We start from the raw sequence: 44,238 nt of genomic DNA on the forward strand, positions 1-44,238 counted from the left end.
CGACGGTCAACGGCGGCTGGAGCAATAGTACAGCTGGAACTTCCTCGATTGTGGGCGGTGGATATATGAACAAGGCGAATGGTTATACATCGGTTGTTGCAGGCGGAAGGGTTAATACTGCCAATAATTACTATACCGCGATTTGCGGCGGTTACGCCGATACGGTTAACGGTCATTACAGCGGTGCCCTTTCCGGATACAGTAATCTCGCCGGTGACGCCTCTGCCGATACCGCAGTAGTTATCTGCGGCGGTTGGGACAATTCGGCGACTGCGAGATATAGTTTTGTCGGTGGTGGTAAGAACAATAATGCCCGTGGTTTATACTCAGTGGTCAGTGGTGGTGGAGGTTCGACTGCCGCTGATTCCAATTCTGCCCGTGGTGATTATTCTGTGGTCGCAGGTGGCAGTGGAAACATTGCGACTAATTCTTATTCAACAGTAAGTGGAGGAGGTGATAACACTGCCGGCGGTTCTTATTCGACGGTCAACGGCGGCTGGAGCAATAGTACAGCTGGAACTTCCTCGATTGTGGGCGGTGGATATATGAACAAGGCGAATGGTTATACATCGGTTGTTGCAGGCGGAAGGGTTAATACTGCCAATAATTACTATACCGCGATTTGCGGCGGTTACGCCGATACGGTTAACGGTCATTACAGCGGTGCCCTTTCCGGATACAGTAATCTCGCCGGTGACGCCTCTGTTGATACCGCGGTGGTTGTTTGTGGTGGTTGGAACAACTCGGCAACCGAGAAATATGATTTTATCGGTGGTGGTTCCAGCAACATCACCAGTGGTAATTATGCCGTAGTGGTCGGGGGAGTCGGCAACACCGCCGGTAATAATTATTCTACCGTGACAGGAGGAAGTAGTAACAGTGCCACTGGTTATGGTAGTATGGTTGCTGGTGGGTTTGACAACAGTGCATCTGGAACGCGTGCCGCAGTAGGTGGTGGAGACAGCAACACCGCCAGTGGTAGTTACAGCTTAGTATGCGGCGGTAGTAGCAACACGGCCAGTGGTAGTTATGCCGCGGTTGCAGGCGGATTTAACAACACCGCTGATGGTGATTATTCATTTGCATTCGGGCGGTATGCGAGTACGGCAGGTCATGACAGTGTTGCGGTTTTTGATTGGGGAGCTGGTCTTGGTCATTTCTTCATTGGTACTGATGCGACGAATACGGCTTATCGCCTTTATGTGAGTGGTTCGGCATATTGCACCGGTTCCTGGCAGAGCTCTGACCAGGATTTCAAGTTCAATGTCAGACCGCTTGTTCAACCTCTGGAGATTGTTAAAAATATGAAACCGGTTCGATTCACCTGGAAGCAAGGTTATGAAAAATACGGTATCAGCGGCGGCAAAGATGATATCGGATTCATCGCTCAGGCTCTGCAAAAAGCTTTACCTGAACTGGTGGCTGAAGGTGCTGATGAGAACCATCTGGCAATTAACTATGATCATATCACGGCGGTTAATACTGCGGCGATCAAGGAATTAATCGAAATCGTAGAGAATCAAAAAGCGGAAATCGAGCAACTCCGTGCTGAAGTGGAAAGGTTGAAAAAGGGAAAGTAAATAGTTGACAGAGGTATGAAAAATAATTATAATATATAATTAGAGTTATTAAAATGGGAACAGAACACGAGGAGGAAATGTGAAAAAAATGATAATGCTTTTGTTCCCGTTATTATTGGCGGCACAGAGTTATGTATTGAAAAGAGATGTTCTTTCCGCTGGTGGGAGAAAGAGTACTTCAACAAACTATGTGTTGCAGGGAACAATCAGCCAGACTGCAGTCGGCAGAGTGGAGGATACGGATTACGAAGGAGTGATTGGTTTCTGGCATCCCCCAGAAGGAACTCCGCCTTCTGCACCTTATATATATGTCGCAAAATCAAGTCATGACGCGGTGTTGACCTGGAATAAGATAACGACTGATACGCTCGGTAATCCTGAAACGATGTATTATTATGTTGTATACAGAAGTACATCGCCTTCTTTTATTCCAGGTCCGTCAGATTCGGTCGGTGCAACGATCCAGCCGGATACCACATTTACCGACACAGGAGTTCTTGATTCCACATCCAGTTACTACTATCTCGTAAAGGCGGTCGATGTCGCAGGCAACCGCAGTAAAAAATCGAATATGGGGTATGTTTTTCATAAAGCGTTTGTTGAGAATCCATCTGCTACTGATAAAAACTGGACAAGCATACCATGGCACAGCGAATACTCCACGGTTTCGGATTTAACAACAGACTTGAGCCCTTCTGGAGATCCACTGACCAAGATCACGAACTTACGTGATGATCAGTTGTATGAGAGTTATACCTGGACCACAGTGCCGTTTCCTCATTGGTCAGGTACTGATTTTGCAATTACTTCTGGCCGTGGTTATGAGATGGTGACGGCGAAGGATACTTCTTTGATACTGGTTGGTTCAAACAATCCCGACGGTTCGATTACTTTGAATGAGAATCCGTCGGCTACTGATAAAAATTGGGTTTCGATACCGTACAATGCAGTTTATAATACAGTGAGCGATATTACAGATGAATACAGTCCTTCTGGAGATCCGCTGACCAAGATAACGAATTTACGTGATGATCAGTTGTATGAGAGTTATACCTGGACCACAGTGCCGTTTCCTCATTGGTCAGGTACTGATTTTGCAATTACTTCTGGCCGTGGTTATGAGATGGTGACGATAAATGATACGTCGTGGAATCCCACAGAGTACACAAATTCATCAAAGGAAGCATATATTTTGAGTAAGAGAGAGTATCCGGATGTAGAGGTTTGTTTGGGGACATCTGCTGAATCTGACCGTGCTCCTCTCTGGAGAGTAGATGTTTCAAATACAGATCTTTTATCTCTTGAAGGAACCCGTCGGATAAACTATGATGATGCCGAGAAATATAGGCCGTTAAGCACGGAAGCAAGCTTCGAACACAACTACCGTGAGGTGGGCATTTCTCATGTTGTACATGCATATTTCGAGTTGGAAGGGTGCAGCGACATTGTCTTTACGGCATATCGGTTGAATAATCCTAATGATGTACTGACTGATTGTCTTATCGGCTGTGGCGTTGAACGTTGGAAGTCATTTGGGGCGCTCTGGTTTGATACGGGGAATTTCAAACAACCGTGGAAAGATGGTGAAGAGGTTATTCTTATTGTAGAGGCGGTGAAAGACGGCCAGGCATACTTCAGTGTTTCGGAATTCAAATTGAATTCACTGGTCGACATTCAGGAATTGGGAGAGATTGTATTAACACCTTTTCCTCAACCTGCTTTACTGGAATCATCGAATAAGATAACCTGGCAGAGAACGGATGAAAATGCTGTTATCGGCTACAGCCTGTATCAAGGCAATGAAAGGTTGAATAATAGAATTCTGGTAGAAAATGATTATCCGACAGGCAGTGAACTTACTTTGAAACCTGTGATTAAAGGCGGTTATGAAACTGTTTATGATTCCCGGAAAGTTCAAACTATATCAGGAAAACACTATACACCATTGTGTTATTCTTTTAGTGTCTATCCAAGCCTCTTCAGTAAAAATACGGAGATTACTTATGTTATTCCGCATCAAACAGAAATCAGCATCAAGATTTATGATATCACGGGCAGAGAAGTCAAAACCCTGTTTTCAGGGAAGAGTGATTCTGGTTATTACCAATTAAATTGGAACGGTATTGATGATGTGGGAAGAATTGTTGCTGCAGGGGTTTATTTTATTCGGTTTAGTGCGGAAAAATACAGAAGCTGCCGTAAAATTGTTTTCGTCCGCTAAAATCAGAGGGCATGATTCTGGTTGAGAAAATGATAGGAGGATTTGTATGAGAATCTTGGGCAGGATGTTATTTTTGTTGTTTGTAGGAATTGGGTTGGTCTTCAGTCAGTCTCACGAGGTGATTCAGGCTGTTTATATCTGGCCTGATGGCGTTGATACAACGGGGAAGCATTTTGTATTCTATGATTTATATCATCCTGAAACTCATTGCCTTGATTTATCTGATCCAGCAACCTATGTTGAAGATTGGACCGCCAGTTGGGATTGTATTGTGTGGCATAGTGATGCAGGTAACTTCCCGGATTGGCAGGGTGGTGATACCTGTATTGCGTTTGGTTCTTTTGATAGTGCTTATGCTGCGGACCCTTCTGGTTATGGGAACAATCCTAATCATCGAGGATATTACTGGTTGTTTTCTGATACACTGGATCCGACTCAAGATCCGCAGTATTGGGATCCCAGCGATACCCTTCGCGTTATGCCAAAGCCGATAGTGTCTCAGACAGGGGCAGGTGCTGGAGCCAATGATACAATCTGGGTGAAAATTCCCAATCCGAATGAAACCCGTCGTGCAGATCAGACTGAATACGATGTTATGGGATTCTATCTTGTGGCGGACAGCACAGGTACCGGTACGCCGAATGCCCTTGATGCCGGTAATGTGGTGGATATCGGGTTTGTGGCTGTGCAGGGCGACACCGCCGATACTACAGTATTTTATTGTCTGGAAGGTGATTATTTCCTGCCCTGGACACACTGGACCACATATTTCGCATACAAGATCGTAGCCCGACCAGATACAGTCGATGCTTCGGCTGATACAATGGGTTATACAACATACTACTGGTCGCAAAATTCTGATGCGATTGATGTTTACCAGAATGTCGTTGGTTCAAGAGAGGGAATGATTTTGAAGCCAAAGCCTGGAGTTCTTCGGAGTTTTCCGAATCCTTTTAAAGACAGGATTGAGTTTTTATTGGCTTCTTCGGATGTCGGTGACGTAGAATTTAGGGTCTATAATATTAGTGGAGAATTAGTAGCACAGTTTGTAAACGAATCATCCTGTAACCTGGTCTGGTACGGTACGGATAATTCAGGTAAGAAACTCAGTCCGGGAGTCTATTTTGTCCGGATAACCGGGACAGATATAGATTTGACAGAAAAGGTGATTATTGAGAGATAGTCCGAACCAAAATTAATTTTTTGTATATGTAGAGGGAGGAAAAATGAGGGAGAAAAGAATTTGTTTATCTATGATTATTGCTGCCTTTATATTTTGTTTAAAGGCGGATACAGGTTTTTCCTTTCAGGTATCAAAGAATGAGGTGCGTTCAGTACCACAATTACTCAATTATCAGGGATATCTGACCGATAGCCTGCAGATTCCGCTTGATGACACGCTGGATATGGTCTTCAAGATTTATGATGCGTCAAGCGGCGGCAATGAGTTGTGGAATGAGACCCAGACCGGCGTGATCATCGAACGTGGAGTATTCAGTGTGTTGTTGGGGAGTGTGAATGCGATACCGGATTCAGTCTTCACCGCCGGTACGGCGCGCTGGCTGGAGTTGACTGTGGGAGGAGAGGTGTTATCACCGCGCACGCGGATTACATCAGTGGGGTACGCATATACAGCTACCTATTCAGATACTGCGGAGTATGCGCGCAATGCAGTAGCAGATAATGACTGGCAGGTTTCCGGGAATGATATGTGGTCAATTCCATGGGGGAGCGTCGGGATCGGAACATCCACGCCGGTTTACAAACTTTCAATAGACGGCAAACTCAATGTCTACGGTGGGGATATCTCGCTTGACGATCACAAAGTGGATCACTGGCAGGATTACAATATCGCCGTCAATACCGGTGGTGTTCTGGGTATCCATTGTGATGGAGGTGCTCCGGGTCAGGAGTTGAGCCTAAGGACCGACGGTAACCTCTATGTTGACGGAAGTATCGGGGTCGGCACCACCACCCCTGCGGAGAAAATAGATGTCAACGGAACGGTTCAGATGATCGGATTCAAGATGCCGACCGGAGCAGCGGATGGTTATGTGCTTACTTCAGACAGCTCTGGAGTTGGAACCTGGCAGCCGAGTTCCGGGGGTAGTGATAACGATTGGGTTCGGGGAACACCGGACAGCGTTTTATTTACTGCCAATTATCTCAGCATTGCCCGTGGTGGAGCCGGAAATGTGTTTTATGGAAACAATGTTCACACCCATGTCAATTTCGGGGTTGCATGTACCACAGGTCACAGCGACATCGGCAATGATCCTTACACCACCATCAGCGGCGGCTACGGTCACAGAGTTCGGGCTGAGTACACGACGATCAGTGGAGGACGCAGGAATTATATTTCCAACCTTGGATATTATGGGTTCATCGGGGGTGGCTCCAACAATAGTGTCGGAGATGGGTATGCTATGGTTGGAGGAGGTACTAATAACACTGCCGGTGGAAGGAGCTCAGTTGTGTGCGGGGGCTCGAGCAACAGTGTTAATGAATTATTCTCGACAATAGTCGGTGGGATATCCAATACTGTTGATGGCTATCGTTCTGGTATTCTCGGCGGGCAAGATAATTATGTCAGTGGCAACTTCGCTTCGCTGGTTGGGGGGTGTTTCGACACGGTAAGAGCCTGGTATGGAGGCGTCCTCTCCGGTTACAGCAACCTGGCCGGCGATGCGGAGGGCGATACTGCGGCAATCGTTGTTGGAGGTCGGGATAATGCTGCAACCGGTTACTACTGTTTCGTAGGGGGTGGTAAAAATAACCGGGCTGCTTTTGGCTACTCTATTACTCTTGGAGGATTTGCTAACGTTGCCGATTCCTACTATGCGGCCGTAATGGCAGGGGAAGGTAACAAAGCCGATGGTTCTTACTCTTTTGTCGGCGGGGGATTCAATAATGCGGCCCGAGCACTACATTCTACCGTAGCTGGAGGTAATGCGGATACCGTGAATAGCATCGATGGATTTGCTACCAACTATAGCACCTATGTTTTAAGCAGTCACAGCCGCTCCGCTGCGTTCACTACCAGTCACACTACTTCCTCAAACCAGGTCCGTGCCGCAAATTTTTCGACCGGCACCTTGGTCTTCACGATGGACCATCCATTTGACCCGATGAATAAGATTCTCAATCAGTATGCGGTCGGTTCTTCTGAGCCGGTATTTGTCTATAACGGCACTGCCTATATCAAAGATAACGGTCGGGTCGAGGTGAAACTTCCTGATTACTTTGATGAGATAAACAAGAATCCGAGAATCCAGTTGACCGGAGTCGGGACCTATGAGATTTATGTGGCTGAGAAGATTAAAAACAACAGATTCGTTATCGGTGGTAAACCCGGTACAGAAGTCTACTGGACAGTGACTGCGGAACGCAAGGATGTCCACGCCCGGATTGCAAAGATTCTTACTCCTGTGGAACAACCCAAGACCGGCCATTTAATCGGCCATTCCTTAGATGACGACGCAATGATCGGCATCTATGACCGCATTAAGACCAAGGGTGATTTCCACTGGCTCACTGAAGAAGGCAGACGGGTGCATCAGGAGTCGAAGAAAATACTGAAATAAGTGAGTAGGTCAGGGAGAAGGGGTTGGAATAGGCGAGAAGAAATAGACACGATCTTGTTGTGATTAGTTGAATACTTGCCGAGCCGTTTAAAAGTCGATAAACAGGAATATTAAATTACTTAATCGTCTTCTTTTTTTCTGGTTTCCAGGTAGGTGCCGATCAGATAACCAAGTACTATCAGAAAGATAATCATCAAGGTACGCCAGAAACCTACGGTGGCGAAAAATATTCCGATAACACCCGCGATAACCGCACCCACGAGGGCTTTATTAAAGTTGAACATATTCTATTTTATTCAATATTCGTTTTTTGTCAATTATTTTATTGAACAGAACTTGTCAACCTGTAGAAGAATTATTCTCTTTATTTTGTTGATTCAACCTTTCTCTGCTCTGTAGCTCCGCTTTTTTCAGGTCTTCCCTTACAAAGAACCCAAGCGTGATTATTAATGCTATTATCAATAAAGCGAACGCCGTTTTAGTGAAAATAAGAAAATCATAGGTGCCGTGTAGCACTATAGCAAGGAGAAGACCTTTTATAAGCAGCTGATTTTCCTTCTCTCCCGCGAATCTGGCGCGCCCGATATAGTATCCCATCAGGGCACCGAAAAAGGCGTGTCCCGGAACAGCAAGGAACGCCCGGGTAATACCGACACTGAGCCCGTGTTGTAGAACATAGAAAATGTTCTCAACGGTTGCAAATCCTAAAGATGCAGCGACCGTATAGACGATTCCATCCATCACTTCATCAAATTCGGTTGAATGATATATCCACCGTTTTACCGCCATAAACTTCAAGAACTCCTCAGTCGGGGCGATAATCACGAACGACGATATGAAGATATTGAGCAAGCCTGAACTGATTCTGTTGAGTCCCTGTATCAGGATTATTTCAATAATACCCGCCGGTATCACCATCAATGCGCCGATCAAAAATATCTTGATTATCTTCTTTTTGGGTTCTGGCTCATATTTATCCCGATGGTAAAAATACCAGAGGAGAAAAAAACAGGGAGCAAGGGCGATTGCAAGTAGTATCAATACCATATAATAATTTAATCATATTTCCGCCGGCGTCAAGTGTGCTTCTATTGACAAGTTTTAAATCCTAATTATAATAAGAAAAATAAGATCAAGAAAGGAGAAAAAGTGTATTTTTTTACTTTACTATGCCTTATTTGTATAGAGACAAATCTTGATTTTGATAATGTACAGATCCCTTTTGACGCCGAAGGTCAGATATACGAGATAGATAGTTTAATGGCGCAACAAATTAGTTTTTTTGAAGATTATTCTAAGATAAGAAGGGCGTTTTTATTTCTTGAACCAGATTCTTCTTATGTTATTGAAATATATACTCAAAAAGATAAAGTTTTTTTAAGAAAACGGATAGGTGTTTCAGAAGAGACGGTCTTAGAGATTCAAAAAGAAATTGCAGCACTTCAAACACAAAAAAAGACGAAAGTGGTATATGACCGCTCTGGTTATGGCAGGTTTCTTCGTAATTCATTTCTTTTCGCCTATGGGGTTCAGGCACCACTTACCGCCATAGCTTTTACTGCTGATGACTATGATTTCCGAAGCAGTACTGCCGTATATATGCTTTCAAGCGCCGCCAGTTTTTTTATTCCGCTTATGTTGACGAAAAAGTGTGATGTTTCAAAAGCCCACGCTGATTTGTATCTTTGGGGTGGAATTCACGGTCTCTATATTGCTGGAGCATTGAGTAGTATTGTCGATATTAAATTTTATGAAAGAGGTGGTGCTTTGATTACTGTGAGTGGCAGTGTTATTGGTGAGTATATAGGTTTCCAGTCAGTCAATAAATTCAGTCTAAGCCTGGGACGGGGGAGTATGATTTATATTATTAGTGATTTTACTGGACTGAGTGCCGCCGGTATACTCGGGTTGATTGATAATTGGCAAGATCCGCTGTTCAATTATAAACATTATCTCGGTGCTTCTCTGATCGGTTTTGGTGGCGGTATTGCAACTGGTGCTTTACTCACAAAGAATATAGACCTGGCTGATGGTGACCCGGCAATCTTTGCCAATTGTGGAATAGTCGGCGCTTTGAGTTTACCGATCATCCTGACCTGGTTTGATGGTCCGGGTGATAACATATCTGAAAAGATTTATATTTCAGCCGGACTTACGGGACTGGGTTTGGGTTCTTACGTGGGTCATAGGATTGTCAAAAATAAGAATTTTACTGAAAACGCAGGCGATAATATAGTTTTAGGCGGTTTGGCTGGTGCCCTAACTGGTGCGGGTTGTGTTTTTTTGATGAAATCTGACGATTCTAAGGTCTATTATACCGCTGCCTTGGCAGGTGATATTATTGGTGCATTAGTTACTGCCCGGCTCATTAATCCTGGTGATTCCGAGAAACACAGTAGGCTTCGTTTTTATCCTGAAACAATGATTTCTCTTGCTTTGTCTTCAGTCTGCGATACACCGACCAGGGGTCCACTCGTGTCATTCAGTTTTTGAACAGATTGGTTTAAATAGATGAATAATTTGCTTGTTTGATTACAATAGGATAACTATGATTACACTCGGTATCGAGACCTCCTGTGATGAAACGGCAGTCGGGATAATAGACGAGAATAGGATTCTGGCGAATGTGGTTTCTTCACAGATCATCCATTCAAAATTCGGCGGAGTTGTACCGGAATTAGCCGCCCGAAACCATATCAAGGTTATTGTTCCTTTATTAAAGGTCGCCCTTGAAACCGCTCAGATAAAACTTGAAAATGTTGAGTTGTTCAGTGTAACCTATGGTCCGGGTTTAATCGGTGCTTTGCTTGTCGGATTGTCATTTACCAAATCCCTCGCCATCGCCCTCGAAAAGCCATTCATCGGGATAAATCATCTGGAGGGACATATCTATGCCCTGCATATTCAACAGCAGATGCATTATCCTTATCTTGTTCTGCTGGTTTCCGGCGGGCATACCGAAGTTATTCTTGTAAAGGATGAATTCGACTATAAAACCATAGGAAAGACAGTTGATGATGCCTGTGGTGAGGCGTTTGACAAAGTCGCCAAGTTGATGAAATTACCATATCCCGGTGGTCCGTATATTGAAAAGGCGGCGAAGAAAGGCAGGATAGGAACGGTGAAGTTTCCCGTGCCGAAACCCGGCGCCTATAATTTCAGCTATGCCGGTTTAAAGACCGCAGTGTTGTATTATGTGAGGGATAATCCCGGGTATGACCGTGGTGATGTTGCGGCGGGTTTTCAGGAGGCGGCGATCGAACATCTGATTCAGGTGGTGGACAGGGCACTCACTGCAACCGGCACAGAGAGGCTTGGGATAGTAGGGGGGGTGTCGGCGAATAAAAGGCTCCGTGAAAGGTTCACTCAACTGGCTGAAAAGAGGAAAGTAAAGTTACATATCCCGCAGTTCCAACATTGCACTGATAACGGTGTGATGATCGCCCTTGCCGGAGCTGCACGCTTTAAGAAATTCGGTCCCTCAGAGCTGTCACTTGATGCTCTCGCCCGACAGAGACTGGATAAGATCAGTGTCGGTCAGCCTTGCTGTTGACTTTTAACCGATTTTTACTAAAATAACTAAATGAAGAAGATTGCACTCTGCAACCAGAAGGGCGGCGTGGGAAAGACCGCAACCGCTGTGAATCTGGCTGTCGGGCTCTCTCTTGCCGAGAAGAACGTTCTTCTGGTTGATATTGACCCTCAGGCAAATGCGACGAGCGGACTCGGGATTGATTACCGTTCTCTTGATCTATCGATCTATGATTGTCTTTATAAATCGGAATTGGTGCAAAAGACAATCATAAAAACCAAATGGCCGAGACTTTCTGTCCTGCCTTCCACGCCGGATTTAGCTGGTGCCGAGATTGAATTTGTCGACCAGGAATCCCGGGAGGAGAGATTGAAAAAATTGTTGAATACGATTAACGACACCTATGATTTCGGAATTATTGATTGCCCGCCGTCGTTGGGAATTTTGACGGTCAACGCCCTTGTGGCTTCAGACAGTGTGATTATTCCGATTCAGTGTGAATACTATGCACTTGAAGGGCTTGAAAAGCTGCTCAAAACACTGAAGGCGATAAAGAACAATTTAAACAGAAATCTTGTTATTGAAGGTATTCTATTGACGATGTTCGACGCCCGATTGAATTTAGCCAAAGATGTAGTTGAAGATATCCGCGCACATTTCCCCAACATTGTTTTTGAGACCGTTATACCACGGTCCGTACGTATTGCGGAGTCGCCTTCTTACGGCAAATCTGTAATTCACTACCGAATATCCTCACCCGGTGCTCAGGCTTATTTAAATTTAACGAGGGAGTTGTTGAATCATGCGTAAAAGAGCCTTAGGTAAAGGAATTGAAGCATTAATCCCTGTTAAAGAAGAAGAGTCGCTTCAGCAGGGCTATAGGATGATACCGATAGCCGACATCAGTCCTAATCCCTATCAGCCGCGTGCCGGGATAGATGAGGCTGATATCAAAGAGCTGGCGGCTTCCATTAAAGAAAAGGGGATTATCGAACCGGTGATCGTCAAGAAAGCAGGAAAAAAATATATTCTGGCTGCCGGTGAAAGACGGCTCAGGGCTGCGCGGGTCGCCGGATTGAAAGAAATCCCGGCGGTCATCCGTGATTTAACCGACCAGGATCTGCTGGAGATCGGATTGATTGAGAATCTGCATCGTAAAGATTTGAATCCTGTTGAAGAAGCAATCGCCTATGATGAACTTAATAAAAAATTCGGTATGACTCATGAACGGATCGCTCAACTGGTTGGTAAGGATCGTTCTACAATCACCAATACTTTGAGAATACTCGGTCTTCCAGAAAAGGTGAAAAGATATCTGAAAGAGGGCAAGTTGACCTCTGGCCATGCGAGGGCTTTACTGGGTGTCCAGGATGAGATAAGATTGCTGCAGTTGGCGGACCGTATCGTCAAAGAAGAGTTATCAGTGCGGGCAGCCGAAATTTTAATCAAGAGGGTTCAGAAAAGGCCGACAATCATACCCGGCCCGCAAAAAGAGCCGAATCTCTTGATTCTGGAAGATGAACTGTCGAAGTTGCTCCATACCAAGGTCACGATCGAATGGAAGAGAAATAAAGGAACAATAACGATTTATTATTACAGTCTGGAGGATTTTACACGAATTCATGAAATATTAAAGAAGGGAAAAAAATCATAGAAGGAGGTGTGGATGTACAAAGGGTCTTTTGTAGCGATTGTCACCCCGTTTAAAGATAATGGACTTGATGAAGAGGGTTTGAGGAAAAATATCAGATTTTTGGTGGATAAAGGTTCGAACGGCATCGTCGCCTGCGCGACAACCGGAGAGAGCCCGAGTTTGAGTGAGGATGAATTTGAGAGAGTCATTAAGATAGCACTGGAAGAGGTTGATAACAGGGTGCCGGTGATCGCCGGAGCAGGTACCAATTCTACGGCAAAGACGATAAAACTTGTTCAGAAGGTCGAAAAATTCGGTGCTCAGGGAGCACTGGTCGTGGCTCCTTATTATAACAAGCCGACACAGGAAGGGCTCTATCAACATTTCCGTCGTGTGAGTGAAGCGAGCGGTATTCCGATAATCGTCTATAATGTACCGAGCAGAACAGGATGCAATATTTCACCCGATACTGTTGTGAGATTGGCTAACGATTGCAAGAACATCGTCGGTTTGAAGGCGGCAAGCGGTAATTTAGACCAGGTCTCGGATGTGATAAGGCAGTGCAGTGAGGAGTTTGATGTGTTATCCGGAGATGATTCTTTGACATTCCCTATGCTTGCGATCGGTGCGAAAGGGGTTATTTCGGTAATAGCGAATATCCTTCCCAATGAAGTGGCATTGATGTGCCGACTCTTCTTTGAAGGGAATATCAAGGAGGCGAGAAAGATACATCTCAAGTTGTTCCCGCTGGTTAAGGCATTGTTCATCGAGACCAATCCGGTTCCGGTCAAAAAGGCGATGGAATTGATGGGTATGCCGTCCGGAAAACCCCGTTTGCCGCTCGTTGAGATGAGTCAGGTTAATGTTCCGATTTTGAAAAAGAAGCTGATAGAATTTGGTGTTGAACTATGATTAAGATAATAATTTGCGGTGCGGCAGGCAGGATGGGGAGGGAGATTATCTCCGCTGCTCAGGAATCCCATGACTTCAATATTATCGCCGGAGTCGAAGCTCCTGACAACCCCAATATAGGTAAGACGATAGCGGGAATAACAATCATAGATGATTTGATTTCTGTAGTACCGGAGAGTGATTGTGTGATTGACTTCACGAATCATCAGGCAGCGCTTGAGAATCTTCAGAAGGTTAAAGATTTCAAAAAACCGTTTGTCACCGGCACGACCGGATTCAGTGATTCCGAGATGCAGACCTTTGTAGAATTTTCAAAGCAATTTCCGATATTCCTCGCTCCCAATATGTCTGTGGGTGTAAATCATTTGTACAAACTGGTCGAAGATTCTGCAAAGGTTCTTTCGGACTTCGACGTGGAGATCGTCGAAACTCATCACCGGGCGAAAAAAGATGCTCCTTCAGGAACAGCCAGGGCGATCGCCCGGGTCATAAAGGGAGTGAGACCTGATGTCGGTTTTATCTACGGCAGGGAAGGGCTGGTCGGAGAACGAAAAAAGGATGAGGTATGCGTTAATTCAGTGCGCGGCGGTGATGTGGTAGGAGAACACCGTGTTTTGTTCCTGGGGAACGGTGAATTCATTGAATTGAGGCACTATGCCACTTCAAGACGTTGTTTTGCTGCGGGAACACTTGAAGCGGTTCGTTTTATCATAAAAAAAACCGCCGGCCTTTACGGCATGCAAGATCTGCTGGTTGTCTGATATTCCGGGTTTTTGACTTGACTAAGGGGTTCTAATTTGTATAATACTTAGATATGAAGGTTTCCATTGTGGTCCCTGCATATAACGAAGCGGTGAATATTCCTTTTCTGATAGAGGAATTCGATAAATTCATCAAGAAACATAGAAATTACGAAGTGATTCTTGTGGATGACGGTTCTGAAGACGGAACATCTTCGATTGCTGAAGAACATAAGAGGGGTTATTTGAAGGTTGTAAGACACAAAAGGAATATGGGAAAGACCCAGGCGATTATATCCGGCACAAAAGCGGCTCGGGGTGATGTGATTGTAATTTTTGATGCTGACCTTCAATACGACCCTGATGATATTCCCAGATTGGTCGAACTCATCGAAAACGGGGCGGATGTAGCCACAGGATGGAAGCAGGGGGATTACGACAAGAAATTTGTTTCCCGAATATACAATTCTTGGGCACGGCGTCTGTTTGATCTTGAAATCCATGATATGAATTCCGTCAAGGCTTTTAAGAAAGAATTGCTCAACGATATTCCGTTGAGAAAAGACTGGCATCGCTATATTGTACCTCTCGCCAAAGACGCCGGTTATAAAATTCAGGAAGTGAAGGTTACTCTCCGTCCTCGTAAATACGGCTCTCCAAAATACCAGAGTAAATTCAGAATATTGATAGGGCTTTTCGATCTGCTCGCCGTTAAATTCCAATTGACATTTATGCAGAAACCGCTTCTGTACTTCGGGACGATAGGACTTTTCTCCATAGGACTGGGGATCTTGACCGGTATTGTGACGATCATCCTTCGGCTGCTGGGGCATGGTTTCAGGCCGCTTCTGTATCTTGTTATTCTTTTGATTATTTCCGGCATTCTCTTTTTTTCTCTTGCACTTATCGGTGAATCAATACGGGCAATTCTCGATCGACTTGAAAAAAGAGAACTTTAAGAAATTATCGACGTTCTTCCGTGTCGCTGTCGGTGCCGCTCTCATCATTTTACTTTTGTGGCGTCTTGATGTCAATAGAATCGTTTCAAATATCAAAGGTATCTCGGGCGAATATTTACTGTTGGGCTTGTTTTGCTACCTTTTATTTATTGTCATCTCAACATGGCGCTGGCAGATTCTTCTCGATTTCAAGAATTTTAAAATTCCTTTCTGGAAGACGCTGATGATCTATTTCATCGCTACTTTTTTCAATAATTTTCTGCCGACCACGATCGGAGGAGATGTAATGAGGGTTCTATATTCGATGAGGTCTCGAAGAGCGGATGCCCTGGCTACGGTGCTCGTTGATAGAATTTTGGGTTTTGTCGGTTTGTTCATCTTTGCCTTTTTCGCGGTGCTGTATCTTTTGATCGTTCAAAAACAGACTGAGTTTTTACCTTTAATAGTCATCGGTCTGGCTGTAATACTTATTATCACTTATGTTTTTTTCTCGGAACGTGTTTTTGCAAAAATATCACCGTTGGTTGAGAAGATAAAAGTTTTGAAATTGGGGAGAAGATTGAATCATCTGCATGAAGCGGCGACGGATTTCGGGGGCGCCTGGGGACCGATTACTTTGTGTATCGTGCATTCAATAATAATCCAGATTCTTCTTGCGCTCGGTCCTTTCGTGGTAATGAAGGGAATGGATAATAGCGCTGTCGGGCTGCTGCCTTTTTTTATTTATATCCCGATAATTAATGTTGTTTCAATGATCCCCATATCATTCAACGCCCTCGGCGTAAGAGAATATTTTTATATTCTGTTATTCGCGCGTGTCGGTGTCAGCGGAGAGACAGCAGTCGCTGTATCACTGGTCTCTTTTTTCCTGTATTTTTTACTTTCTATGTTCGGAGGCGTTTTATTCATCTTCTATAAAAGAGATAAAATATGAAAGGAGTTCAATTATGAAGGTTTGTATGATAGGAACAGGATACGTAGGACTTGTTTCGGGCACCTGTTTTGCAGAGATCGGACACGATGTCATATGTGTGGACAATGATCAGAAAAAGATTGATATTTTGAAAAAGGGAGGAGTTCCGATATACGAACCCGGCCTCAAAGAGATGATCAACAGAAACGTTGCGGCAGGAAGATTGCGTTTTACCACTTCAATCAGGGAAGGTGTTGAGAATTCCCTGTTTCTGTTCATCGCCGTCGGAACGCCGCCGAAAGAGGATGGAGAACCGGATCTTACGAGTGTTGAAAAAGTTGCAGAAGAAATCGGGGCGGCGATGACCGAGTATAAAATCATAATCGAAAAGAGCACGGTTCCGGTGCGTACCGGTGAGTGGGTGAGAACCGTGATTGAAAGATTCAGCCGAAAGGTCAAGAAGTTTGATGTGGCTTCGAACCCCGAATTTTTGAGAGAAGGATCTGCAATCAATGATTTTCTATCGCCGGACCGCATTGTTCTGGGGGTGGAGAGTAAAGAGGCGGAAGAGAAACTTCTCGAACTGTATAAGCCGATCGATGCCCCGAAAATCGTCACTGATCTTGCCAGTGCAGAATTGATAAAACACGCTTCAAACGCCTTCCTCTCGACCAAAATTTCTTTCATAAATGCGATTTCCATAATATGTGAGAAATCCGGTGCCGATGTTTTGAAGGTGGCAGAAGGCGTGGGATTGGATAAGAGAATCGGCAGGGCGTTTCTTAATGCCGGAGTGGGATTCGGCGGTTTTTGCTTTCCCAAGGACTTAAAAGCGTTCATCAGTATTGCGGCGAAACTCGGATACGATTTCAACCTCTTGAAAGAGGTTGATAGAATCAACAACGAACAGATGCTCAGGGTCGTGACAAAGCTGGAAGAGGTTTTATGGAATTTGAAAGACAAGGAGATAGGAGTTCTCGGTCTTGCGTTTAAACCGAATACCGATGATATGCGGTTCGCTCCTTCAATAACCATTATAAGAGAATTACAGAAGCACGGAGCAAAGATAAGGGGGTATGATCCAGTGGCAATGGAACGGGCACGGACGGTTATGCCGGATATCAGATACTGCTCTGATGCTTATGAAGTTGCAAAAGACGCTGATGCAATCGTACTTGTTACTGAGTGGGATGAATTCCGTAAACTCGATCTGGAAAGGGTTAAAAATGCGATGCGCCAACCGGTGTTCTTGGATGGAAGAAACGTTTTTGAACCGGAAGAGATGAAGAAAAGAGGATTCATTTACACAGGGATAGGTAGATGAGGATCATTATCACCGGTGGCGCCGGTTTCATCGGTTCTCACCTTGTCGACTATTATATAGAAAAAGGGAATGAAGTGGTGGTTGTCGATAACCTGATCAGCGGACAGAAGAAGAATCTTGTTCAGCACTTCGGGAACAAAAAATTCACTTTTATGGAAACAGATGTCTGTACGGTCACCGCGCTCGACGGAGATGTTGATTTGATTCTACATTTTGCCTGCCCGGCGAGTCCTTTTGACTATCTGAAATATCCTATTGAAACTTTGATGGTTATGTCTGCAGGTACCGCCAATATGCTCAAGCTCGCTCTTTCGAAAAAAGCCAAGTTTCTTCTCGCTTCCACGAGTGAGGTTTATGGAGACCCGGAAGAGCATCCACAGAAAGAGGACTACTTCGGTAATGTGAACCTGTTCAGCCCCCGGGCGGTTTATGATGAAGGAAAACGTTTCGCCGAAACATTGACTCTTGCCTTTCACAGAAAATACAGACTTCAGGTCGGCATTGTGCGGATATTCAACACCTATGGTGAAAGGATGCGCGCCGGAGACGGTCGGGTTATTCCGACATTCATTAATGAGGCGTTGAAGAATCAACCTCTGTCGATCTTCGGTGACGGTAAGCAGACAAGAAGTTTTTGTTATATCACTGATATGGTGAAAGCCATTGTGAAAGCGGTTCAAATCGACTATCCTTTGCCGATAAATGTCGGGAACCCCGCCGAGTACACGGTGCTTCAATTGGCAGAGGTGATAAAACGTCTTTGCAACAGCAAGAGCAGTTACCGTTTTTTACCTCTGCCTGACAGTGATCCGAAAAAGCGTAAACCAGATATTACTAAGGCGAGAGAATTGCTCTGCTGGGAACCCAAGGTTGATCTGGAAGATGGGTTGAAAAGGGTGATTGAATGGTTCAGGAGGGAAGAAAATGGGTGAATGGCTTAAACTACATGCCCTTAAGATTATAATAACCGTTGTCATCGGACTTGTTGTTTATCTGATTCTCCAGAATATCATTCCCCGCTTTGTCCACAGGACAATCAGTTTAAGGATGAAGAATAAAGAGAAGATTGAGATAGAAAAGCGAAGTCGGACGCTTTCGCGGGTGCTGACAGGGACCGCGGGTCTGTTGATTTGTCTGGTTGTTCTTTTTACCATCCTTGCGGAGATAGGAATCAATATAGCTCCCGCCCTGGCGAGTCTCGGAATCATCGGTGTTGCGGTGGGATTCGGTGCCCAGAGTTTGATAAAGGATTTCATAAACGGACTCTTCATCCTTATGGAAAACCAATATGGTATAGGTGATGTCGTGAAGATTGCGGGAATCAGCGGACTTGTGGAAGAGGTAAATCTGCGGCGGACGATTTTGAGGGATCTGGATGGCGTGGTTCATTATATTCCCAACGGTGTGATCAATACGGTGAGTAATATGACCAAGGAATTTTCCCGGGTTAATATGAATATTTCCGTGGCGTATCGGGAGGATTTAGACCATGTTATAGAAGTCATCAATCGGGTCTGCGCTGAAATGGCTGAGGAACCGATATGGAAAGGACGTATCAAGAAACCGCCGCAGGTCTTAAGGGTCGATGCTCTCGGTGATTCGGGCATTGAAATCAAGATCCTCGGTGAGACCGCTCCTTCCGCACAGTGGGATATTATGGGAGAACTTCGTAAGAGGATAAAGAGAGAGTTTGACAGGGAAGGGATTGAAATTCCCTGGCCGCATATGAAAGTGATTGTGACGGGTACACCGATTAAGGGCGCTTGACAGGAATAAATTTCCAATTATAATGTATATATATATCAGGAGGCTAATATGAAGAAGTTTTTTTCAGTATTACCTATTTTGCTGCTGTTGACGGCAGTATGCGCCAAAAAAGAGGAGAAGCTGGTTGGAGAACAGGGTGGTAAAATGGTTATCGGTACTACAGAACTTCTCACCACCATATCACCGCTTTCTCCGTCTGTTTTTGGTTCTAATGAGATTCTTGATTTATTATTTATGCACCTGCACCGTATCGACCCGGAGACCGGGAAGATGAAACCCGAGCTCGCTTCTTCCTGGGAGTTTTCTGAAGACCTTACTTCAATCACCTACTATTTACGCGATGACGTCACCTGGTGGGATGGTGAACCGGTTACGGCTGAAGATGTTCTTTATACCTATGAAAAGATGAAGGACCCCAAGACGAATTACCCCAATATTGCAAGGCTTCGGTTCATTAAAAACGTTGAGGTGGTCGGACCGCATGCGATTAAATTCACCTTTGATAAGGTCTACGCCGATCTCCTGACAGATTCTGATATTATGCCGGTACCGAAACATGTCTATGAAAAGAAAGGTGATAAATTCGGTCAGGCTCCCGTGGGTAATGGGCCATATAAGATAAAAGAATGGATTCCAGGCTCAGGCCTTGTTCTATATGCCAATGATAGTTATTATCGCGGTAAACCGCCGCTTGATACGATATTTATTGAATATTATTCAGATGTCACCAAGATGTATGAAGATTTCAAGAACGGTAATCTCGATATGGTGTTGAATCTTACTCCGGAAGCGGCGAAGGAATTGGAGAAGAACAAAAATATCAAGGTTGATTCAAGGCCGGGTAATACTTTTACCTATGTCGGATGGAATTTGAAGCATCCTTATCTAAAAGACAAGGAGATTCGTAAGGCACTGACGATGGCGATAAACACCAAAAAGATATTGAACGACGTATTTTCAGGAATGGGTACTATTTCACTCGGACCGCTGCCGCCTTCATCCTGGGGTTATAATGAAGAGATCACGCCGATTCAGTATAATCTCATCGGCGCAAAAAAGATCCTGGAAAAGAAAGGTTTTACTGATTGGAACCGCAATAAGATATATGATAAGAACCGTAAGGATTTCACTCTCACCATTATCACGAATGTGGAGAGTCCTGAGCGGGTGAAGATCCTCGAGAGCGTCGCCAATGATTTAAAGGCTCTCGGCGTCAGGGTTAAAGCGAAGGCACTGGATACCAAATCGTTCATCACCGCACTTGTTCAACGAGACTTTGACGGTTTTATCATGGGGTGGAGCATGGGTGAGAAGATAGACCCGACCGTCTACTGGCATTCAGATCCGAAAAAGGGGCGGTTTAATTTTGTCTCCTATAAGAACAGTGTGGTTGATTCACTTATTGAGATCGGTGTCGCTATGCTCAATCGTAAGAAGGCTAAAGAGATCTGGCACGAATTTCAGAAAATTGTTTATGGAGAAATGCCTTATACGTTTTTGGTCGTTGCGAACAAGATCTCCGCTACCTATAAAAGGGTGAGGGGTGTTGAACAGGGAATCAGTATTGCTGACGCCTACACCTACTGGATCCCCGAGGCGGAACGGAGGGTTGTGGTCGCTTCACTAGCTCCAGCACCGGTGGATACCACTCCCGAGGTGACGACGCCGACGGCTACCGAAGAGAAACCGACCAGACCGACATCTAAAAAAGTGGAGGAGTTGACTCCGACAAAGCCTCCTGAAGTTGTCAAACCAGAAGCCCTTCTTGAGGCTGCGGTGAAGAAAGAGACCACTTCTGTTGCACCTACCCCTCCGGATACCGGCGAGGCGCCGGCAATCACTCCGCCTGAGCCTCCGAAACCTTCGATTATCACCCGTGCCACGCCGATAAAACAGGTGATGCCCAAGTACCCGGATGCGGCGCGAGCGGTCGGTGCAACCGGTAGGGTAGTGGTGAGAGTCGTTGTCGGTACAGATGGTAAGGTGAAGAGCGCTACTATTTTATCGAGTTTTGGAAATCCGGCTTGCGAAGCCGAAGCACTGGCAGCTGCCAAGAAATGGGTGTTCAAACCGGCAACAAAAGACGGTGAGCCGTTTGAACAGAAAATTTCAATACCGTTTAACTTTAAACCCTAAGCGCAGTCAGAAGAAAGTCGAGAAGTCAGATTTGGGGCCTCTGCTTTATATAATCTTCGCCCTCCGGTGGGGGCCCCCCATTTTTTTAAAAAATCAGTCCGTCTTTTAAAAAGACGGACTGATCCGTAGAAGATAGCTATCCGGTTTATTTCAGATAGATAACCTTTCTGATCTTTATCTGTGTCCCTTCTTTATAACGGATGAAATATATGCCGCTGGAACCGGGATTCGTGATGCGACGGCCTGATTTATCATAGAGTTGCTCTCCTTTTTTCAGAGGGAACCATTCTGAGATGAATGTCGCTTTTTCTTTTTTGAAGGCGGGCGGTGAAAGAATATTTTCATTGACGTTGATTATTTCGGTATTGCCGTAGATGTCATAGTCGGTGGAGTTGTTTTTACTGTAGGTGAGAAGGAAATTACCGTTTACCCAGCATAAAGCAGGAGTTGAGATGCCGTTGGTTGAGCTGGCGATGGTGAAACTCGAACCGACCAGTTGCCCTGAAGGAGATATATACTGCCCTTTGAGACTGGTTCCGTTGCTGTATACGAGAAAATAGTTTGTTCCCGTGAAACAGAGATCAAAGGATGCTGATTGATAGGAAATGCCTGAGACGATTGTAATTTCACCGCCGGGTATGTTCCCTTGTGGGGTTACGATACGGCAGAGAATACGACTTGTAAAGTATGTTTCGCGTTCGATCCAGGCGACCAGATAATTGTTGCCGTCAAAACTTATTCTGAGGTCGTCTTTTCTATTCGTTGAACTGGAGACAGTGAAACTGCTCCCTATCTTTTCAAGACTTGTGGAAAGACGTTGTCCGTAGATATATCCTGTAGTGAGGACGTTATTTTTATAAACCAGCATCAAATTTGTGCCGTCTGAACTTATTTTGGGCAGACTGTAGCCTTCTGAACCGCTTATAAGAAGTTTTCCGTTCGGGTCAAGGACATTACCCGCAGGAGTGACGCGGGCTCCGCATATCGCCTGGTTTGTATAACCTTCGTCTGCATATACAATGATGAAGTTTGTTCCGTCGAATAACACATCAGGGTGCGCCTGACGGTCGGTATTATTGGATATTACAAAAGGCGCGCCCGGGTTTCCGCTGGGAGTGACACGCACTCCGAGAAGGTCTGCATCGTGTCAGCAGTGATCACGGTACGCAATGAGATATGTGCCGCCGCCCCAGGCAATGCTTTGATCCATCACCGTATCATTTTGAGCCGCATAGCGGTCACCGTTCGGATCGAGTACACTGCCGGACGACGTGACCCGCGAACCGTAGAGATGATAGAGTGCAGTGCCTGAACGGTGGTCTTCCCAGATTACAAGGAAGTTCGTTCCGTCAAAGGCGACATCTCTGTTATATTGTGCCCCGTTTGTGGTGCATATTGAGAACTCGGTGGATAATAGAAAGAAGAGTAAAAACATCATTTTCCTCCTTGTTATTTGACTAAAATTATTTTTTGTGCCATATTCTGTTCATCGTCTTTAATTAACAGAAAATATACGCCATCGGCATGCCCGGCAGGAAAGGTAATGGTGGTTTCCGCCTGGTCGGTTGTGCTGCTGAAGATGACCTTACCGCTGACGTCCACTATCTGGAGATGTGCGTGATCTTCTCCGGGGACCAGATCAGGTATTTCCACGCTGATCTTTCCTCTAAAGGGATTGGGATATATGCGGATATATTGAATATAAGTGTTATCATATTCTTCAGCAGAGGTCTGCTCGAACTCGTAGGCGCCGATGTCGATATACTGGCCTCCGTTCGGTGGTACTGGATATGTCGGGTCTCCGGCGTCGATGCAGGGACTTGAATCCGTAAGGAAAAAATTTGATTCCGGATGTCCCGGACCAGGGTATGCTGAAATAACATAGGGCTCAGTACATATCGAATGTAAATCCTGACCGCTGAATGACTGCCACTCACTGAGTGTCATCTTGGTCGATGTCGGTTTGCCGACCGCGATGAATCTGCTCGGGTACTCGGGGTTATATACGCAGTTATAGTCCATATCATATTCGTTTACGTAGAAGAATTCTCCGATCCATATATTCATATTTCTGTGATCAGGCGGATAAGTGTGGGTGAAGAGTGTATTTCTGACTTTTATATTCGTCGAGTGATAGGAAGAATCTTCTCCGTATGTATGATTGAGGAATGTCAGGTCACAATTTTCTATAAGTACATTGTCGTTATACCAGAACTTGATCGCCTCCTGGCACTGCTGGCCTGCCTCACATCGTCGGAAGATTATGTTGTTCGGACGGCCCGTAGCGCCGTTGCCGTCGAGTTTGAACCCGTGGTTCGGACAGCCGTACCACCTTGAATCTTCAATGACAACGCTCTCGCAGTCGCCGCTTAATGCCGCCGCATCGGTCTGCCACCATATCTCGACGCCCTTTATCAAGACCGTATCACATGCTGCCAGGGATAATCCTGATATACCGTGCGGCAGCATGTGATAATTGAACGGCGTGGAAAGACGCCAGAGCCGATTGATAGAACAATTTTCGATATGGAGATTGTTTGATTGGTATCCTCTGAGGACTGCACCGATGATGGTATCGGCGACGAGTTCGATATTTCTGCAGTTGTAGATATATACACCGAAACCGGCGGAGCCCCGGGCTGATTGGCTCCTGATGATGAAACCTTTTATCTGAATGTGATCTTTGGAATCAAGATAAAGACCATATTGACGTTTTACCACTTCAATGTTGTGGATAAGTGAATCAGGCGGTTGCCCGTCGGCGGTATGGACATATAGTATATTACTGTTGTCATCATACCAGAATGAACCGGGATTGGCTTCTACCGAAGATATTGAACTTGTCGTATCCAGATATGGCCGCAGTACAACAGAATCCGAACCGGCGAGTTGAACAACACCCTTCACTTCGAAATCCGGGAAGGGCGTCTGAAACACGTGGTTGTAACCGCTGACCAGTGTGAATTGTGATTCGTCTATTATTTCACTGCCGGCTATTTCAGCTTTTTCATCGGTATAGTAGACGATAGGTGCACTGCTGCTGCCGCTGTTTAGGGGCTGAATTCTTTCACGATAGACCGCATTGGCGACGATGACTGAATCACCGGCGGTGAGCACCTGCGCGGCTTTTGTTATCGTCGCCCAGGGATCGTTCCAGGAGAGACCGCTGTTGTTGTCATCACCGACAGTGCCGTGCACTCCGTCTTTATCGACATAATAGGTGGCCGCAGAGAGAATGTTTATGATGATGAAAAGAAAAGTAAATATTTTCACTTTCCCTCCTTTTTATAAAATAATAATTTTCTTCACTGCGGTTCTGCAGCCGCACCTCAATTTCAAGAAGTAAATCCCCGCCGATAATTTTCCCGTGTTGATCGTTCCGTCCCAGACCAGGATATGCCGTCCTTTCTTCTGTCTGCAGTTTACAAGTGTTCCGAGATTTCTGCCTGTTACGTCCAGAACCGTGATACAGACGTCGTTTCTTTCAGGAATGCTGTAGTTGATTATAACCGATTTATCTATGATACTGGGGCAGGGTGTCGTGAGGGTGAAAACGCCGCTGCTGCTTTCTTCTTCCACTCCAGGATTACCTTCGTAGATTATTGAATAACCTTCGTATGGAAGATGGTTCTTCGCCGTGGTTGTAACCCACAGGGTGTCGGGTATGGTCGGATTTATAGTGAAAAGCACCTGTCCGTTTGCATCGGTATAGTCGTATTCATATATTTCCCCCTGTTTGCTCATCAAACAGACCAGGGCATTCGGTACCGGCGCCCGTGAATCGGTTACCGTAATAAGTATTTCGTTTTGAGTGGTGGTGATTGAATCAGGATGGTCGACAAAGAGCTCCAGCGGAGTATCGAGCCACATCGGCATCGCCGGATCTCCGAAGAGATTCAACTCGAGAATGCAGAAAAGGTAGTGCTCCGCAGTATCGGATGCCGGGACATATACATCCTTTGAGGTTGAGTGGGCGTCACCTATAATGTATGTTCCTTCACGGAACACCTTTCTGTAGAACTCAAGGTCGAGTTTTTCCGAAGGTCCCATGCTGGGAGGTGTGCCCAGACCCACCCGTGAGTTCATTATTACTGCAACCGGGCCACCGGTCGGGCAGTTCATCAAATTCTCCGCAAGGCAATCGTCATTAAGAACTGATGTATCGGTGTCGAAACCACCGGGAAAACAGGCAATGGAATTATAGACCCCCAGTTTATCACCGTTGTTCAGCAGAGGTACATCGGTATTATAGAGAAATGTATCCACTCCTTCATCCCAGTAGATTCCGTTTAAATTTCCGTGACCACCGAAGTGCACGAATCCGAAACCGACATTGAGGGAGTCAAGAGTGATTTGATGATTTACATTTCCCAACATTTCGTAAAGTTTTGAGTCCTGCCAGTCTGCCGGTGTGCAGTTTGCAATCGAGTCATTGACCTGATCTGCTCCGTATGGAGGCCAGAGATAAGAAGCAGGTAATAAACATTTCTTCAAATACCCTGAAGGCGGATTCTTCTCATAAGTGAATATCTTCCAGAGGAAGGTGTTGATGTGTTCTTCAGTTGAGGTGGCTAATCGGCCTACAAAGACATCAGAAAACCAGTCGCATGCAGAACTGTCTTCTTCCTCTGCATAGATATGGTCACCGTCGGCATCCCATGTGCTGTCGAGGTCGGAGAAGTAGAGATCAGTGGCTACAGTCGAGCCGAGTTGGTTGATGAGGATCCGCGTGGGCACCGCTCCTGTATCGCCCGCCAGGGTGAAATACAAGGTTCCCCATGTTGTATCGGCATCTTTTATGAAATTCCTTATTTTCTCCGGAGCGTCCCATCCCGGATAGGTACTTATAATGTTTGAAACGGTGACAGTGGTACAGGGGATGCCCTGTTTTGTCCGCCAGTCTACGATCGGATCCAGCAGCGGAGCGAGGGATGTGCTCGTTATGTAAACTTCTTTATAATCACCTTCATTAAGATATGGGGAGCCTTTTCCTCCGTGGTATTCCAGAGGGAGACATTTATCGACGTCTTCAGGATTTATAACCATTTTCTTTATTGAATTGGCGATGCTTTTGATCTGAAAATGGGTGCGTGGTTTACAAGAAGCAGTGGTTTTATATGTAATCCTTAAAGTCACCTGTTCAACGAAATTGAGCTTCTTTGTTTTAGGAAAGTACTGAAACGGACAGAGTAATACCTTTACGAGTTTGAATTCGGCACGGTTTCCGATGCCCCTGTAACTCACGATTTCCGCAGGATAGGGGAGATCTTTTTCGTAGATGTTGATATCCGGCGGTACGAATTTTGATTCGACCTGTATGTCCGACAGAGGAAGGGGTGGTTGGATCGGATAGATATTGAATTCACCGGGGATATTCCGCCATTCTATATTTTTGATTTCTATATCGGCGTCCGCTGTATTGAAAGGGGCTGCTATCAAAATGGAGAGCACCGGCAGAGAAGGGTATCCTTGTTTTCCGATGTTATTCAAACCGTTGTCGTACAGAATAATATCGAAATCACCGTATTTTTGAATCCGTATTTTGTTTTCGGAGAAACGAAGATTCAAATTCGTCTCTGATGCGGAGACCAAACAGAACCAGATTGTGAACATAACAATCATCTCTTTTGTCAGTCTGTCGTTGAATACCCTGTTTCTTTTCTGTTTTCTATGATCCGCCTTTCTGTTTTTCGACTTTTTTGATTTTTTGGTCGAATTTTTGTTATTTCTTTTTTTAGCCTGCTGCATTTCTCACTCCTTTCTGATTTGACACTGACATAGTATAAAAAACGACTTCACCGTAAACTTCACCAGAAAGAGGAGATGGAGATGTGTTTTTTGCAGGTGTGGTTTACTCTATGCAGTTAAATTCTGATATGCCTTTTGCAATTCCGGAGACGGCTCCACAGCCAGTTCGGCTTTTAGTTTTTTCGCATACTTTTTATATCTTTTAACCGCTTCGGCTTTTAACTGGGGTTTTTGTCCTGCTTTCAACAGTCCGATAACCGCTTCTTCGGATAATGGATCGGACTCCAGGATCTCGGTATACACGTCAAACGCTTTTCTAAATTTTCCCCCTTCCAGGTACAGTTTCGCCAATTTCAGTGCGGCTTCCTCTTTCAGTGATTTGTAATAAGCCCTTTTCTGTTCAATCCAATTCTCATAATATGGTTCAAGGAGGTCGCTACTGTAGAGAATCAAGGCTTTTTCGAATTCCGCAGTTGCTCTGTCGACGTCGTTGTTCTGAAGGTGGTAATTGGCTCTATTCACCAGATGCTGAAATTGCTCGATATCCGTGAATATCTTTAAAGAGGGTTCTATTATGATTCTGTTATTGCGACGTGTGATGATCTTTCGAGTACCGTTTCCCTGTTCCAGTGTCTTGCGCAGGTAATAGAGTGTATTCCAGAAATTTCTGTCGGCATTCGGACGATTTGATTTCGGCCAGAAAAGTGCCTGGAGTTTGTCTTTGGTAATCCCTTCTTTGTATAAAAGCAACAGGCAGAGGAGTTGTTTGACTTTCTTCCTCAGCCAGTATTCCCCGCTCAGTGGTCTGTTACCCATATATACCCGTGGTTCACCGAAGAGATACGCGGTGAGATGATACTCTTTGATCGTCGGCTGACCGAGCGACAGGATTTCTTCTTTTTGTTCCGGAGACAATTGATTCATAACAGCCTCAGATACCTCTTCGGAGCTGAGAATGAAGTTATTGATGAAAGAAATCAGATATGATTTTTTATCGGAAAACTCGAGGGCGTCGATGAGCAACTCCGGTGTAAGGAGAACCTGGTGGAGGAACAGCCCGTTACATTCCGTCCTTTCGATGATATCGAGCATCTTTTTAAGGTAATGGTGTGCTTCTTTTGTGCGGTCATATTCTTTTTCGAATTGATATCTTAAAAGATTTCCCTGTATTATGTAATCCAGTATTTTCATTCTTTTTGCGAGTCGGGATATCCGTTCTATTCTTTTTTTCACCTTCCGTAAATTATGCTGCATCAGTTCACAGCGTGCTTTGATGATTAAATACTGGATAAACTCACGGGAATCGGTCTTCTGGGATATCAATTTTTCGATACTGTCGAGATGCCGCTTTATTTCGTCAGGATCCTTCAAAATACTGTATAGGCTGGCTATTTTGAGATTACAGATGGTTATCAGATATTTATTTTTGTACTCTTCTGCGATTTCAAGGGCCCGGCTGTGATATCTCAGTGCTTTTTCATATCTACCTTGTAGAATGGAAAGGAGTGCTCTACTGTTTAGATTTTGAATTTCCAGATTGGCGAATTTATATTTTTTGGAAAATCCCAGAGCCTCTTCGTTCATCTTCTCGGCGTTGCTGAAATCACCTAAATGTATCAGTACCTTGGTGTAGTTTCCGAGCGCCACAATATACTGATATGTTCTGTTCAATTGTTTGGCTTCATTGATACACCGATTGAGGTAGGTCTGCGCTTTATTAAGCTCGCCATTGTGAAGAAAGATCGTTCCCAGGTTATTCAAGAAATATTGGCTTGCACGGGACATAATACTGTCGGCTATCTGTAGTCCCTGTTCTCCTGTTTTGATCGCTTCTTTGAAATTATATTTGTGGAAATAACACAATGACATAATTACGAAGGCGAAGATCTTCGTCTCCTGGTTTCTGGAACTGTCATAGGCGAGTTTCGCCATTCTTAAAGCGGGGTTCAACTTACCCTGATGCTTAAGGATTGTTGCTTTTGCGACGAAGAGATGTGCGTACAAACCGCGGTTCTTTTTAAGCCCTTTGAGAACTTTCTCAGCTCTGGTTATAAGCTCCTTGGAGATCTTGAAGTTCCCCCTTCGTTCTTCGGTCAGCGCCCATAATATCAACAGTTTGGGAGTTGTCTCGGTGAGCTTCTTCGGTATCCTGTCGAGCCAGGAAGTGAGTTTACTGATATTGCCGGCGTCGGCGATATCTGTTCCTATAATATTGATGTTCTTTATCGCTTTTCGATAATTACCAGCTTCAATAAAGAGTTCGATGGCGTTATCATAGTCTCCGTTCTTTTCGTAATATTCAGCAACCTTTTCTTTGCATTTTTTTATTTCATAATCACTCATATCATTTTTTGCACGCATCATAAGATAATTTTTAAATAAGGGGTGGAAGGTATAATTGATTATTTCGCCGGAGGTTACTTCAAGAAACGGCAGATTCAGTAATTCCTGCTCTGTTCTTTCGTCAAAATTCTCCGCGAGCGATTTTTTAAGTATCTGGGTGTTGAAAAAAGGAAAGAAAGCCAGAGACAGAAGGAGATGTTTCATTCTTCTGCTGAACCTGTTGTATATTTCCTCACTGATATAATCGAAGATATCTTCAGTGGTTCTGTTTGTTTCTATCTTGAGGGCGAGCATCGATTTTATTGCAAACGCCCACCCGCGTGTTTCTTCCCATATTTTCTTTATCTTTTGAGGAGTGATTGGAACTTTTAAAATTTCCGCCATTTTCTTTGTTTCGGCGAGGTCCAATCGCAGGTCCTTTTCCGTCAGGAGCAGTGCTTCATCATCGACGACGAATTTGTGGAGAAATTTCGGGATTCTTTTTCGTGATGTGATGATGAGATGGAGGTTATTCGGGCAACAGTCAATGATTTTGTATATAATGTCGACGGTCTGCTGGTTCTGTTCTATCTGTTGGAAATCATCCAGTATGTAGATCATCCGTCCGTCTCTGAAGGTGTTTATTTCCTGAATAAGACTGTTGATGAGGTATTCAATTTCCATATCCCCCTGGAGTAGAGCTCTGGTTTTCCTGCCGAAATTTTTATAGTGGAGGTTGATGCCGGTGAGAAAATCAGACAGAAAGACGAGAGGATTTCTGTCTGATTCATCCAACTTCAACCATACCGTTTTCTTCTTCACCCTCTTTGTATATTCATAAAGGATGGTTGTTTTGCCGAAACCGGGACCTGACGATATGAACGTGAATCTTTTCTTTTCAGCATTTTTTATTCTTTTCAAAATTCCGCTCCGCATCAGTATTTTTTGCGGCATGACCGGCGGAGTGAATTTTGAGATATTTCTGAAGTAAGTTATCGAAGAATCTATTTTACTTACCGACTTTGTGTAAAGCTGTTTTGTCTGTTTTTTCAGCCTCGACTCCGCCGCTTTCAACAGGTCGGGGATGGTGACGGCATCCTGGGGAAAAGATGCAGAACCAATGGCGATTTTAATCACCGACGGTTTTTCCGGATTGTGGTGGAATATTCCTTTGCTTACTTCTTCAGAAATAAGTTTTCTGACGATCGTTGTGTCATCGCGATCCGCTCCTACAATAATGAGACCGACTCGATTGGAACCAAGGAATTCATAGGTGTCATTTGCACGTAGTATTCGATGCAGAATTTTTTTGAAGTCTTTGACGGTCCTTTCCGGAATCTTTTCGGTAACTCTATTTGAGTCAAGAAAGCATTTATAGAGTTCAATAAGGATGATTGAGAGACATCGTGTATTTTTCTTGGCGAGATTTATTTCTTCAGTCAGTTTTTTTCTGAAATTTCGGGTGATCGGTTTCTCAGATGATTTTTTATTCTCTTCTGCGGCACGACTCATTTGTATAAGCGTCAACGTGGATTCATAATCGCATAAGGCAGAATCATTTCCTCCATGGAGATTCCTCCGTGCTGAAACGTGAACTTGAATTCTTTTTCATATTCGGTCGGTTTCGTGGGGTAGATGAAGTAATAGTCTTCTTTTGCGATTGCAAAACGCACCGACGGGTCTTCATAGGGTAAAGAGATATCTCCGGGGTTGTTGAGTAAGAGGGCGGTTTTATTATCCACCCTCAACGCCGGACCGTATTTATATCTGAGATTGGGCGATATCGAGCGTCCACCGTATATAATGGTCGGTTTGCGGACTCTGATGAAGCCGTGGTCGGTCGTTAAGATGATGCGTCTTTGTTTTTTTGAGAGTCTTTTGAAGATTTCAAAGATCGGCGAGAGAGGGAACCAATATCCCAGAAGATTCAGTAATACCCTTTCGTCGTCGAGGACTCCCTTCATATCACCTCGACCGGGTATTGAGTGGAGAAGGAGATCAAAGAAGTTTATTACAGTGATTACGATATCCGCTTTGTCGTTGACGATGCTGTTGATACTTCGTTCTATATCCTGAATCGACGATAGTTTGTAATAGGAATATTTTATTCTTAAGTTGTGTTTTTTCAACAATTCAGCGAATAATTCCTTTTCGAATCTGTTCTGTCCTTTTTCTTCGAAAGACCAATACTGGGGGAATTTTTGCAGAATTTCCAGAGGGAGGAGTCCGGAAAAGAGGGAATTTCTTGAATAGGGGGTCGCCGTGGGAAGGATTGAGTAGTAGAATTCCGTATTTATTTCGAAAAATTCTCTGAGGCTGTTGGACAGTTTATAATACTGGTCGAGGCGCATCGAATCGAACAGCACGAAATGAACCGGTCCTTCTTTTAGAACCGGAAGGACCGCATATGCAAACAGATTGTTTGAAAGGGTCGGTCCTTTTCCATTCAAGAAATCTCTGTAATTGTTCTCGATATATTTAGCGAAACCAGCGTTGGCTTCATGTTTTTTCTCTTTCTGGAGTACTTTCAAGTCATTGCTTCCATAATCGAGCAGCCGTAAATCCCACGATACAATGCTTTTGTAATAATCAACCCATTCAAGATAGTCCGCCGGTTCAGAAAATGTTCTGAATTGGGTGGCGTATTCTTCCGCCATCTGTTCACTTATGATCGAACGCCTTTTCAGGGTCCTGTTCAAGACCGACAGCAATTGATTGAAACTGAATGGTTTTGTAATGTAGTCGTCCACCCAGCTGCCGTAGGCTTTCTTCATCAAATCCTCTTCTTCACTCTTGGTGACCATCACCACTATCTGTTGAGAATTTTCGTTCTTTATCTTTCTTAATACCTCAAGACCGTCGACGCCCGGCATAATTTCGTCGAGAAAGATGAGGTCAAAGACCTCTCTACGTGCCAATTCAACGCCGTCTTCTCCAGATGTCGCGGTTTCCACTTCATACCCTTCCTGCTGGAGAAGATAGATAAATGGTTTCAATAAATCTATTTCATCATCAATCCATAAAATTTTCATCTTTCCACCTTTGGAATATAAATTTGGAATGTGGTCCCTTTCGGACCGGTTTCTTTCAAGATTAATCTTCCTTTATGATACTCTTCGACAATTCGTTTGGTAAGAACAAGTCCTAAACCCCACCCGTATTTCTTCGTGGTGTAGCCGGGTTTGAAGATTTTGTTTCCTTTTTTGATTCCTTTACCGTCATCGGATATTTCGATAACCGCACCGTTCGATTCAAAAGTCTTAATGCTGATTTTTCCTTTTCTGGCACCGATGGCATCCAGTCCGTTCTTTACGATATTCTCCACCGCCCATCCCAGCAGGATATCGTCGAATTTTATCGGAGGCAGTGGTTTATAATCTTCATAAAATTTTATGTTGTTATGTGCCCTGCGTTTCATGTAATCGACGGATTTCTTTATGGTATCTATCGGTTCTTTGATAGCCAGCCGCGGCGGTAATCCGATTCTCGAAAATTTTTCCAGAACTTCCTTCATTCTTTTGGTATCTTCTTCTATCCCCTGGTAGATGTCTTTTGAAACATCTCTTTTTATTGCTTCAAGCCATCCGATGAGCGATGAAAGAGGTGTTGCTAATTGGTGTGCGGTTTCACGCGCCAACGAGTTCCATATTTTTTCTTCTTCACTCTTCCGGTAGATGAGATAACCCCAGAAGCCCAGAAAGAGAAACGCAATCAGAAACACTGTTTCGACAAACGGCAGAATCTGAAGTGATTTTGTGAAAGGGGAGAGGCCCCAGTGTACATAACCGACGAGGGTTGAATCGCTTCCGTGCCGTATGATCATCGGTATAGGTTTTTGCACCCTGTCCAGTTTTTCGACAGCCGCCTTAAGGTCTTTTTCTTTGATGTTTTTCGCGGAGTAGGGATTGCCTTTTTCATCGGTCAGGATTACGGGGAAGTCGATTTTTTTGATGATTTCATTGTAGAATAATTCAACGAGCCTTTCTTCATCTACACTGGAACCCCTGGCGAACTCCGCAAAGATCCTTGATGTTGTTTCCGTCTCTTTCTTTATTTTTTGAATAAGATAATTTGAGTAGATGAAGGTTACGATTCCGATCAACCCTATACCTATGAGAAAATATATCACCAGAGCACGTGAACTAAATTTCTCTTTAATGTTCATTGTGTTTCTTCGCTTTTTGTCGGTAGAGAAGCCTGTCGGCGTAATCTATGAGCCTTCCGAGGCTCTTCCCGTGTTTGGGGTAGACTGCAATACCGTAAGAAAATTTGATGGATTCTTCGCCGCCTATTATTTTCTGACTGTTTATATGTTTGATTACATTTTTGATGAAAACTTTTCCTCTTTCCAGATTTGTCTTCGGTAGAAGTATGATGAATTCATCCCCACCGTATCTGATAACCTTTCCCCGTTTCCCAACTATTTCAACCAGATTTTTTGAGAATATCTTCAGAAGTTCGTCACCGTAGAGATGGCCGAATTCATCATTATAATGTTTGAAATTATCCAGGTCAATCATAATTAATGCGATAGGGGAGACTTTTTCGTTTATGAGTGTTACTATTCTATCCCTTAAGAAACGATAATTGTACACCCCGGTCATTTCATCTTTATTCGACAGTTTTTCAATCTTTTCAAACAGCTGGGCGTTTTCTATCGCCATCCCCAGGAAATCGCCGAATGTTTCCAGGAGCTGTACCTGTTCAAGTGTGGGAATGAGATGGTTTACCGGCCTGTCCAGGGATAATAAAGCTACAAGCTCCCGATTTTTTGAGTAGACGGGTGAAATGAAGATATCACCGGGATTCCAAAGATTGGCGAGTCTTTTTCGCTGGGAAGGTGAAGGAAAGACTTCATATTTTCTTATTTTCCGCTCTATCTTGTTAACGGCTTTTGAAGGGATGTAATACGAGTTTGAAATGCGATAGCGATTATTGAATAATTTTTCGACAACCACCAGAGGAGGTTGGATCGATTGTGCCTGTTTCAGCCTTGAGTTTGAAATTCCTACGCCGGTGATCCGCCGGAATGATTTTGTCTGCGGGTCATAGAGTGAAAAGAGAATCCTTTTGAACCCCAGTAATTTATGCGCCCGCTGTAGTATTTCATTGAAAAGCGAGGAGAGATCTAAGGATGAAAGCATGATTTTTACGAGTTCCTGGATTCCCTGACTCTGCTTGAGTGCTCGATTCAAAGCGCGGAAGAGGTCGATACGTTCAAGGGCCAACGCCGCCTGATTGGTCAGAAATTTCAATCTTGTGATGGCGAATATTTTGTCTTTTTTCATAATATCATCGAATATTATGAAAAATCCACGCAGTTCATTTTTTATCGTAAAAGGTACAAAACTTATCTTTTTCCGAATCCGCTGCGCAGACAGGAGTTTTGAAAAGAATTGATATTTTTTGGTGACGGTGAATATCTGCTGTATATAGAATAGTTTATTGTAAATATTGGAGGGGATTTGAGTTATCTTCATTGTTTTTTTGCTGCCGATGATATTATCATCTTTGATGTAAAAGAGGAAGATATCTCGGTTGGAAAGCATCCTGCGGGCTGCTGATTCGAGATCTTTGATTACTTTTATCTCGTCGAGGGCGGTGGTGATATTGAGATTGAGCTGATTGATTATCTGCGTTTCAATAATTCTGTTCTTTGAGATTTGTCTGATTTCAAGGGCCTTGGCGATTATTGACAAAAGATATTGGATGTCGTTGTACTGGAGTTTTGATATTTCGTCTTTCTTTTTGCCGAGGATGTAGATTTTGTATGTGATATTTCCTGATACAACACGGAACCACAGCAATTTCTTCGATTCTTTTTCTATACGAAGTAATTGTCTTCTGGTTGCACCTTCGCAGTATTCAAGTTTGGTTTTCTTGCCGTATCTGGAGAAGACGGCGTAACCGTCGGCGTTCAATCCCTGACTCAATGCCTTTCCTATTTTCTGTAGGCTGATATTCCAGAGGTCGACTTTGTTCAACTGAGTCAGGATATTACAAACTGCGGTTTCCGATGCTTTCATTCTTCGATGATCTTTTTATTGAACAATTTTGCACATTTATAGAGTTCATCACGTCGACCGCAGTATGCATCGGAAAAATAGAGGATTCTGTAAAGTTCCGGGTCGGAAAGAGAGATCTCTTCATCGACCGCTATTCTGTCGCCGTTCCATACCTCCGTATCCTTGTCGTTTATAAAAAGCAGCGGTTTCTTCTTATTGAATTTTTGCAGCACTTCTTTTTTCTCTTTTAGGTTGAAAGCAAAGAAATTTTTTAATTTATATTGTTTGATATTGAAAAATTCGGCAAGTGTCTGTAGGTTGTCTTTTATGAGGATATTATAATAGGGATATATCTTTTCCGTATAAAAGGATATTCTCCTTTCCACCGGCACGAGATAGGGAATGGCGATATTCGGCGGCTCATTCAATTCGATGAGATAATCGAATTTCTTTGTACTCAATATCTCTTTCAGCGATTTATACTCTTTACTGAACAGTTTAAGGGGTGTTTTATAGTAGATTGTTTCATATTTTTGCAGTTTAAGAAAACGACAGATATTCGTAAGCACTTCGGGTAAGAGAAGCACGATTCTTCCCTTTTTGTGTAAGCCACCGACAATCGCCAACGCCTCAAGGGCAGAACCTACTTGATGCGGCATTGAAATCAGGAAATCCGCTTTCCCTTTGAATCCGAGAGGGGTGAAGTTCTTGGTAAATCTTCTTTTGCTCGAATTCAGATAGATTCTGGTTAAGATACTCATTGGGCGCGTTTTCTCTTGCGTTTTATGTAGATAGGTTCGGCGTTTTCCGTTATTACCTCTTTATTTATTATACAGCGGTCGATACCTTTGAGGCTGGGCAGTTTGAACATAATGTCGAGCATAAAGTTTTCCATTATAGAACGGAGGGCACGTGCTCCGGTATTATACTTTATCGCCTTTGATGCGAGTGCCTCCAGTGCTTCGTCACTGAATTCCAGCTTAACCCCTTCCATTCTGAAATATCTGGAGTATTGTTTGAGTAACGCATTCTTCGGTTTCGTCAGGATTTCAATAAGCGCACTCTTTGATAGTTTATTGAGAGGCGCGATGATCGGCACCCTCCCTACAAATTCAGGTATTAAACCGTACTTCACCAGGTCATCAGGTTCTATCTCTGTAAGAATGTTCTTTTCTTCGGTCGTTCTGTTTTCCCGCTGTTTTTTAAAGCCGATTCTCTTACGGTTTAGTCTTTTTGATATTATCTCTTCTATGCCGGTGAATGTACCCCCGAGTATGAAGAGTATATTTTTGGTGTTGATCTTGATGAATTCCTGCTCAGGATGTTTACGGCCGCCGTGCGGTGGTACACTGGCTTCAGTTCCTTCGATGATTTTAAGAAGTGCCTGTTGTACCCCTTCACCGGAAACATCACGGGTAATGGAGGGAGAATCCGATTTACGGGCTATCTTGTCGATCTCATCAATATATATTATTCCGATCTGGGCGGCTTGGATATTGAAATTCGCCGCCTGAATCAATCTCAGAAGGATATTTTCGACGTCTTCCCCGACATATCCCGCTTCAGTGAGGGGGGTGGCGTCGGAGATGGAAAACGGAACATGCAGCAGGCGTGCCAGTGTTTCCGCTATGAGCGTTTTGCCGGTCCCGGTCGGTCCGATCAAAAGTATGTTGCTTTTTTCAATTTCCACATCCTTGTGTTTCGCCATTATCCTTTTGTAGTGATTATATACCGCCACCGAAATCACGATCTTCGCCCTTTCCTGATCGATTACATAGTGGTCAAGGAATGATTTTATTTCTGCAGGCTTGGGAAGGGTGAAGTTGTCAAGTTGCGAAAATTCTTCTTCCTCGTTGAGTATTTCATCCAGCAGCCGCACGCATTCATTACAGATATAAGCTTTATATCCTTTGAACAGTCGCTTCACTGATGGTTTTGAACGCTGACAGAAATGGCAGACTATTTTCGGCATCCTTATTTCCTCTTTTCCATTATCTCATCGATTATTCCGTATTCTTTCGCCTCTTTTGAAGACATAAAATAATTTCTGTCGGTGTCTTTGGCAATCTTCTCTTCAGGTTGACCGGTATGTTTGGCGAAAATTTTATTGAGGACTTCTCTGATCGTCAGGACTTCTTTTGCATGGATTGCGATGTCAGACGCCTGCCCCGAGAATGCTCCCTCTGGTTGGTGAATCATAACCCGGGCATGGGGAAGGGCAAATCTTTTTCCTTTTTCTCCGGCGGCGAGCAGCAGGGCGGCCATACTTGCCGCCATGCCGATGCAGATGGTGGAGACAGAGGGCTCGATGAACTGCATGGTGTCATAAATGGCGAGTCCTGATGAGACCACGCCGCCCGGTGAATTGATGTAGAGGTAGATATCCTTGGATGAGTCTTCTGCTTCCAGAAAGAGCAGTTGAGCCATTACCAGATTTGCTACGGTGTCATCGATCGGCGTACCGATGAATATGATCCTTTCTTTAAGCAGGCGTGAATAGATGTCATACGCCCTTTCACCCCTTCCTGTTTGCTCAATGACGTACGGTACGGGTATCATCACGTGCCTCCTTTGGTGATATGATACGGCTTCTTTCATTGATCTTTGCATGCTTGAAGAGAAAATCGATGGTCTTTTCTCTTGTCAAAATATCAGTGAAATAATTTAACAGATTAATGCGGTTCTCTTCGGTCACCTTGATGCCCAATGCAGAGATGAGATTTTTCACTTCTCCTTCTTTTATCGTGATTTTTTCCTTTTCAGCGATTCTGTCGAGGATTATGTTCAAACGCGCTCTCTTCTCTGCGGTCTCCATAAATCTCTCTTTATTGGCATCAGAATCCTTTAATTCCATTCTACTGAGTATTTTATTATATTCATTCTCAATGAGTATTTTTGGTACTTTGAAGTTTATCCTTTCCAGAAGGATTCTCGATAATGAGTCCTTTAATTCTTCTTCCTGTCTTTTCTCTTCCAGCGCCTTTGCATTTTCGAGCAGTTTTTTCTTCAATTGTTCAAGATTTTCATAATTCTGTTTCCTGGCGAATTGCTCATCGATCTGTGGAAGTATTCTTTCTTCAATCTTCTTGATTTTGATCTTGTAAATTTTCTCACCGGCTTTCACCTCTTTGGTTTCCGATTTTTTAACACCGACGAGCGCCCGGTTGAGTTCGTCAGGCAGACTGCGGTTTCCGATCTTTACCGCGATGTTCTTCTGGTTGTTCTCGATCTTGCCGTCCTTCAAGATAGTGAGGTTCATCGTTACGATGTCATCCACCACTGCAGGGCGTGAAACTTCTTTGACGACGGCATATTGTTCCTGCAGTTCCTGCAACGCCTGATTCAATAGATAATCTTCGGGCAGAGCTTCTTCTTTAAACAGTTCCAGTCCCAGGTAGTTTTCAACTTCAAAATCAGGGATTACTTCAACACGCAGCTGAAATTTGATATCTTCACCCTCTTCCAGGTTGAGCAGTTCTGCCTGGGATACAGGACGCCAGTTTTTTTCTCTGACGACTTTAAGGAACGAATCGGTGATAAGACTGTGCATCGCCTGTGATTTCAGGGTGTCGCGATATCTGCTTTTTATGATTTCCTTCGGCACCTTTCCTTTTCGGAAACCCTTGAGTGTCAATTCCTTCTGTAATTTTTTTATTTCCCTGTCGATAAAGCGTTCCAGCTCGGCACAGGGCACAGAGATATTCAATTCCTTTTCTATCTCTTTATCATTCGTGATTATATATTCCAAACATCGCCTCCATCATATGCGAGGAGGGGGAATTGAACCCCCATCCCATACGGGACTGGATCCTAAATCCAGCGCGTCTGCCAGTTCCGCCATCCTCGCGAAAATCGCTTCAGAATCGGCTTCTTTTTAGTTATTATATACCAAAAAGAAAGTTTGTCAAGTTCACTACTTCCAGGGAACTTCAGGTTCTGTTTTTTTAAAGCAATACTTTAAGATGTTCATTAAAATTATATAAATAAAAGGTAAAAGCAAAAAGCGAAATCTCATATTTTCGCTCATCTCGATTAAGTTGCCGACAGTGGTGACATAAATGATATTGTAGCAGATAAAGACAGGGAGGGGTTTGTATTTTCCCGGCGGGGTGAGTGCTCTGTCGCCGCGTACTGCAAGCAATATACTCCATAAATAGATGAACGGTATGAAAAGGTAAAGATAATTCAAATGTACTTTCCGCGCCTGACCTGCTCTGTTTATAAAGTCGGCGGACCAGACTTTACTCAGAATATCACCAATGAGGTATTTTTCATAGAAATCGACCCATCCTTTAATTGCTTTTCTATTGTGACCACTGATGATGACACTGTCGGAACACGGCCTTAAATAAGTATAGAGTGCCTTGATTATCGAAAGTCCGTAACAGCCGGGATACCTCGTTATGAGATACTTTGCCGCATCAAGATAGTGGTCTGAAATCGAGATATATGCGATATGGTTGAAATTTATATAACCGGTCGATTTATATTTCTCATCGAGTACTGGGATGCCGGTTACAGTATCAAAGTTTGCATAGTTGCTGTAAACTTCAGGAGGACGGAAAGGCATTATTCCTGCGATTTCAGACACTTCTTCGTTTTCTACTGAACTCCTTAATTCATCAACAGGAACCGTCCAGGTCATCTTTATTAGATTCATCCCGAACCAGGATGACAGGGAGATTTGGTGGAATATCAGGTAATTTTTGATATGGACGGCGAAGATGATCAACAGCGGCAGGGCGGCGCACAGGATGATTTTTTTGATTTCTTTCTTTTGAAAGAGGATCAACCCGGCGATGGCTGCCATCATCCAGATCGTGTGGAATAATGTTCTGGTGAGTACTATCGAGCCGATGGTGCAGAAGAAGAGAAAAAGATACAGCCGGCGGTTCTTTTCAAGGTATTTATACAGAAAAAAACACGAGACGAGGAGCAGGAAGGTTACCGGATATGTATAGAAAAGCCAGTTTTCCAGAAGAAGGATCGGCGGACTTATGCTGAAAAAGATCGTCACCGGTAAAGCGATCATAGGGGGAATCTTCAGTTTTCTTGACATCAGATAGAGTAAGATGGTCATAGACAGACCGATCAACAGATATATTGTTTTGAAGACCAGCAGTTCATGACCGCTGAATAATTTCAGGACAATGCCCAGAAAGAGATTGAAACCGGGCGGCTGGCTGTGGAGATATAAGAGGCTGCGGAAAAGGTCGGATTTCAGATACAGCGGGTCGAGGAATTGAAAGAACCAGTAGAGCGGAGTTATGTTAAAATGCACGCCGCTCCAGGTGAGAACCGCCCGTGAGACCGCGAAGACAAAGAAGAGAATGGTAAAATCTGCTTTATACGCGGATTTTTTGAATAAGGCGGCCATGATTAAAACCTCTTTGTTGTCTTTAATAAATTTTTATCCGGAATTTTTTTGGATTTGAATAGATCGGTTTTATGTATTCCGGCAATAGGATCGCCGCCGGCAGGGCGTAATCTCCGGGAGAAAGTTTTGTCAATGTTATCTTGACGATGATATCTCTCTTCTTCAATCTGTTGATTCTTTTTTCCGGCCCCTGGACGATCAATGTGTCGAGGCTGATTTTTTCGGAAGTCACCCGTTGATTCGGTGTAAAGATCAATTTCAGTGGTATATTAGTAAACAGTTTTTCAACAGTCTTTTCAATCCTCACTTCCAGACGGACCTCTTCTTTTGAAACCTGGATATTGGACGCTGTTTTTTCTATTTTCAACTTTGTCAGAAACGGGGAGCTTGTATTTCTCACGGAAAGGGTTTCAGTAGGGATCGCCGTGATGTTCTTCAAGATATTCGCCGGCCCTGTTATTTCCACTGTGTCGAGCACTATAATATCACTGACCGAGTGTCCTTTTTTCGGAGAGCCTTTAAATGGCACATTTATCTTTACGACTTTTGTTTTTTTTCGATCCACGGTGACTTTTATTGAAGCGGTGTTGTAATAGAGTGTAATGTCATCGAATGCGACCGGAATGAGCAGTTTTTTCACGGGGATGGTGTTTTCACCCAGTTTGGGTTTGTTCAGATCGCAACGTGCTTTCGGCGGTGCCGCCCAGGTCGTCAGTAAAGCGCCTCCCCGGCCGCTGAACACCACACGCAGTGACGGGACTGAATCGACGAGGATCAGGGAGTCCGGGAGATTGGTATAGATGATTTGAATGTCTTTTTCATACTGGTAATTATTATCTATCGCCACAAAGAACCAGAGTCCGAAACTGAAGATGATGGCGACGATCTTCCGAATAGGGTCATAGACGATGAATTCCACGATCGGTTTTACATTTATCTTCATTTTGATATTATACTTATTACAAATAAATAATCAAGAATAAAATAGTTCAGGGCGGCTGTTATGACCAGAAGGCCCAGAGGAAAAGCGCTGCTCCGGTCACCGCCGCGAGCGTGAACGGCAACCCGACTTTGATGAAATCGAGGAAATTTATTTTTATACCGTTTTTCTTCAGTAGTCCCACTCCCACGATATTCGCTGCGGCTCCGATCGGTGTGATATTCCCGCCTATTGTGGTACCGATGATCGTTCCGAAAAGGAGGAGATAGAGGGGATAGCCATGCTGGTTCGAGAGGGTGGTTACCACCCCGACCATTGCGGCGAAATAGGGGACATTATCGACAAATGCGGAGATGAAGACGGAAAAGACGACGAGTACGATATATGTAAGGAGGAGGTTCCCTGATGTTATTCTACCGACCAATTCCGCCAAGACCATGGTTGTTCCGGTCTCGGTCAATGCGCCGATAAGGGCGAAGATCGCCGCCAGAAAAAAGAATGTTTCCCAATCCGTGTCTTTCAGGATGTTGAACGACTTGATGCGTTTTGAAAAGAAACTCCAGATTATTCCGATAAAGGCGAGCACAACACAGATGATTCCTCCGAGATAATCCATAAAACCATGGATGAAAGAACCGACGGCGAGACCGGCGATGAGTGCGATGAGCAGTATACCCGGAAACAGACTGGTGATCTTTTCGGTTTTGATCGCTTTTATCGTTTCCTTATGCCGACGGTTGATGAAATAGATGACCACAAGGGATATGACGGCGGCGAATTCGACGGTAAAGAAAAGGCCGGGTCTGCCGTGGAAGAAGAAGAAATCATTGAACGTCATACGTGTGGCGCTTGCAAGAATCATACTGGGAGGATCGCCCACCAGGGTCGCTGTACCCTGTAAATTTGAGGAAAGACAGATTCCCAGGATAAACGGGACAGGAGATACCTTCAGTTTGCGTGATACTTCAAATGCTATCGGTGCGACAATGAGAACCGTGGCGACGTTTTCAACAAAGGCGGATATGATACCACTGAACGCCGAAAGCCAGATGATCGCCCAGACGAGATTCTTTGACTTGTCGATTATCGCCTCGGCGATATAGGCGGGGATTTTGGAATATATAAACAACTCGGCGATCACCAGACTTCCCCAGAAAATTCCCAGGATGTTCCAGTTTATGTAATAGAGGATCTTGACGCCGGGCAGAAGCCCGATGACAAAGAGCAGAGCGACTCCTGCCCATGCCATGATGGATTTATAATTATGAAATATGATTATCGCAATGTAGATACAGATGAAGATAATAAGACAGACAATCTGCTCGGATGTCATCAGCGCTGTAAAAGCCAGAGCATGATTGCTTTTTGAATATGGAGTCGATTCTCAGCCTGGTCAAAGACGATGGAATGCGGTCCGTCGATGACTTCATCGGTGATTTCTTCGCCGCGGTGGGCAGGAAGACAGTGCATCACCAGATATTCTTTCCGCGCCGCTTTCAGAAGTTGACTGTTGAGTTGATACGGTTTAAAGAGTTTTTTCCTCTGCTCGGCTTCATCTTCTTGTCCCATTGACGCCCAGACATCAGTATATACTATATCGGCATCCTTCACTGCTTCTTCAGGATCAGTGGTCAACTCGGTCGTCTTCGCCTTTTCCAGATATTCTCTATTCGGTTCATACCCTTGGGGAGTCGCGGCGATGAATCTGAATCCCAGGATAGCAGAGGCGGCGACAAAGGAATTACAGACATTATTGCCGTCGCCGATATAAGCGATCGTTATATGCTCTAAACCTCCTTTTTTTTCGATAACCGTAAAGAGATCGCACATAATCTGGCAGGGATGTTCCAGGTCACTTAAGCCGTTAATCACCGGTATTGCGGAATTTTCCGCTAATTCTTCAACTGTTTTATGAGCAAAAACGCGGGCCATGATTATGTCGACCCAGCGTGATAGGTTGCGGCCGACGTCTGGCACCGACTCTCTTTTTCCGAGTTTTATGTCTGCCGGTGCCAGATATATGGCGTGTCCTCCTAATTGGGTCATTCCGGTTTCAAAGGTTACTCTTGTACGCAGGGATGGTTTCTCGAATATCATCGCCAGGGTTCTGTCCTTTAATCTTTTTTCCTCAAGTCCCTTTTTCTGCGCGTCTTTTACCTTCTCTGCCATTTTAAAAATTTCATAGATCTCTTCTTTATTCAAATCAAAGATTGAAACAAGGTCTCTTTTGGGCATTATAGTACCTCCGTATAGGAATAATAGCTATTTTCCTTGATATGTCAATTATTTTCTCGTTTGAGTGCTCAGCGCGGAATTCTTTATGAGATTGATGACTTCCAGAATCATCCACAGTACAAAGAGTATGATCACCCCGTTTATTGCAAAGAGAAGCCAGTTGTTTGTCCGATAAAAATTGATTATATTCAAGACCATTCCCCAGCCGGTCATTATTATCATAAAGAGCATGGGCAGCCCCGTGAAAAGTATGGACTTCCCCTTTTTATAGAGATATACTGTTATGACCATCAAGGCGAGTCCCGCCAGA

The 44,238-nt window shown here is 44.2% G+C and carries 35 protein-coding genes and 1 tRNA gene; 16 read left to right on the forward strand and 20 right to left on the reverse strand.

The features are described 5' to 3' along the window. From ENI34_00955 to ENI34_00970, 4 genes are all read left to right on the forward strand, one after another. On the forward strand, window positions 1-1,580 hold a 1,580-nt coding region (locus ENI34_00955), incomplete at its 5' end, for a hypothetical protein (protein HEC77695.1). Between the two features lie 79 nt (window positions 1,581-1,659). Beyond that, window positions 1,660-3,801: a T9SS type A sorting domain-containing protein gene (locus ENI34_00960; GenBank protein ID HEC77696.1), complete on the forward strand. Its 2,142-nt coding sequence runs from the start codon at window positions 1,660-1,662 to the stop codon at window positions 3,799-3,801. 46 nt (window positions 3,802-3,847) lie between these two features. Further along, window positions 3,848-4,984 carry a T9SS type A sorting domain-containing protein gene (locus ENI34_00965; protein HEC77697.1) on the forward strand — a complete coding sequence of 379 codons (1,137 nt, stop codon included), beginning with the start codon at window positions 3,848-3,850 and terminating at the stop codon, window positions 4,982-4,984. Between the two features lie 43 nt (window positions 4,985-5,027). Continuing rightward, window positions 5,028-7,385: a hypothetical protein gene (locus ENI34_00970; protein HEC77698.1), complete on the forward strand. Its 2,358-nt coding sequence runs from the start codon at window positions 5,028-5,030 to the stop codon at window positions 7,383-7,385. 119 nt (window positions 7,386-7,504) lie between these two features. Here ENI34_00970 and ENI34_00975 read toward each other — a convergent pair whose 3' ends face one another. Both ENI34_00975 and ENI34_00980 read right to left on the reverse strand, forming a co-directional pair. Beyond that, entirely contained in the window at window positions 7,505-7,669 is a 165-nt protein-coding gene (locus ENI34_00975) for a DUF2273 domain-containing protein (GenBank protein HEC77699.1), read from the reverse strand. A 55-nt stretch (window positions 7,670-7,724) separates the two neighbouring features. Further along, on the reverse strand, window positions 7,725-8,432 hold the full coding sequence (locus tag ENI34_00980; protein HEC77700.1) for a PrsW family intramembrane metalloprotease: 708 nt from the start codon (window positions 8,430-8,432) through the stop codon (window positions 7,725-7,727). 102 nt (window positions 8,433-8,534) lie between these two features. Between ENI34_00980 and ENI34_00985 the strand changes: the two genes are divergently transcribed. Genes ENI34_00985 through ENI34_01040 form a run of 12 tightly spaced genes read left to right on the forward strand, consistent with a single transcriptional unit; the run spans window position 8,535 to window position 21,301 of the window. Further along, window positions 8,535-9,878, forward strand: a complete 1,344-nt coding sequence (locus ENI34_00985; GenBank protein HEC77701.1) for a hypothetical protein — start codon at window positions 8,535-8,537, stop codon at window positions 9,876-9,878. Between the two features lie 55 nt (window positions 9,879-9,933). Next, complete coding sequence (gene tsaD / locus ENI34_00990) at window positions 9,934-10,938, forward strand: tRNA (adenosine(37)-N6)-threonylcarbamoyltransferase complex transferase subunit TsaD (protein ID HEC77702.1); 1,005 nt, start codon at window positions 9,934-9,936, stop codon at window positions 10,936-10,938. A 30-nt stretch (window positions 10,939-10,968) separates the two neighbouring features. Next, on the forward strand, window positions 10,969-11,727 hold the full coding sequence (locus ENI34_00995) for a ParA family protein (protein HEC77703.1): 759 nt from the start codon (window positions 10,969-10,971) through the stop codon (window positions 11,725-11,727). Continuing rightward, window positions 11,720-12,571, forward strand: a complete 852-nt coding sequence (locus ENI34_01000; protein ID HEC77704.1) for a ParB/RepB/Spo0J family partition protein — start codon at window positions 11,720-11,722, stop codon at window positions 12,569-12,571. Before ENI34_00995 ends, ENI34_01000 begins: the two co-directional genes overlap by 8 nt. Window positions 12,572-12,583: 12 nt before the next feature. Beyond that, entirely contained in the window at window positions 12,584-13,462 is an 879-nt protein-coding gene (locus tag ENI34_01005; protein HEC77705.1) for a 4-hydroxy-tetrahydrodipicolinate synthase, read from the forward strand. Further along, window positions 13,459-14,223 carry a 4-hydroxy-tetrahydrodipicolinate reductase gene (locus tag ENI34_01010; GenBank protein ID HEC77706.1) on the forward strand — a complete coding sequence of 255 codons (765 nt, stop codon included), beginning with the start codon at window positions 13,459-13,461 and terminating at the stop codon, window positions 14,221-14,223. Before ENI34_01005 ends, ENI34_01010 begins: the two co-directional genes overlap by 4 nt. Before the next feature lie 53 nt (window positions 14,224-14,276). After that, a complete protein-coding gene (locus ENI34_01015) occupies window positions 14,277-15,161 on the forward strand; it encodes a glycosyltransferase family 2 protein (protein HEC77707.1) in 885 nt (294 codons plus the stop codon). Next, window positions 15,100-16,095 (forward strand): flippase-like domain-containing protein, encoded by a 996-nt coding sequence (locus ENI34_01020; protein ID HEC77708.1) that lies wholly within the window; start codon window positions 15,100-15,102, stop codon window positions 16,093-16,095. Before ENI34_01015 ends, ENI34_01020 begins: the two co-directional genes overlap by 62 nt. A 13-nt stretch (window positions 16,096-16,108) precedes the next feature. Beyond that, window positions 16,109-17,398: a UDP-glucose/GDP-mannose dehydrogenase family protein gene (locus ENI34_01025; GenBank protein HEC77709.1), complete on the forward strand. Its 1,290-nt coding sequence runs from the start codon at window positions 16,109-16,111 to the stop codon at window positions 17,396-17,398. Beyond that, window positions 17,395-18,330 (forward strand): SDR family oxidoreductase, encoded by a 936-nt coding sequence (locus tag ENI34_01030; protein ID HEC77710.1) that lies wholly within the window; start codon window positions 17,395-17,397, stop codon window positions 18,328-18,330. The genes ENI34_01025 and ENI34_01030 overlap by 4 nt, the downstream gene beginning before the upstream one ends. Beyond that, a complete protein-coding gene (locus tag ENI34_01035) occupies window positions 18,323-19,165 on the forward strand; it encodes a mechanosensitive ion channel family protein (protein HEC77711.1) in 843 nt (280 codons plus the stop codon). Before ENI34_01030 ends, ENI34_01035 begins: the two co-directional genes overlap by 8 nt. 48 nt (window positions 19,166-19,213) lie before the next feature. Then, a complete protein-coding gene (locus tag ENI34_01040) occupies window positions 19,214-21,301 on the forward strand; it encodes a TonB family protein (protein HEC77712.1) in 2,088 nt (695 codons plus the stop codon). A gap of 145 nt (window positions 21,302-21,446) precedes the next feature. On the opposite strand, the gene ENI34_01045 is transcribed toward ENI34_01040, so the two are convergent. From ENI34_01045 to ENI34_01130, 18 genes are all read right to left on the reverse strand, one after another. Next, window positions 21,447-22,427: a hypothetical protein gene (locus ENI34_01045; protein ID HEC77713.1), complete on the reverse strand. Its 981-nt coding sequence runs from the start codon at window positions 22,425-22,427 to the stop codon at window positions 21,447-21,449. 21 nt (window positions 22,428-22,448) lie between these two features. Beyond that, window positions 22,449-22,739: a hypothetical protein gene (locus ENI34_01050; GenBank protein HEC77714.1), complete on the reverse strand. Its 291-nt coding sequence runs from the start codon at window positions 22,737-22,739 to the stop codon at window positions 22,449-22,451. A gap of 11 nt (window positions 22,740-22,750) precedes the next feature. Continuing rightward, a complete protein-coding gene (locus ENI34_01055; GenBank protein ID HEC77715.1) occupies window positions 22,751-24,574 on the reverse strand; it encodes a T9SS type A sorting domain-containing protein in 1,824 nt (607 codons plus the stop codon). Window positions 24,575-24,586: 12 nt separating this feature from the next. After that, a complete protein-coding gene (locus tag ENI34_01060) occupies window positions 24,587-27,049 on the reverse strand; it encodes a hypothetical protein (protein ID HEC77716.1) in 2,463 nt (820 codons plus the stop codon). A gap of 108 nt (window positions 27,050-27,157) precedes the next feature. Next, a complete protein-coding gene (locus tag ENI34_01065) occupies window positions 27,158-30,883 on the reverse strand; it encodes a diguanylate cyclase (protein ID HEC77717.1) in 3,726 nt (1,241 codons plus the stop codon). Window positions 30,884-30,894: 11 nt separating this feature from the next. Continuing rightward, window positions 30,895-32,403 (reverse strand): response regulator, encoded by a 1,509-nt coding sequence (locus ENI34_01070; GenBank protein ID HEC77718.1) that lies wholly within the window; start codon window positions 32,401-32,403, stop codon window positions 30,895-30,897. Continuing rightward, window positions 32,400-33,536 carry a HAMP domain-containing histidine kinase gene (locus ENI34_01075; GenBank protein ID HEC77719.1) on the reverse strand — a complete coding sequence of 379 codons (1,137 nt, stop codon included), beginning with the start codon at window positions 33,534-33,536 and terminating at the stop codon, window positions 32,400-32,402. The genes ENI34_01070 and ENI34_01075 overlap by 4 nt, the downstream gene beginning before the upstream one ends. Continuing rightward, entirely contained in the window at window positions 33,526-35,397 is a 1,872-nt protein-coding gene (locus tag ENI34_01080; GenBank protein HEC77720.1) for a sensor domain-containing diguanylate cyclase, read from the reverse strand. The genes ENI34_01075 and ENI34_01080 overlap by 11 nt, the downstream gene beginning before the upstream one ends. Further along, window positions 35,394-36,137 carry a hypothetical protein gene (locus ENI34_01085; GenBank protein ID HEC77721.1) on the reverse strand — a complete coding sequence of 248 codons (744 nt, stop codon included), beginning with the start codon at window positions 36,135-36,137 and terminating at the stop codon, window positions 35,394-35,396. Before ENI34_01085 ends, ENI34_01080 begins: the two co-directional genes overlap by 4 nt. After that, the gene (gene clpX, locus ENI34_01090) at window positions 36,134-37,348 is read right to left on the reverse strand and encodes an ATP-dependent Clp protease ATP-binding subunit ClpX (GenBank protein HEC77722.1); all 1,215 of its coding nucleotides are present in this window, start codon (window positions 37,346-37,348) and stop codon (window positions 36,134-36,136) included. The genes ENI34_01085 and clpX overlap by 4 nt, the downstream gene beginning before the upstream one ends. A 2-nt stretch (window positions 37,349-37,350) precedes the next feature. Next, entirely contained in the window at window positions 37,351-37,932 is a 582-nt protein-coding gene (gene clpP, locus ENI34_01095; GenBank protein HEC77723.1) for an ATP-dependent Clp endopeptidase proteolytic subunit ClpP, read from the reverse strand. Further along, complete coding sequence (gene tig / locus ENI34_01100) at window positions 37,910-39,124, reverse strand: trigger factor (protein HEC77724.1); 1,215 nt, start codon at window positions 39,122-39,124, stop codon at window positions 37,910-37,912. Before tig ends, clpP begins: the two co-directional genes overlap by 23 nt. 17 nt (window positions 39,125-39,141) lie before the next feature. After that, window positions 39,142-39,223 (reverse strand) — tRNA-Leu (locus tag ENI34_01105). Window positions 39,224-39,289: 66 nt separating this feature from the next. Continuing rightward, window positions 39,290-40,753 carry a hypothetical protein gene (locus ENI34_01110; GenBank protein ID HEC77725.1) on the reverse strand — a complete coding sequence of 488 codons (1,464 nt, stop codon included), beginning with the start codon at window positions 40,751-40,753 and terminating at the stop codon, window positions 39,290-39,292. Window positions 40,754-40,775: 22 nt separating this feature from the next. Beyond that, window positions 40,776-41,696 (reverse strand): hypothetical protein, encoded by a 921-nt coding sequence (locus ENI34_01115; protein ID HEC77726.1) that lies wholly within the window; start codon window positions 41,694-41,696, stop codon window positions 40,776-40,778. A gap of 58 nt (window positions 41,697-41,754) precedes the next feature. After that, window positions 41,755-43,026: a hypothetical protein gene (locus tag ENI34_01120; protein HEC77727.1), complete on the reverse strand. Its 1,272-nt coding sequence runs from the start codon at window positions 43,024-43,026 to the stop codon at window positions 41,755-41,757. After that, window positions 43,026-43,928 (reverse strand): ornithine carbamoyltransferase, encoded by a 903-nt coding sequence (gene argF / locus ENI34_01125; GenBank protein HEC77728.1) that lies wholly within the window; start codon window positions 43,926-43,928, stop codon window positions 43,026-43,028. Before argF ends, ENI34_01120 begins: the two co-directional genes overlap by 1 nt. Window positions 43,929-43,976: 48 nt before the next feature. Further along, on the reverse strand, window positions 43,977-44,238 hold a 262-nt coding region (locus ENI34_01130; GenBank protein ID HEC77729.1), incomplete at its 5' end, for a carbon starvation protein A.

The organism is candidate division WOR-3 bacterium (assembly GCA_011052815.1).
GTDB lineage: Bacteria > Hydrothermota > Tepidihabitantia > SM23-42 > SM23-42 > DRIG01.

Bases quoted from the DNA above. Each gene is read 5' to 3' on its own strand.
- ENI34_01115 (HEC77726.1), bottom strand. From the start codon at position 41,696: ATGAAGATAAATGTAAAACCGATCGTGGAATTCATCGTCTATGACCCT.
- ENI34_01040 (HEC77712.1), top strand. From the start codon at position 19,214: ATGAAGAAGTTTTTTTCAGTATTACCTATTTTGCTGCTGTTGACGGCA.
- ENI34_00965 (HEC77697.1), top strand. From the start codon at position 3,848: ATGAGAATCTTGGGCAGGATGTTATTTTTGTTGTTTGTAGGAATTGGG.
- ENI34_01005 (HEC77705.1), top strand. From the start codon at position 12,584: ATGTACAAAGGGTCTTTTGTAGCGATTGTCACCCCGTTTAAAGATAAT.
- ENI34_01000 (HEC77704.1), top strand. From the start codon at position 11,720: ATGCGTAAAAGAGCCTTAGGTAAAGGAATTGAAGCATTAATCCCTGTT.
- ENI34_01050 (HEC77714.1), bottom strand. From the start codon at position 22,739: ATGATGTTTTTACTCTTCTTTCTATTATCCACCGAGTTCTCAATATGC.
- ENI34_01120 (HEC77727.1), bottom strand. From the start codon at position 43,026: ATGACATCCGAGCAGATTGTCTGTCTTATTATCTTCATCTGTATCTAC.
- ENI34_01010 (HEC77706.1), top strand. From the start codon at position 13,459: ATGATTAAGATAATAATTTGCGGTGCGGCAGGCAGGATGGGGAGGGAG.
- ENI34_01085 (HEC77721.1), bottom strand. From the start codon at position 36,137: ATGAGTATCTTAACCAGAATCTATCTGAATTCGAGCAAAAGAAGATTT.
- argF (HEC77728.1), bottom strand. From the start codon at position 43,928: ATGCCCAAAAGAGACCTTGTTTCAATCTTTGATTTGAATAAAGAAGAG.
- ENI34_01015 (HEC77707.1), top strand. From the start codon at position 14,277: ATGAAGGTTTCCATTGTGGTCCCTGCATATAACGAAGCGGTGAATATT.
- ENI34_01035 (HEC77711.1), top strand. From the start codon at position 18,323: ATGGGTGAATGGCTTAAACTACATGCCCTTAAGATTATAATAACCGTT.
- ENI34_01030 (HEC77710.1), top strand. From the start codon at position 17,395: ATGAGGATCATTATCACCGGTGGCGCCGGTTTCATCGGTTCTCACCTT.
- clpX (HEC77722.1), bottom strand. From the start codon at position 37,348: ATGCCGAAAATAGTCTGCCATTTCTGTCAGCGTTCAAAACCATCAGTG.
- ENI34_00975 (HEC77699.1), bottom strand. From the start codon at position 7,669: ATGTTCAACTTTAATAAAGCCCTCGTGGGTGCGGTTATCGCGGGTGTT.
- ENI34_01065 (HEC77717.1), bottom strand. From the start codon at position 30,883: ATGAGTCGTGCCGCAGAAGAGAATAAAAAATCATCTGAGAAACCGATC.
- ENI34_01060 (HEC77716.1), bottom strand. From the start codon at position 27,049: ATGCAGCAGGCTAAAAAAAGAAATAACAAAAATTCGACCAAAAAATCA.
- tsaD (HEC77702.1), top strand. From the start codon at position 9,934: ATGATTACACTCGGTATCGAGACCTCCTGTGATGAAACGGCAGTCGGG.
- ENI34_00995 (HEC77703.1), top strand. From the start codon at position 10,969: ATGAAGAAGATTGCACTCTGCAACCAGAAGGGCGGCGTGGGAAAGACC.
- ENI34_00980 (HEC77700.1), bottom strand. From the start codon at position 8,432: ATGGTATTGATACTACTTGCAATCGCCCTTGCTCCCTGTTTTTTTCTC.
- ENI34_01080 (HEC77720.1), bottom strand. From the start codon at position 35,397: ATGAAAGCATCGGAAACCGCAGTTTGTAATATCCTGACTCAGTTGAAC.
- ENI34_01070 (HEC77718.1), bottom strand. From the start codon at position 32,403: ATGAAAATTTTATGGATTGATGATGAAATAGATTTATTGAAACCATTT.
- ENI34_01110 (HEC77725.1), bottom strand. From the start codon at position 40,753: ATGGCCGCCTTATTCAAAAAATCCGCGTATAAAGCAGATTTTACCATT.
- ENI34_00970 (HEC77698.1), top strand. From the start codon at position 5,028: ATGAGGGAGAAAAGAATTTGTTTATCTATGATTATTGCTGCCTTTATA.
- ENI34_01025 (HEC77709.1), top strand. From the start codon at position 16,109: ATGAAGGTTTGTATGATAGGAACAGGATACGTAGGACTTGTTTCGGGC.
- ENI34_01075 (HEC77719.1), bottom strand. From the start codon at position 33,536: ATGAACATTAAAGAGAAATTTAGTTCACGTGCTCTGGTGATATATTTT.